The following is a 57,671-nucleotide window of genomic DNA, read 5'->3' as shown; positions in this document are numbered from 1 at the left end:
CAACGCCTCGTCGGAAAGCGCCCCAGTAGGCGCGTCGCCCCAACAGTATCTGTGCTGGTCGCCGGGTTAGTCTTGTCTGGATGCACCTCGCAGGAACCCTCGAGTGCGGACACGGCCAGCCACGACATCCCTATCTCCATCTCAGTCAACGCAACATCCAGTGAGCAGATGGTGCTTGGGGAGATCTACCACCAAACTTTGCTGGGACAGGATCGCAACTCCAGCCTGGCGCTGGAAACTGACCCCGCTGCCCAGGGCAGGATGTCCAGGCTGCAAGAAGGTGAAGTGAACTTCATCGTGGGGTGCACCGGGGAACTGCTCGGTTCCATGAACCCCGAGACCGCGGATGCGATCACGGAGGAATTCGGCCTGAATTCGGGTTCCGGAGGGGCGACCGACGCGAACTACAATGACTTATCGCAGCGCGTTTACGACGAATTTGTCGGATCGCTGCCAGGGGGCGTAACGACGACAGACCCCTCGCCAGCACAGGGCTGCAAGGGCGACGAATACTATTACCTGCCGCAAAATATTGTTCCGGTATTTAACAAGGAGCTCTTCACGCGGGCAGAAATGTCTGCGATTAACAACGTGACGCGGTCGTTGTCTTCCGAAGAGATCGACAAGTTGATTACACGCGCACGCCGCCAGGGTTCGGTGTCCGCCGTGGTCGCGGATTGGTTGAGCACAACTTCTTCCGTGTATGACCAAGAGGCCGCTACCAGCGAAAAATCATCCTCTAGATAGTGGGCTGGGGGCGTGTGTGGTTTTCCGCGCACCCTTTTCGCAAACCGATATAGTCCTCGCCACATAGTGCTCGAGTCGGCCCACCGACTTCGCAAACCGATATAGTCCTCGCCACATACTGCGTGATGCCATTCGCTTTTCAATAAGCGACCCGCACTATGTAGCGAGGACTATATCGGTTTAGGTTTTTCGCCGGCTGGGGCGGCGGTGGCAGCTGCGGGGCTGCTGGCGAGAGGGGGAGCGCGAACCACCTCGAAGAACAAAAGAGGGCCGCGCCCGACAATCACTGTCAGGCGCGGCCAACTTCTATGTCGCTAGAGCGCTGTTACTTGGCGAATGCCTCGTCGATCAGCTGCTCCTCTTCCATCTGGTGCACCTTCGACACACCGGTTGCGGTGGTGGACTGCGCACGGCGGGAGACGCGCTGGAGCTCTGGCAAGTCCGGCAGGAGTTCCTTGAGGTGCTCCTGGTAGAACGGCCATGGGCCTTGGTTTGCTGGCTCGTCCTGGACGAAGCGCAGCTCCTTCATGTTCGGGTAGTGCTCGAATGCCTCACCCAAGCGGTTGAATGGGATCGGGTGCAGCATCTCGATACGGACGATGGCGACGTCGTCGCGCTCATCCTTCTGGCGACGCTTCTCCAGCTCGTAGTAGATCTTGCCGGAGCAGAGCAGGACAGTGGTCACCTTGTCGGTGTCGCCGACCTTCTCGTTCTGGGCGTCGACTAGGTTCGGGTCGTTGATCACGGAGCGGAAGGAGGTCTGCTCGGTGAAGTCAGCCGGCTGGGACACAGCAGCCTTGTTGCGCAGCATGGACTTCGGGGTGAAGACGACCAGTGGACGCTTCATCTGGCCCAGAGCCTGACGACGCAGCAGGTGGAAGTGGTTAGCCGGGGTGGTTGGCTGAGCAACCGTCATGGAGCCCTCAGCACACAGCTGCAGGAAGCGCTCGATGCGTGCGGAGGAGTGGTCCGGCCCCTGGCCTTCGTAGCCGTGCGGCAGCAGAAGGATCAGGCTGGACAGCTGGCCCCACTTGGTCTCACCTGAGGAGACGTACTCGTCGATGATGGTCTGGCCACCGTTGGCGAAGTCGCCGAACTGTGCCTCCCATGCAACAACCGCGTCCTCATTGCCCACGGTGTATCCATACTCAAAGCCCATGCCCGCGAACTCGGTCAGGGAGGAGTTGTACACGAGGAACTTACCGCCGTTACCAGCACCAACTGCGTGCTGGTGCAGCGGGTTGAAGCCTTCGCCGGTGTTCGGGTCGTAGAGCACAGCGTGACGCTGGGTGAAGGTACCGCGCTGGGAATCCTCACCGGCCAGGCGCACCAGCTTGCCGTCGTCGGCAGCCAGGGAACCGAAGGCCAGCAGCTCGCCCCATGCCCAGTCGATATCGCCCTGGTCGGCCGAGTTGCCGCGCTTCTTCAGGACGGAACCAACGCGCTTGTTCGGGGTGAACTTCTCAGGCAGGTTGGCGTACGTACCGGACAGGGCCTCCAGGGTTTCCTGGGAGATGGAGGTATCCAGGCCCTTGGTCAGCTCCTGCGAGTGGGTGATGCCAGTCTGCTCGCTGGGCTTGCCCTCGGTGGACTTGACATCCTCAAAGACTGCGTCCAGCTGCTCGTTGAAGTCCTGCTCGACGATCTCGATCTCTTCGTCGGTCAGTTCGCCACGGCCAACAAGGTCGTTGGTGTAACGGGTACGCACCGAATCGTGGTTGTGGATCTTCTCGTACATCTTCGGCTGGGTCACCGTTGGGTCATCAGCCTCGTTGTGGCCGCGCAGACGGTAGCAGATCAGGTCAATGAAGACGTCTTTGCCGAACTGGCGACGGTACTCGGTAGCCAGGCGGGCAACCCACACAGCTGCCTCAGGGTCATCGCCGTTGACGTGGAAGACAGGGCAGTCGAAGCCCTTGGCCAGGTCAGTGGCGTAGTAGGTGGAACGGCCGGAGTCAGGCGTCGTCGTAAAGCCAATCTGGTTGTTCACGATGACGTGGACGGTGCCGCCGACGGTGTAGCCAGGCAGCTGGGACATGTTCAGGGTCTCCTGCACCACGCCCAGGCCTGCGAAGGAGGCGTCGCCGTGCAGCATCAGAGGCACAACGCTGTAGCCGTCCTCGGACTTGCCCTTGTCCAGGATGTCCTGCTTTGCGCGTGCCAGGCCCACCATGACAGGATCGACTGCCTCGAGGTGAGACGGGTTCGCGGTGAGGGTGACCTTGATGTCGTTGTCACCGAACATCTGGACGTGCTCGCCCTCGAAGCCGAGGTGGTACTTCACGTCGCCAGAACCGCCCTGCTGGCCGGACTGCATGTTGCCTTCAAACTCGTTGAAGATGGTGCGCACTGGCTTGCCGACGATGTTGAACAGCACGTTGAGGCGACCACGGTGAGGCATACCGATGACAACCTCATCGAGGCCCTGGCCTGCGGCGGTGTCGATCACGGCATCCATCAGCGGAATCAGGGTCTCTGCGCCCTCGAGGGAGAAACGCTTCTGACCGAGGTACTTGGTCTGCAGGAAGTTCTCGAACGCTTCAGCAGCGTTGAGCTTCTGCACGATGTACTTCTGCTCCGCGTTGGAAGGCTTTGGCATGCCAGCCTCCAGGCGGTCCTGCAGCCATTCGCGCTCATCGCGGTCCAGGATGTGGGTGTATTCAGCACCGACGTGCAAGGTGTAGGCGCTGCGCAGGCGGGTGAGCACCTCGCGCAGAGTCATGGTTTCCTTGCCGCCGAAGCCACCGACGTGGAAGGTGCGGTCCAGATCCCACAGGGTCAGGCCGTGGGTTTCCATCTGCAGGTCACGGGAATCCGGCTTGCGCAGGCCCGGCTGCTCCCATTGGATCGGGTTGGTATCAGCCATCAGGTGGCCGCGGGAGCGGTATGCCTCGATCAGCTGCATCACGCGGGTGTTCTTGTCCAGGCCAGTATTTGGCTGGTCCTGTGCCCAACGCATTGGAGCGTAAGGGATCTCCATGGATTCGAAGATCTCATCCCAGAACTTGTCGTCGACAAGCAGCTGCGAGATGTCACGCAGGAACTCGCCGGACTCTGCGCCCTGGATCACGCGGTGATCGTAGGTGGAGGTGAGCGTAACGAGCTTGCCGACGCCCAACTCAGCCAAGCGGTCTTCGGAAGCACCGGCGAACTCGGCTGGGTAATCCATGGCGCCGACGCCGATGATGGAGCCTTGGCCCTTCGTCAGGCGTGGGATGGAGTGGCGGGTGCCGATGCCGCCGGGGTTGGTCAGCGACATGGTCACGCCGGAGAAATCATCAAGCTTCAGCTTATTCTCGCGGGCGCGGTCGACGATGTCCTCATAAGCATCAACGAACTCGGAGAAAGACTTGGTCTCGCATTCCTTGATCGCCGCAACCACCAGGGCGCGGGAACCATCCTTCTGAGGCAGGTCAATGGCTAGGCCCAGGTTGATGTGCTCCGGTTGGATAACAAAAGGCTTGTTGTCCTTGAGCTCATAACGCACATTCATCGCCGGGTGGATCATCGCGGACTTCACGATGGCGTAGCCGATGATGTGAGTAAAGGAGATCTTGCCACCGCGGGTGCGCTTCAAGTGATCGTTGATCTGCGCGCGGTTTTCAAACATCAGCTTGACCGGCATATCGCGCACGGTCGTAGCGGTTGGGATGGACAGAGATTCGTCCATGTTCTTCGCGATGGCCTTGAAAGTGCCCTTCAGCTGACGCTCTTCGGCTTCAGGTGCTTCCTGAATCCGGTCCAGGGGGCTCTTCTTCGGCTTCGGGGTCTTGGTAGCTGGCTTTGCTACCTTCTCTACGGCCTTCTCTACGGCCTCGTCGACCTTGGTCTCGCGAGTCTGTTGTTCTTTGGAGGGAGACTTGGCAGCCCCGGCACCAGCGGTGGGTGCGGTCACTTCCTTAGCAGACTTAGGGGCCCCGTTCTTTTCGAAGAGTTCCCGCCACTCAGCATCCACACTGGATGGATCCTGTTGGTACTGCTGGAACATCTCGTCAACCAGCCAGGTGTTTTGGCCGAAAGTACTAGCGCTGCTCACGGCAGATGCTCGCCTCATTTCTTGGTGCGTTGTGATGGTTGTCAATCGACTTTAATTGTCCATCCGTCGAGTGTGTGAACACGGCCGGATGATGCTTTAATAATCCAGTCTACTCACCCCCTTTAGTGGTTGGTTCGCCACATTTGGGCATACCTTCCGTTCTGGTGGAGGAGGGAGTGATGCGACCCGTCTTCGATGATACGTCCCTTGTCGATAACTAGTATCCGATCAGCCCTTAAAGCGGTTGCCAGACGGTGCGCCACGATCACCGCTGTGCGCCCGGAGGCCGTTCTATCAGAGGCGTCGAGCACCGCTTGCTCGGTGGCTGGGTCCAAGGTGGCGGTCGCCTCGTCGAGAAGCACGATGGGTGCCTGCATCAGCTCGGCACGCGCCAGCGCGATGATCTGGCGCTGGCCTGCGGAGAGGCCGCGCCCGCGTTCGCCAATGCGGTGGTTAAAGCCGCCGGGTATCGCCGCGATGACAGGCAAGGCACCGATGGCAGCGACGGCTTGTTCCACTTCATGATCTGTGGCGCCATCGCGTCCATAAGCAATATTTTCGGCCACCGTGCCTGGGAAAAGGTAGGACTCCTGGGGGACTTGGGCGACTTCTCGGCGCCACTGGGCTACCGGGAAGCTGGAAATTTCAGAGCCGGAGGCCTTCACTGCCCCCGAAACGGGGTCATAGAAACGTGCGATGAGCTTCACGACGGTCGACTTGCCGGCACCCGTCGGACCAACAAGGGCGACGGTTTGACCGGGATTGAGGGTAATCGAAAGTTGGTTAATGATATTTCTTGCGCCCGGCTCGCCCGAATCCTCAGCATCGTCTGAAGTTTTAGCTCCGCCGTAGCGGAAGCTCACATCGTCAAATGCGATCGGGCCTTCGGCGGCTTCGTGGGCACCGGGATTGGTGCCGGTATCGGGCACGGTGGTGTCGGTGGCCAGCAGCTCGGAAATGCGGCTGAAACTCACCGTCGCCTGCTGCCAGGAATCGAAGAGTTGACCCAGCTGTTGGATCGGCCCGTAAAGCTGGCCTAAATACATCGTAAAGGCCACCACAACGCCCACGGAGAGATCGCCGGCGGCCACGCGTGCGGCACCGATGCCGACCACCACCGCCGTCATGATTTGAGAGACCGCCTGCATACCAGGGAAGTAGAGCGCTACCAGCAGTTGTGAACGCATGCGCAGGCGGCGGTACTTATCCGATTCCGCGGCGAAAGAAGCATGCGTGCGGGTCTCCAGCAGGTGCATCTGGCTGGTGCGGATCCCGCCGATCAGTTCAGCAAACTGCCCATTCACGGCAGAGACCTGCATGCGCGCGGCCGTGTAGTAGCGCCGCGACAGCACGCGGAAGATGATGGTGACCACGATGATCACCGGGACAACGGACACCGCCACCAGGGTCAGCGATCCGTCGGTGGCCACCAGCATCACGCTGACGCCGACCAGCGTGCCCAGCGATACGATGGCTTGGGCCAGGCCCGTCTGCAGGAAGTTCGACAATGTGTCGATATCGGTAGTCATCCGGGTCATGATCCGCCCGGAGAGGTGACTCTCAAAGAAACTTAGGCCCAGCCGCTGCAGATGGGCATAGCTGCGCAGCCGCAGGCCATAGAGCAGCTTTTCGCCCGAGCGCGAGGCCAGCACCGTCATCCACACGTTCGAGGCCCAGGACGTGAGAACGACCAAGGCCGCCAGCCCGGCGACCACCCACAGGGTGCGGGTATCACCGGCGACGATGCCACGGTCGATGGCGGCACGCACCAGCGTGGGGAAGGCGAGGTCCGCCACAACCCCCACGACCAGCAATGCAACGACGGCGGCGATCAGCCCGCGCACCGCCGTGAACAGGCGACGAATCCGAAAAGTACTGTCATGGCGCGTCAGGGCTTCCGGGTCGAGTTTGGGCTCTTCATCAGCTGGGGGCAGCGCCTCCACGCGCGCTTTCAGCCCCTCAGTCTCCGTAATCACAGCGCCATGGCGCGAGCCGGTCGCAGCGACTCGTGGGCCGGTATCAGGCTTATCGACGACCGGCCACAGCTCTTCCTGGGTGGGCACCGCTAGGGCAGGGGTGTGCTCCGTGGGGTTCTCGGCAGGGGCCATCAGCGCCGTATAAGCGGGGTTAGCGACCACCTGTTCGCGTGGCCCGTCGGCGATCACTTGACCATCCTCGACGATGAGCACGCGGTCAGCGCGCTCCACCGTGGACTGCCGGTGTGCAATGGCGATCACGGTGGTCTCGCGAAGTTCGGCGCGGAGGTTATCCAGGATGATCTTTTCGTTTTCGGCATCGATCGCGCTGGTGGCGTCGTCGAGGATCATCACCTTGGGCCGCGACAGCAGTGCTCGGGCGAGTGCAATGCGTTGGCGTTGCCCGCCTGAAAGAGTCAGCCCGCGCTCGCCAACGACGGTCTGGTAGCCGTCGTCAAGATCGTCGATGAACTCGTCGGCACGCGCCAGATGAGCAGCATGGGCGACCTCGGCCTCGGTGACATCAAGGCCCATGGCGATGTTGTCGAAGATGGTGGTGGAAAACAGGAAAGGCTCGTCGAACACGCAGGTCACAGCCGAACGGATGTCGTGGCTGTGGAGGTGCTCATAGGGGTAGTCGCGCGACCCCACCAAGGAGATGGTGCCGGCATCGGGGGTATAAAACCCTCCGGCGAGTTGCACGGCCATGGACTTTCCCGCGCCGGGTCCGCCAACCACGGCCACGGTTTCGCCGGGGGTGACGCGCACCGTGAAATCTTCAAGGATTTGGTGGCCGTCGTCCCCAAAATCGACAGCATCGAAGGCGATGCCGAGGGGCTCGTCGGCAAGCGAGAGCGGAGCGGAGGGCTCGGTGCGCTCCGGGCGGAGGTGGAGGACTTCGTTGAGACGGTCGACAGAGCTCATGCCCATCTGGATGGCCACGTAGGTGTTGGTGAGCATGCTCATCGTGGAGGTCATCGTGGTCAGGTACGCGGTGAATGCGACGAATTCGCCGACGGTGATCGCGCCGCGGATTGCTAACAGGCCGCCGAGGACGATGGTGATCACAAGGGCGAAGTTGGGCAGTTGGGATAGCAGGGGGCGGAACCTGGCGGTGAGTTTCGCGGCGCGCATCTTCACCGCGTAGAGGCGGCGGCCGAGCTGCTCGAGCGTATCGACGGCGCGGGCCTCACGCCCGAAGGCTTTGACCACGCGCACACCAGAGACGGTTTGTTCGACGTGTTCTGCAAGGTCGGCGGATGCCTGCTGGTTCTCCCACGTGGCGGCGTACAGGGTCTTACGGGAGCGGTTGGCGATCCACAAAATGACCGGCAGGAATGCCAGCGAGAGGACGGTAAGGGGAATGCTCATGGTGAGCATCACGCCGACCGTGACCACCAACTGGATCGCGCGCGAGAACGCTAGCGGGCCCATGGCCAGGACCGACTGGAATTGGTTGAGATCACTGATGGAGCGCGAGACGATCTGGCCAGTGACGATCTTGTCCTGGCCCGGCCCGTCGAGCGCGTTGAGCGAATCCAGCAGTTCCACACGCAGAAGGTGCTGCGCGCCGATAGACAGGTGCCCTGCGGACCAACGCCTGATGATCTGTGCGAGGTACTGCACCACGGCAACGCCCACCATCAACCAGGCGATGGTGGGGATGGAGCCTGAGGTAGTGCCGGTGGCCACGTCGATAGCTTGTCCAGTCAAGGCAGGAACCGTGACTTGGAGTAAAACGGCAAGGATAGCGCTGCCAAAAGCGAGGGCTGCTACCCACGGCCGGCGAGCCAGGATGCGTCCGATCAGGCGCGCACCACTACTTGCCGACGATTGCACTGACAGATCAAACTTCCTTTGCTAGTTAGTTCCGCTTGAAACGATCAACTACACCGCCCACGGCGTTGCCTACAGAATCCTTGGCGTTGCTGAGCATATTTTTGACCTTACCCTGCTTCTTTGACTGCCCGGTCAAATGTTCCAACTCTTTCTCTTCTTCCGCCTCGAGGTCTTCTTCGCGTACGGCAGGTTCGATCTCAGTGAGGAAGTTGGCCGGGGCGGGGCCGAGATCCCTGGAGACGTTGTTGATGACCTCCTTGGCCAATTTGCGATTGACCATGGTGCCCGCAACCGCACCAAGCCCCAACGGCAGCAGCTTGCCAATCCACGCGGTGGCAAACCTGCGTGTAACGCGCTTCAGAGCAAAACGCATGAGACGATTGTTGACCGTAGTCAGTTTGGGGGCGGAAAAGCGCGACAGGTTCGACACTACAGGCGCGCCTTTAGCTGCATCGCCCATCAACGCCTCGACGATGGCGGTACCTTTTGTCCCCAGCAAGACGATGAGCACGAGCGCACGACGACGCTCCGGGTCCGAGATATCGACACCGCGCAGGTAAGCGCTAGCCACCGTGTAGACCGCGGCAAAATCCAAAAAGACCACGGATTCACCGGCCACCGCGGCAGCGCCCGTGAACAATCCGATCCCTGGAATCGCCGCAGCGGCCCCCACACCAGCGCCGGTGCCAGAGACCGTGGTTAAGAAATGCTTGTCCATAATCTCCTGCAGGTCTGCAGGAGATGCATCCGGGTTCTTTCGCCGCAGCCGATCCACATAACGTTTAATAGTGCTGCCCTGGATATGCACTGCTTTGTCCACGGCACTAATAAGCGCACGCCCCACTGGGCCCGCGCTTTTTTCCATCTCTTCGACGGTTTCGGGATCAGTGCCAACGGCGTCCATGATCTCGTCTTCGGTGGTTGCGTCGTCTGTCAGCTGGAGTTTTTCGTCGCTACGTGCCATGGTGGCCTCCTCATAAGATATGCATTTTTACTAAAGTGTAGAGGGTTAACAATAAACACAGCGGATAGCGCCCAGTGAAAATTTCCGCCTTAACCAACTTGTGACCTCCGGGCCCGCTGCAAGAGTTACTACGGTGGGAGGCATGCCAATGATTGATCGTACTTACGCAGGAAGCTCCGACCACCTCGTCGTCACGACGACGGCCGGGGATGTTCGCGGCGTTGCCGATCCCACTACCGGCTGCGCCACATGGCGCGGGGTTCCCTTTGGCGCAGACACGTCAGGGGCGAACCGGTTCTGCGCCCCGCAACCGGTACAACCATGGGGCGGGATCCGCGACTGCTCCGAATTCGCCCCGCCCGCGCTCCAGGGCACCTACAGCCTGGTCGGCAAAACCATCGGCAGTGAAGACTGTCTCCACCTCGACATCGTCCGCCCGAAAGATTATGAAGACGGGGAAGAACTGCCCGTCGTGGTGTATTTCCACGGTGGCTCCTTCCTCATGGGCTCATCTAACGAAGAGGTTCTCCAAGGCCACAACCTGGCCACCGAGGCGCGCGTGCTGTACGTCTCCGTGAATTTCCGCCTGGGCGTGCTGGGATACCTGGACCTGCGCTCCATTGGCCCGGATTGCGTGCCCAACCCGGCGCTGCGTGACCAGATCTTGTCGCTGGAGTGGGTGCGCGACAATATTGCGGGCTTCGGCGGCGACCCGAACAACGTGACCATCATGGGTGAGTCCGCAGGCGGGGCTTCGGTGATCCATCTGATGAGCTCTCCACCCGCCCGTGGTCTATTCCACCGTGCAATCGCACAATCCCCGCCAATCGGCTCAGTGCATACCCGCATCCAGTCGGCATGGTGGGCCACCCGACTGTTGGACATGATGGGCATGTCGCGCCTATCCACCCTGGATGACCTGCGCGAGGTTGATGGCGTTGAGCTCGTGCGCACCGGCCAGGCCATGACCATCCGTGGTGGTGAGCTGATGTATTTCAACTCTGCCTTCATGCCCACCCTGGAATCGGCCACCATGCCGCAACACCCACTGGACACCTTCGCCGAGGGAAAGCAGGCGCCGGTTCCGCTGATCATCGGCACCAACTCAGATGAGGCAAGCTTTGCCAAGGCGATGTACCTGCGCACGAAGAAACGTCACGCCGCTGCCAAACGGCTGCTGGACGTCTTCGACCCCGTCCACGCAGACCAGGTGCTGGCTGCCTATAGGGGAGCAGTGGAACGCTCGGACTTTGCCGAACTGATCGCGGACGCCCTCTTCTGGGCGCCGGCCGTGTCAGTAGCCACCAATCACCGCAGCGTGGCACCGACCTGGATGTACCGCTTCGATTACGCCAACTCCACCATGCGACGACTGGGCCTAGGCGCTATCCACGCCTCCGACCTGACGGCCGTGTTTGGCGCGCCGGGCACCACGCGTGCATCGAAGTTTGACAACTTGTTGTCCACCGAGGGCTTCGAGGAAACCAGTGAGCGCATGCAGTATCACTGGGGCCAGTTTTTCCACCACGGCAGGCCAGGGTCACAGTGGCCGGAATACACGTGGCGTTCCGACGCCGCGCCGGGGCGGGCGACCGCGGTGTTCGAGCCGGAGCCTTATGTGGAGTATGACCCGAAGAGTTCGAAGCGTCGCGCGTGGGCGGATTTCGACATGACGAACTGGGGCGAGGGCCGTGCAGATATCGAACAGCGCGTGGCTCATTTCCTGGGTATGGCGTTGGAAACGGATGTTGAGTAATTCGTGGGCTGATCTTCGGCGCGTTTGCCTCAAAGTAGCTAGGCTAGGTGCCGGTCACCACCGCTGTGAGTAGTGGCTTTCACCTGGGAAGGAAAATATCGACATGAGCTTTTTCGAGGATATTGCCGCTGCGCTTGACGACGAGGGCGTGGAGTCGCGCGTTCACGACGGCACCATGTTTGTGCCCATCACTGCGGAAGTTGAGATCCAATTTGTGGAGATTGACCCGCACCTCCCGGCAGCCAATGTTTATATTGCTGCAGCGGACGTGGATGAAGATGACGAGGACTTCGAGGCCGTGCTGGTCTCTGTGGTGTTCTCTGTCGACGCCGCGGTGGGTACGGTCGCCGAGCACATCGCAACCGATCAGGTCGTGACTGTGTTGCGCGACATTCTGGAGGGCACCGATGAGCGCATCGCTGATCTGGAGTTCTACCAAGATGCCGTGAATGCGAATCTGGTGCGCGCCGAGGTGGGCGAGAACTCTGAGCTACAGGTCATGGTGGAAGTCATCGACGGTGTGCCTAGTGCCGCGGTGGAGTTCATCGCTTTGGGTACCGGTTACGAAGACATGGTGGATCAGGCGATCGACGAACTGTGGGAGTCCGACGGCGATGCCGAGCTTTCCGACGAGGACCGCCAGCGACTGTTCGATGACTTGGTGATTGAGGCTGATCTTGACGGAGAAATCCTCGACCTGGGCACCTTCGCAGATTTCGACCGGCTGTTTGACGTGCTGTCTTTGGCTGCTGATCAGGCCGAGGAGTGGGAATCTCAACTCCTTCCGGTCAGTGATGATGACTTCGACGAACCAATGGTCTACGACATCTTCGGCGCCGATGATGATGAGCTTGATGACGATGACTATGATTTCGACGACGAGGAGCTCGACGAAGAAGAGCTCGACGACGAGGACTAGGCGCTAAGCGGCAGCCATTCCCTCGAACAATGAGGCGGGCGATTCAAGCAGGTTGAAGCTGCCGTCCACGATCCACACGTAGGTCACCGCCTTGTGTGAGTCGACCTCGTGAACTTTGTCGCCGACATCGTCGGGAAGCAATGCGCGGATCCACGTTTCGGCTATGTCGCGGTCTGTTGGCCTGCCAGTGGGGTCTGTAACCCGCACGCTGACGAGGTAGGCGGGCGTGCGCTTTTCGCCAAACCCACGGATCCGTGCTGCAGCGCGGGGGCCGACGCGATGCCGGCTGATCGCCAGGTTGAGTGGGGGAGCGCCTGCACCACCTGGAAGTTTCATGATCGGCGGCCGCCATGAGGGGACGGGTCGAGCCAGGCTTCGGGGATGGCGGATCCGGCTTGCTGCACCCTCCAAGGTGTCTGGGTGGTGGAGGCGCAGGCTGTCGACGGTGGGGCGGATGGTCAGAGAAAAGTTGTTGTTCATGGCTCACACACTAGAACGTGGGTGCGACACGACCACCTAGACCATAGAGCTAATGTTCGAAAAATGGAGAGAAATAGCTTCCGTATGAAAAGGGGATAGGCTAATAGGCACAATGAATGACTCTTCTACATCACACGAGGCTGGTCAGGCCCCCGTCAAGATTCCCAAGGAGATCTGGGTCTTGGTCTCCGCGGCGTTTCTCATCGCCTTAGGTTATGGCCTCATCGCCCCGATCATCCCGCAGTTCGCGGTGAGCTTCGGCGTCTCCATGGCTGCGGCCGGTGCAGTGGTGTCGGTGTTTTCGGCCGCGCGCCTTCTGGGCGCGCCGTGGGCCGGGCGCCTCGTCGATAAGGTCGGTTCGCGCAAGGTGTACTTGACCGGGCTGATCGTCGTTGCTGTAGCTACCGGGTTGGTCGCGATCACCCAGGCGTATTGGCATGTTTTGGTGCTGCGGACGATCGCAGGCATCGGGTCGACGATGTTCTCGATCTCTGCGATGGGGATGATCGTGAAGGTGGCGCCACCGTCGATTCGCGGCCGCGCTTCCTCCGTGTACGGCACGGCGTTCCTGTTGGGTAATATCGTCGGGCCGGTCGCTGGCGCGGCTATGTCCTTTTTGGGTATGCGCTGGCCGTTCGTTATCTATGGCGTGGGCGTGGGGTTGGCCGCCTTCGTCGTGTGGAAGGCCATGCCGCGTAGCGACGAGGATGAGAAGAAGGCCACCCTGCCACCTTTAGAACTGAAGGAAGCGGTGTCGGATTCAGCGTACCGCTCCGTTCTGGTGTCCAACTTCGCGCACGGCTGGATCAACATGGGCGTGCGCGTGGCCGTACTGCCCCTCTTTGCGGCGGCGGTGTTCGAACACGGTAGCGCTGCAGCGGGCCTGGCGATGGCAGCCTTTGCCGCGGGTAACGCGATTGCGTTGCAGTTCTCCGGGCGGTTGGCGGACACCATTGGCCGCAAGCCACTGATCTTGTCGGGGTTGGTGTTCTCGGCGATCTTTACCGGCGGCATGGGCTTCGCCGATTCCTTCTGGCCACTGATCATCGTCTCCGCCTTAGCCGGCATGGGATCCGGCCTGTTGAACCCGGGGCAGCAAGCAGTGCTTGCCGACGTCATCGGCAACCAGCGCTCCGGCGGTAAGGCCTTGTCGACTTTCCAGATGAGCATGGATGCTGGACAGATCGCGGGCCCCATCGTGATCGGTGCTCTCGCGGAGCGCTATGGATTCACGGTGGCCTTCGGTGTATGCGGCGTGCTCGCCTTGGTCGCGGTAGTCGTATGGATCTTCGGGCGCGAGACACTGGCCACCTCCCAGCTGCGCCTTCGTCGAGTGAACAAGCGTAAGTGATACACAGGTACTTGCCACCGTTAATATAGTGGGGAAAAGACTAGACCAACCGTGAAAAGGCGGCGCCGTGGAATCCCACCTCAACCACACGGGTCGCAAAGGCCCGTTCAGTGATCAAACAGCGTTGGCGTGGCTCTGTGGCATCGCGTTAATCATAGGGACACTGGCGTGGGCGATGATTGTGGTGACGGACACCCATGTGCCGGACAACGTCTTCGGCCATCCGATCTATGTCATTGCCTTCTTGCTGATCATCGTGGCCGGGACTATTGCATTCACCCCAACAGTGCGCGACCACGGAGTTAAGGCCCTCTGGCTATGGGTGCTTGGTGTCGGCCTCAACCTGGGGTTTACCACCCTGACACACGCGCTGGAAGTGCCCCTGTATTTCTCCATTATGGGCTCCATTTTCGTCGGATTCGCAGCAGGGCCACTTGCCGCGATGGGAGTGGGCGCTTTTACTACGGTGCTTGGCAGCCTCATCACGCCCGCCATTTTGCCCATGGTGTTAATTTTCATGATTCCGGGCGCCTTCCTGTGGTTTGCGATGGTGGAAGGGTGGACCGCGACGGTACCAAGGCTCATAACGACCGGGTGCGTCTTAGGGATGGTGTCAGGCACCGTCCTGCTCATTGATTACTTCACGGTCTTTGACGGGCTATATCATGCCGGAACACAACATCTGTATAACTTCATTTCCTTGGTGGAGTCCGACGAGATCAGGGTGATGATCTACCACACCGTGGTCACCCAATTTTTAGACAAGTCTCTCTTGTTGTTTTTCTTCAACGCGGTGCTGCAGCTATTGTTGCCGCGCACCAATATCGGGAAGGTGTGCGTGGAAGAACCCGCAAGATCGATCGCCACCGCCATGCGCGAATCCCACCAGCGAGCTAACACCAGCACCGAAACCCCCTCCTCCACACAAACACCTGCAACATAGGTATGTTGTACCGGGTGAGTACCCCAACTGAAATTTCGAAGCCCGCCGCTTATCGCGCCCTTGCCGCGTTGTGTGTGGGCCTTTTTCTTACCCTGATTGATCAATCCATGGTGGCGGTGGCGCTGCCGGCGATTGCAGAGGACCTTGGGGCCAGCACCAACCAAATGATTTGGGTGGTTGCCGCTTACCTGCTTACCTTCGCTGTCCCTCTGCTTGTGACAGGCAGGCTTGGCGATCGCTTCGGCCAGCGCCGCATGTACATCATCGGCATGATCATCTTCGTGGTGGCCGCCGGCGCCTGCGCTTTCGCACCCAGCATCGAGGCTCTCATCGCCCTGCGCGCCATCCAGGGCTTCGGTGGGGCGATCTTGAACCCCCAGCCGCTCGCCGTGATCAACCGCATCTTCCCGCGCAGCAGCCGCGGCACCGCGCTGGGCTATTGGTCGGCGGTAGCAGGCTCGGCCGGTTTGTTCGGGCCCGCGCTTGGGGGAGTGCTTGTCGACGCCGGCGGCTGGCGTTGGGTGTTCGCCGTCTATATCCCGGTGGGTGTGCTCTCTATCGCCATGGTCGCAATGTTCGTGCCACGCTTGCCGCGCACAACAGCCGTGATTGATCTGTGGTCGGCACTGATTTCGCTGGTGGCCGTCGCCGGTGTGACAGTCGCTTTCCAGCAGGGACCCGAATGGGATTGGGGTTGGCCAGTGTGGGTGGCACTGATCGTCGGCGCGCTCGCGTTTGTCGCGCTGATTCGTCGTCAAGCAAGCCGCGGCCCGAACGCCTTGATCCCGCTGAAGCTCTTTAATGTGCACAATTTCTCCCGCGGCATCGTCGCAGTCTTCACGCTGGGTGTGGCGGTGTACACCGTGCAGCTGCCGCTGATGCAGTACCTGCAGGTGGGCAAGGGGATGGACGGCACCGCCGCCGGGTTGATGCTGATCCCGATGGGCATCTTGAGCGTGATTTTCGCGCCGATCGCAGGGCGCCTCACGGACCGGATGGCGCCTGGGCGTGTGTCTCAAATCGGTTTCACCACCATGATTACCGCGATGGTGCTGTTCGGCGCGTTCATGATCGCCGGCGCCAGCCAGTGGTGGATGATCCTGCCGATCAGCCTGCTTGGCATCGCTAATGGTCTGTGCTGGTCGCCGAACTCCGCGATTTCGATGCGCGACCTGCCCAGCGACGTGATGGGTGCCGGCTCCGGTGTGTACAACACGTCCCGCCAGGTGGGTGCGGTGATCGGCCAGTCCGCGATGGGCGCGGTGATGCAGATGACCGTGGCTTATGGCGTGGGATTCGGGATGGGGTTGTCGATGTTCGTCCCCGTCGCCGTGTTGCTTGTCGGTCTCGTCGCGGTAAGCCAGTTCAGAGACTAATGTGATACCTATGAAGTTGATGCTGATCCGCCACGCTGCCACGGACTGGAATATTGAGCGCCGCATGCAGGGCCAGACAGATGTCCCGATTAACGACGAAGGCCGCGCCCAGGCCGAGCGCCTCCGTCCCATCATCGCCCACCTTGCCCCGCGCTACGTGGTCACTTCTGCGTTGCAGCGCACGATCCAGACCGCCGAGGCGGCTCACCTGCACATCGATAAGGTGGATCCGCGCCTGAATGAGTTCGACTTGGGCGATTGGGAGGGTTCCTTGATCGCTGACCTGGACCCGAAGGAGTACGAGGACTGGGGCCTAGGCGAGTTCAACCCTCCGGGTGGCGAACGCATGGACGAGTTTTTCTTCCGCATCAACTCCGCTATTTTTGAGGCGTTGACCCACGCCCGCAACAATGACATCGACATGGTGTGCGTGGTCGCCCACGGTGGCGTGATCCGCCGCTACCTCGCCCGCGGCCTGGGCATCGACATCTCCAAGATGGTCAATCCCCGCCACGCCGGCGTCTCCGTCCTGGATGTCCAGGAGACCGGCATGCGCCTGGAGATGTACAACTACGTCGGCTTCTAAGCGCTTTTCGCTTTACGACGAGGCCCTGTGGCGGCTAGGCGGTGACTGCTTCCGTTTTCGGTGCAGTAAGTGCTGCAAAAAGTTCTGGCGAGATGGGGACCTTCAAATTTAGGTCTGTCGTGACAACATCGAGTTCAGCGCCCTCTTTGCCCTTCATCGTCGTTTGTTGAGCGTTGTCGGACTTCACCTGGCCTAGATAGTAGAAATCACCATCGTCTGCGTCCTCGCGCATGACGAACAGGTGGAGTTCCGCCTCGTTGCCTAAAATGGGCTCAAGCTCTTTCGACTCCAGCGTCCGGTTGTTTCGCGTGAACCAGTGCATCGTCGATTGGTCGATGAACTCATCGCCGTAGTCCACACTCGCCTCGATGTCTGAACCCTTGTGATAGGTGACAAAGATCGGGCACGTCATGGTTGCTTTGTCCGTCTTGTAGCCATAGACCGTGCTCTCCTGGTTTGATGGCCAGTTCAGCAAGCGGCACGTATCCCGGCGCGTATACGTCTTTCCGACGACAAGGGTGCCGCTCTTGTCATAGTGCTTGCGGTTGAGAAGCAGTGTTGTTTCGATGAAGTCATCGATGTGATCCCGGAAACTGATCGGGGTGAATCGCTCGGAAGTGTTGTAGGAATCGTAAAGTGCAGCGAAGTCTTCACCCAGGCGCCAAGTGCCAGAGGAATCGACAGTGGCGACAGGAAGTTCCCCGTATTTCTTTTGCTGCGCGGTGGTGAAGAAACTGAGGTCGAGGACTCGCGCGATTGATCGCAAAGCGTCATTGTCGATCCGGTAGCCGCCGGCTGCGAGCATTGCTGCGATATCTTCCGTTGGAGCTTGGCGGGTGGACAATAATTCGCGCAGTACCAGAGCTTCTTGCGGTCGCTTACCGTTCAGAATCTCGCCGTGGAGAAAATCTAGAAAACACTTTTCCTTAGCCAGTGGCGCCTGGTCAACGAGTTTGAGGGAATGGAGGAGAGACCAGTAGTTACCCCACTTGCTCGCAAGCAATGCTGGGTTCGTCGACTCGTGGTATTCGAAATCAATGAGGCGTGGAATGCCACCGAGCCGGTGAGTGAGGTTGATGATTGCCTCTTTTGCCCGCCGTTTATCAAGAAGATTGACCTTTTCGAGAGATTCAAGGATTCGTTGGGTGGCCACCTCGTCGAAGCTAATCGTCGACAGGCCTGCGAAGTGAGAGCGGTTGGCTTTACGAATCGTCTCGCGCACCGATTCCTTCACCCCGGATCGATCGCCGGTTAATGCAATGGGGATGAGGTAGTTGTTTGCGTAGTTACCGATGAAATCGATAACGCGAAGGGAACGTTTCCCCTCAGCAATCCTTAGCCCGCGTCCTAATTGTTGGGTGAAAATGATCGACGACTGTGTCGCTCGCAGCATGACTATTTGGTTGACTGAGGGGATGTCGATGCCTTCGTTGAAGATGTCAACGGTGAGAATGTAATCGATGTCGCCGGCTTCTAGGTTCGCGATGGTTTCTTCGCGCTTTTCAACTGGATCATCACCGGAGAGGACAACCGTTCGTAGTGGTTTGCCGTACACGGTACGACCGTTTAAAGCCTCACTGAGTTTTGAGGCTTCCTCGTTGCGGCTGCAGAAGAAAAGGCCTTTCACTCCGCGGGAGAATCCGTATTTCTCCAAAATCGACACAATGTAATCCACGCGATCTTCGTCGACAAGCTCGTCGATCGACGATTTGTCGTTGGGCGTTCCGTTCGTCGCAGACTGGCAGTCAGTCACACCGTAATAGTCGAAGGGGACGAGCATGTGGGATTCGAGGGCGGAACGAAGACGAATCTCGTACGGAACGTTGTGATCGAAAAGTTCGAAAATATTGAAGCCATCGGTCCGCTCTGGGGTGGCGGTCAGACCTAATAAAAATTCGGGTCGGAAATGATCGATCACGCGGCGGTAGGTGTCCGCGCCGGAACGGTGAACCTCATCGATGATGATGAAGTCGAATTCTTTCGGTGAGATGCGTGCGAGTGTTTCCGGGCGGGAAAGAGACTGGATCGTGGCAAACACGTACTTGCGATCGAGCTGTCGACGAGAGCCGACGAAAAAGCCGATCTCTGATTCATCGCAACGTAAGACACGCTGGAACTCGTAAGCAGCCTTCTCCAAAATCTGTTCACGGTGAACCACAAATAGTAGCCGCTGCGGATCGTACATTTGGGTGGCAAGAGCGGAAAGAATTGTCTTACCGGTACCGGTTGCAGAAATGATGAGCGCTCGCTGCTCACCGTTGTCGAGGACTAACTGCAGCTTCTCCAACGCTTCAGTTTGCATCGCATTGGGTTTAATAACTTCGTCGGCACCCTTACTAGCAAGGGTTGCCGGAAGTTCAGGGTCGAACCGTTTTGGCGGCGGGACTCGTCGTGCCTCGTACTGCTCGATCCATTCGGTTGTGAGGGGCTCGGCCTCATCGAGGTGAGCGTCGATGGCTCTATTGAGTTGATCAGTGATATCGCCGTCGTCGTGGGTGGAAAACCGTAGATTCCATTCTCGGTTACTGATCAGTGCCGTTCGCGTTAGGTTCGAGGATCCAACGATCGAAGTCGCATGATCGCTTCGACGGAAAATATATCCTTTGGCATGGTGCGGTTTTTGAGTGAAGACGTAGGTCTGAACATTCGGCAGTTCAAGAAGCTCCTCGAGGACCGCTGGCTCGTTGAAATCTAGGTAGTCCGAAGTAATTATTTTTCCGGCTCCCTTGAAATTCACCAAGGCCGTCTTCAACGCACTGAGACCACCAGAAGAAATGAACGCAACGGAGAAAACGAAAGACTCTGCAGTGCTCAACTCTTCGTTGATTGCTTTTAGCATCGTGTTTTCGTCAGTGTTCGCCACGAGTAGTGGGTTGAACACAGGACTTGAACCCACATAGCGGTCGACAAAACCGTGTTCCACTCCCACGCGGAGTGCCGGTTTCGATGTGCTCATCCGAGCTTCTCCATGATCAGATGTACTGCTGGGATATCGGCCGGTGCCCAGTCCAGATCGTTGAGCTCATCGATTGGCACCCAGCGGGCATCTTGGTGCTCGGTGAGAGTCGGAGATGCATCGTCGGAAAGCGTGCAAAAGTACGTGGCGAGGTTGACGGTGCCGAAGTCATACTCGTAGGCCGTGGTGGTGATGTGTTCGCCGACGACAGCATCAACGCGAAGTTCTTCGCGGATCTCGCGGGCAAGTGCCTCTTCAGGAGATTCACCAGGTTCGATCTTGCCTCCGGGGAATTCCCACATGCCGGCCATATTCTTGCCTGCGCCGCGTTGGGCTGCAAACACCGTGGTGCCGCGGACGAAGACGGCACCGGTGACCTCGATAAATTTCGCCATGCGTCTAAGACTAACTAAGCGCCCTTAGGGCCACTTCATGGAGACTGCAGCGGCAGCTCCATCGTCGGGGTGCCTGCAGGTAGGGAAGCGGTCTTCGGGCCTGACCTCTTCGGCGGGGAAGGCGTAGTCGCGGGAGCACTCCCAGCCGTCGGGGCTTGTCCACTCACCCTCGCCGCGGTGATCGTGGATGTATGCGGTCACAGCATCCCGGGCGGCGGGGCAGAGGGTTTCGTCGTTAAGCGCGGTGATGTTCAACCTGATGTCCTCGCCAACGGTCACCTGGCCACAGACCTCGCCCATGTGCGCTGAACCATCGCTGATCGGCGGCTCGGGGAGGGAGTAGGGGGACTCGCCGAGGACAGGCTGCCCGTCGACGAGTGCGAACCAGTGCGGGCCGCGGTCGACGCGGATGGTGCCATTGTCGTTGTGGGCGAGAATCGTTCCGCCGATATCGACGATCTCGCCGCGGTGCAGCTCTTCGGCCTGTTCGAAGGGGGCGGGGTCGCCGTCGGGGACGGGGTAGAAGCCAACTACGGGATCATGTATCGACGTCGCCGAAGGGAAATTGAAGGCCTCAGGATCGTCGACGCGGCAGAACATGGAATCCGCGACAAGATCGACAGTGCAGGCGCCGTATCCTGGCACCTTGACTGCGTAAATGTCCTTGGCAAGGGCGAAGCGTTCGATATCGGGATCCTCTGCGGCTTCGGGCTCCGTCGTTTCTTCCTCGGTCTCGTCCTGGCCTTCCGCGTCCTCAGCGACGGTGGTGAAGACTTCCGACGAGGGCTCAGCCTCTGGGTCCTGCGTGGCAGAACACCCAACCAGGGCAACTGGTGTGAGAAGCGATAAAACTGCCAGAACGCGCAGATTCGATGTCATGATTCCCTATGTTAATAAAACATTCGGGCGAGTATGGGGGATTGCGGTGAACTCTCTGATGATTGGCTGGGCGATCGTCGAAAAGCCTGCAGGCCTGCAGTGCAGGCGTCCTGCGGTTTTGCGGAAAGGCCTGGTAGGTTACGAAAGTCCGGGCGGAACCATTTAAGCTGTCTAACAACACATATCTTTTGAGGTCCAAGATGGGCGAAGGGAGCTTCGGTGGTGAGCATGAACCAACCAGAGTGGGTCGATCCGGAACGTGAAAACCTCACGTGGGAGACGTTCGGCGAGGCAAGCCGTGAACTTACACAGCAGATTGTGGACTCCGGCTGGGTGCCTGACCTGATCATCGCCGTGGCGCGCGGTGGACTCATCGCCGCTGGTGCGCTGGGCTACGCGATGGGCATTAAGCCGTTGGGCTCGATCAACGTGGAGTTTTACACGGACATCGGCCAGACCCTGCCGGAGCCGATGCTGCTGCCACCGTACTTGGACTCATCCAACCTAGCTGGCAAGCGCGTGCTGGTCGTTGACGACGTGGCGGACTCCGGTGAGACGCTGAATCTGGTCTGCCGCATCCTGGAGCATGAGGACCTGAACCCGAACAGCCCCAAGGTGCCCATTGAGGTGCGCTCTGCGGTGATCTACACCAAGCCGTCGACGACGTTCCAGCCCGATTACTCGTGGAAGGAAACCGACAAGTGGATTAACTTCTGCTGGTCGGTGCAGCCCGTGATCACCGCAGATGGCAGCTTTAAGGAAGGGTCCTAAAGCCGAGCTCTACAGATTGGCGTACTCCCAATCAGTTGGGACTGCCATCACGCTGCCGTAGCTGCCGTCGGTCGCGCGAAAGGAGTCACATCCGGGAGAATACTTATATCCAACCGCTTCTTCTCGGGGGAAGAGGTAGCTTCTCCCACAATGCCAACTGTTCGGCGCCAGCCAGTGGCCACCGGACCCCTGCGGTGGAGTGCCGCTTGGGGAATCACTCATGTAGTCGGACATGACCTCCATTGCCACCGTGCAGTCTGTGGCTTCTTCCGCGACCACGCGCAGTGTAGAGCCGTCGCCCTTGGATTTTACTTCTCCGCAGACTTCGCCTGCCTGCGCTTCGCCGCTGACGAACTCGGAATCGTCTTCGACAAACGGAGCTTGCGACTTTTCAAACTGACCGTCGTTCATGGTGAACCAGTGCACGCCCATGGATACCTTGAACGTGCCATCGGGGAGATGCGCGAGCTCGATGCCTTCAATCTCCGTGCTTTCCCCAGGCTCCAGATAGGTCGAGGCCCCGTGCCCCTGAGAACCAGGAGCCCAGTCAGCGTAGACCCCTACCACTGGGTCAATTGAGGCAATATTTGGCTCCTCGGCAAGGGGATCTATACCTGTTACGGCCGATAGTGCCGGGGGCTTAGGGTCGGCGAACGGCAGGTTGCAGCTGAACAACTCATCCCCTTCGGTAGTTTTGATGAGGCACTGGCCGTTGTCGTGGGTGGAGACCAACCACGTGTTCTCGGCGGTTTGGAATTGGTCCGGGTTCACCGAGATTTGTTCTTGGTCCCTCTCGCGTTCCGACGATTCCTCTGCGGTGTCGTCGGTAGCTTCAGAGTCGTCCGTGGAATCTTCTGTACCGGTAGAGGACGACGACATGGTCGGCTCCGGTAGTGCTTGACTGTCTGTCTGGTTGCCGTTGCCGTCGCAGCCGGTGAGGACCAGTGCGGAAGCGGCAACAAGGGTGATTAGTTGTCGTTTCATGCGTTGTACTCTAACGCCTAGTGCTTTGAGTCGTCAGCATTTTGGGGAATGCTCCCCACAATGGGCGGGCATGGTGCCTGAGCTGCTCGAAAACTACCCCCATTGATCGCACGAATTGGTGGTCGGGTGGGCGTGTCGGCATAAAGCGAATGGTGAAAAGTGGATCAGTGGCGTACTGTTCGTAGGCGATGAGCAATTCCGAAAACGTCACCGGCGACGTACATGAGCCGGACAATGTTAATGAGTCGGAAACTCAGAATAACCCGCAGGATGTCGTGGCAGAGCAGGATACTGTGCAGGCCACTAACGAAGACACCAGGGATGCGGCGGACTCTGAGGATACCGGCGCCGAAACCGCAGAAGCGGATACGGCCAATGAAGAAGTAAACGAAGAACCTGCAGAGCACGCCGACAACGGCTTTGACAACCTCGGCCTGCCCGAGAAAGTCCTGAATGCCGTCAAGCGCGTGGGCTTTGAAAAGCCTTCCGCCATTCAGGCTGAGACGATTCCACTGCTGATGGAAGGCCGAGACGTTGTCGGTCTCGCGCAAACTGGTACGGGTAAGACCGCAGCCTTTGCGCTTCCAGTTCTCAGCCAAATCGACCCGAATGAGCGCTACCCGCAGGCCTTGGTGCTGGCGCCCACACGTGAGCTAGCGCTCCAGGTGGCAGACAGCTTCCAGTCCTTCGCGGACCACCTGGGCAAGATCCAGGTACTGCCGATTTACGGCGGTCAGGCCTACGGCGTCCAGCTGGCAGGCCTGCGCCGTGGTGCGCAGATTATCGTCGGCACGCCAGGCCGTGTCATCGACCATTTGGAGAAGGGCACGCTGGATATTTCCAACTTGCGCTTCTTGGTGCTCGATGAGGCCGACGAGATGTTGAACATGGGCTTCCAGGAAGACGTGGAACGCATCCTGGAAGACACCCCGAATGAGAAGCAGGTCGCACTGTTTTCGGCAACCATGCCGAACGGGATCCGCAAGATTTCCAAGCAGTACTTGGACAATCCAGCAGAGGTCACCGTTAAGAGCGAGACCCGCACCAACACCAACATCCGCCAGCGCTACCTGTTCACGGCGCACCGCAACAAGCTGGACGCGATCACCCGCATCCTTGAGGTGACCGAGTTCGACGCCATGATCGTGTTCGTGCGCACCAAGCACGAAACCGAGGAACTGGCAGAGAAGTTGCGTGCGCGTGGGTTCTCGGCGGCTGCAATCAACGGCGATATCGCCCAGCAGCAGCGTGAGCGCACCGTGGACCAGCTGCGTGACGGCCGCCTAGACATTCTGGTGGCTACGGATGTGGCTGCTCGTGGTCTGGACGTGGAGCGCATCTCCCACGTGTTCAACTACGATATTCCGAATGACACCGAAAGCTACGTCCACCGCATTGGCCGAACCGGCCGTGCCGGACGTTCCGGTGAGGCGATCCTGTTCGTCACTCCGCGCGAGCGTCGCATGCTGCGCTCCATTGAGCGCGTGACCAACGCGAAGATCGAAGAGATGGAACTGCCGACGGTTGATGAGGTCAACGAGTCGCGCAAGGCGAAGTTCGCTGACTCCATCACCGAATCTTTGGAATCCAAGGAGATGGACATCTTCCGCAAGCTGGTCAAGGACTACTCCGAGGCCAACGACGTGCCAATGGAGGACGTAGCCGCAGCCCTGGCAACCCAGGCGCAGGCCGGCGAAGAGTTCTTCATGAAGGAGCCACCGAAGCAGAAGCGGGATCGCCGCGACCGCGACAAGTGGGACCGTGATGATCGCCGTGACCGCGGCGGACGCGACCGCTTTGACCGTGGAGATCGCGGCGACCGGGGCCGTGGACGCGACCGCTTCGAGCGAGACGGCGACTTCGAAACCTACCGCCTTGCGGTGGGCAAGCGCCAGCACGTGCGCCCTGGCGCCATCGTCGGTGCGATCGCCAACGAGGGCGGATTGAGCTCCAAAGACTTCGGACGCATCACTATCGCGGTGGACCACACCCTGGTAGAGCTGCCGAAGAACCTGGACCCGTCCGTCCTGGACCGCTTGGAAGACACCCGCATCTCCGGCCAGCTGATCCACATTGAGAAGGACGCTGGCGGCGGCGCCGGCCACTTCCGCGGTGGCGGCGGTGGCCGTGGTCGTGGCGGCCGCGGTGGTGGTTACCGTGGTGGCCGTGACCGTGATGATCGCGGTGGCCGCGGAGGTTACCGTGGTGGCCGCGACCGTGACGATCGTGGTGGCCGCGGCGGCCGTGGTGGCCGTTGGCGCGACTAAGACCGCACGCTTAACACGCACTTCAAAAAAGTAAAAGGTCCGCATCCCGTAGCAGGACGCGGACCTTTTCTTTCCCCTCAAAGAGGCGCTGCGCCAGGGGAGAAGCGGCTAGTTGGCTTAGACGTACATCAGGATCAGAAGAATGATCCACAGCAGGTTAAAGATGCCGCCGCCGATGGTGGCCTTCTTCTTTGCACCATCCCAGTCGGCAACGTGGTCATGCTCTGGATCCGCATCGGATGCCGGCAGCAGGTTGAGGCTGCCCATCATCTTCTTCTGCTGCGGGATCACCAGGGCGATCAGGACCGCCCACGCCACGATGGCCACGATCAGCGAGGTGTGGAACTGCCACATGGACTTGTACTCGGACCAGCCCGCGAACAGAACCGCAGCACCCAGCAGCGGAACCAGCGCGGAGAGCATACCGTAGGTGGAGCTGACACGGTGCAGTAGCTGCGCGCGTCCGGCAGCGCGTTCATCGCCGGCACGGGCTGCGTCAGCCTGGCGTGGGAAAGCGGAGACACCCACCATCACGGGTGCCAGCAGCAGGATCGCCGCGGCCACGTGAAAGAAGATGAGAAGGGAATTCAGCATGTATGCCTCACAGTCTCTAACAGAATCGGGAAATGTTCGTGTTTACCTTACGATGAACCACGCACCGATAGTCAAACGGCATTGCCTGCGCAGGACTTTCTTGTCCCCCTCTGGCAGCGCCAAAGAGTATCGATAGGCGACGCTGGCCATCTTAATGGCATAGTCGCACCGCGCAGCACGAGCAGGCGGCAGCCACTCGCTAGGAAGCTTGTCCGACTTCTCCTGGTTTGCCTCCCGGGACGTCACCACCAAATTCGCCGGGTCATTCGCGAAAGCCTCCCGCGTCGCATCGTCCCAGCTATGTGCCCCCAGGTCCCACGCCGCAGCCAGCGGCACCAGGTGATCAATTTCCACGTCCGTGCGCACGAGCTCGCTGCCCGTGTACGGGTCCGTGATCACAACAGCAGGATCAAGGGTGCTTAACGACGATGGGCAGGACCGTTGGGCGGGTACGGCAGGGGGATCGTCGTCAAGCGAAAAATGCTCAACCAGAAGCTGCTCGCGTACGGTGCAGCCGGAGGAAAGGGTGGCCCAGCCGGGGCCGAAAGCCTCGCGCCTATATCCGGGGATCCGCTCGCGGTGTGCGGAAGAAGGTGTGTGGTCCAAAAATGCAGAAAGCTCACGCGCGCCCGTGTCGATCCCGGGTGGAGCCGGAAACGGGACGGTGGCAAGCGTGAGCAGAGTCAGGACAAGAAGGTAGACGCGGGTAAAAGTGCGCATACCCCCTTAGACTGCGGTGGACCCCTCAGCGGTTCCCTCGCGCGGGGAAGTGTGAATCTGTTCACGGGCCTGCGCAAAGGTGGTATTCGGGTGCTGGGAGGAATAGCGAGTGACGGCGATAGCCTCGTCGAACTCGGCCTCAGCCTCAGGGTGTGGCTTTGTGGCCAGGGAGACCAGCACCATCACGATGGCCGCGGAGAGGAAGCCTGGGACGATCTCATACAGCGCGGCCCAATCGGCATCGATATTGCCCCACACGAAGGAGACGACGGCACCGGTGGCCATGCCCGCGATCGCACCGGGCGCGGTCAGACGCTTCCAGTACAGCGCGGCCAGGATGATCGGGCCGAACGCGGAGCCGAAACCGGCCCACGCGAAGCCCACCAGGTTCAAAATCGAATCGGAGGGGTTGATCGCCAGCAGCATCGCGACGATCGCCACCGCCAGCACCATCAGGCGCGAGCCCAACAGTAGGCCCGTGGTGGACGCCTGCTTCTTGCCGAATACGCGGTAGACGTCTTCCACCAGTGCGGAGGCGGTGACCAGCAGCTGAGAGCTCATCGTGGACATGATGGCGGCGAGCACGGCTGTCAAGATGATGCCGGCGATCAGCGGGTGGAACATGATCCGGGTCAGGTCGAGGAAGATCGTCTCATAGCTGGTGGTGTCGGTGACCGTGGCGTTCTTTTCCTCGAAGTACTGCGTGGAGATGATCGCCGTTGCGATGCCGCCGAGGAAGCACAGCGTCACCCAGAACACACCGTAGTTGCCGGCCTGGCGTGCCTGTGAAGGGGAGCGCAGCGCCATGAACCGGGAAATGATGTGCGGCTGGCCGAAGTAGCCCAGACCCCATGCCAGGTTGCCGATGATCGTCACGGCCGAGACCCCGGCGATCAGGTTGAAGTAAGTCTCATTGGGTTCGGAGTGCGGGCCGTAGGCATTGTTCGTCGCAAAGCTAAACAGCGTGCTGGGATCATCCAGGGAGAAAAACGCCATGATCGGAACGATGAGCAGGGCCGAAAACATCAGTAGGCCCTGCACCACGTCGGTGTAGCTCACCGCAAGGAAGCCACCGATGAAGGTGTACAGCACCGTAATGCCACCGACGATCAGCATGCCCGTGAGGTAGTCACCCTGGAAGGTGGACTCGAAGTAGCGGCCACCGGCCACCATGCCGGAGGATACGTAGAAAGTGAAGAAGAAGATAATGATGGCGGCAGCCAGAATGCGCAGCACGCGCGAAGAATCATGCACGCGGTTTTCGAAGAAGCTGGGCATGGTGATCGAGTTGTCGGCGACCTCCGAGTAGGAGCGCATGCGCGGGGCAACATAGCGCCAGTTCGCCCACGTGCCGATCAGCAAGCCGATCGCAATCCACAGTTCACTCATGCCCGAGACGTAGAGCGCGCCCGGCAGGCCCATGAGCAACCAGCCCGACATATCGGAAGCACCAGCCGACAAGCCTGCCACGAAGGGGTGGAGGCCGCGGTCGCCTAGCACGTAGTCGTCATACTTCTTGGTTTGGCGGTAGGAATACCACCCAATACCGATCATCACAGCGAAGTAAATGACGATCGCAATGATCATCCACGTGTTATCGCTCATCCGTGTTCTTCTTTCAATCTAACGCGTTGTGGTCTGCGCGGGTACAATGGTTGGTTCGACAATAGCGCACGTGGTGTGACGAGCTATGACCCCCGTCGCCTATTAGCAGGATCACACGTTTAATAAGGAAGTTGAGTAGGACGAGTATGGCTGACTACCTGGTGCACGGACTCTGGCTTGCAGATTCCGGCCTCAACCTTTGGGTTGAACAGGTACACGGTCACCGCATCATCCTGCCCTCCCAGGTCCCCTCAGGCACGTTCCCACCGGTCATCGAAGCAATGCTTAACGACGATCAGTTTCGCCGCCGTGTCAGCGCCACCCTCCAAACGCCGAAGGGCCGCCAGGTGAACCTGCGCATTCCTGCCGCGGCGTTCGCCCCGAATGAAGCCATCTCCTTCCTGGAGCAGATCTCGTTCCTCGACCAGGACTCCCCGGCGGCGACTCGCACCCAACGCGAATCGGTAGCACCGGACCTCTACTGGATCCTGCGGATGTATAAAGGCCTGACCGAATTTATCCGCGCCGGGCGGGTGAGCATCCGCGTGCAGTACATCGACAACCAGTGGTTCCCGGAATGGCAGCTGGGTACCGGGCTGGAGGAGCGCGGCTGGTTAGCCGACATGATCGCTGCGGCCCCCGGTGTGATCGTGGTCAATAACGTCAACCTGTCCGAATCCATCGCCCAAACCTTCGTCCACTGGATCACGTCCGCGCGCCTGAGCCACGTGCTCGAAGAAGAGCGGCCCTACCCGCTGCATGACTTCGTCGACTCGCTCCTGCGCTCCCAGCCCCTGCGCCGCGGTGGCCCCCAGCTGTTGAAGCACATCACCGCGTGGAACGGCTCCATCACAGCGGTCAACGTGCAGATGGTATTCATCGTCGAACAGCCCGACGCAGACGCAACTTTCTCCTCCGATGGAAGCGGGGACCGGTGGCCCGTCCGCATCCAGGTCCGCAGCGGGACGGACGCACCACGGCCCATCCGCCTGGCCGAACTGGACCCCACCAGCACCGAAAAACTTAAGGGCTCGCTGCGCCGCGCCATGGCGATCACCCCACGCGTGGATGCGACCCTGCACCCACCGGTGGGCGCACAAGGCGACCCGAATAACGTCGGTGACTGGGACACCTACCTAACCACCGACCAGATCGTCGAGTTCGTCCAACACGACGCCGCCGCACTGCGCGCCGCAGGCTTCGCCGTCATGCTCCCACGGGCCTGGTCCACCGCCGAGACAACGGCGAAACTCCACGTGGCGCGCGCCCACGACCCAGCCGACGACGCGACGGTCACCCGCCTCGGTTTCGACCAGCTGCTCACCTACGATTGGCGGCTTTCCGTCGGCGATGTGGACCTGACCGACGAGGAAATGGCAGAGCTGGTCAACTCTAAAACCGGCCTGATCAAACTGCGCGGCGAGTGGGTCTTGGCCGACACCTCGTCGTTAAGCAAAATCTCCGACTACATGGAGCAGCTGGCCGCGCAATCCCGCGCCGGGCTGAAGCGCCGTATGGAGCAGGCGGCGATGCGCGCCGAGATCGCGAAGTCCAACGGGGCCGAGGACGCCGAAGAGCTGGCCGCCGAAGCCGAACGGCTGCGCGAGGAATATAACGCCGCCGCGAGTGGCGAGGGCGACTTAGAGGACGGCGAGAGCGGCATGGTCTCCGCCGCCGAGCTGCGCGAACTCGCCCTGGAATCCATGGCCAGCGAACCGATCGAATTTGAGGGCTCGCCCTGGTTTACCTCGCTGATCGGGGGACAGGACCGACCCGCACCGCTGCGACTCGACATCCCCGACACCGTCACCGCCGAGCTGCGGGAGTACCAGCGACGCGGCGTGGACTGGCTCTATTTCATGTCGCGCAACAACCTAGGCGCTGTGCTTGCCGACGATATGGGCCTGGGCAAAACCCTGCAGCTGCTCACCATGCTGGCGGTGGAACACGAGCGCGGGGACGTGGCCGGGCCAACGCTGGTTGTCGCACCCACGTCCGTGGTGGGTAACTGGGCCAATGAGGCTGCGCGTTTCGTGCCGGGGCTGAAGGTTGCCGTGCACCATGGATCCGATCGCCTGCATGGGGCGGAGCTCTTCGAAGCCATGGAGACCCTGGATGTGTTGATTACCTCCTACGGTGTGGTGGGGCGAGACTTTTCAGAGCTCAGCCAGTTCGACTGGGACCACGTGGTGCTCGATGAGGCACAGGCGATCAAGAACTCGTCGACACGCGCATCCAAATCCGTCCGCGCCATCCCGGCGCGCCATCGCATCGCGCTGACGGGTACGCCGATTGAGAACCGGCTCAGTGAGATGCGCTCCATTCTGGACTTCGTCAACCCCGGCATGTTGGGTTCGGCCACGTTCTTCCGTAATCACTTTGCGAAGGCGATTGAGGGGTCGCGCGATGAGGATTTGGCGGCGGAGATGGGGGAGCGGCTGCGCCGATTGACCGCCCCGTTTATTCTGCGCCGGTTGAAGACTGACCCGTCGATTATTGATGATCTGCCGGAGAAGGCGGAGGAGATCGTCGTCGTCGATATGACTACTGAGCAGGCCGCCATGTATAAAGCGCTGACGGACTCGATGCAGCGGGCCTTAAGCGAGCGCAGCGGGATGGCGCGCAAGGGGCTGGTGCTGGCGACGATCACGCGCATCAAGCAGATCTGTAATCACCCGGCGCACTATCTTGGCGATGGCTCACCCGTCACCCTTAACGGCGCGCACCGCTCTGGCAAGGTGGAAAAGCTGATGGAGTTGCTGCGCAAGGCCGTCGAAGAGGATCGGCGCGTGCTCATCTTTACCCAGTACAAGGCCTTCGGCGATATTCTGCAGCCGTATATCTCCTCGCGTCTGGGTGAAGACATTCCCTTCTTACACGGCGGGGTGAGCAAGAATAAGCGCGACAACATGGTCGCCCACTTCCAGTCCGAGGACGGGCCGCGTGCCATGCTGCTGTCCTTGAAGGCTGGCGGTACCGGTTTGAACCTGACGGCCGCCTCGATGGTGGTACACATGGACCGCTGGTGGAACCCGGCGGTGGAAAACCAGGCCACGGACCGCGCTTACCGCATCGGGCAGGACAAGAACGTCGACGTGTACAAGATGATCACTCGCGGCACCATGGAAGAGTCCATCCAAGACGTGCTTGACGGCAAGATGCAGTTAGCCGGTACCGTCGTCGGCGAGGGCGAAGGCTGGATTACCGAACTGGAGCCCGACGACTTGCAGCGGCTCATGGCCTACCGGGCAGAAAAGGAGTAACACATGGCACGTCCACGCAAAGACAATGTCATCTACGCCAACTTTGGCGCCCGCACACGCGTCAACTCTGCCGACGAGGTCAACGTCCCACCGCGACCAACGGGCATGACGTGGTCCCCGGCCGCAATGCGCATTTTCAACGCGGCGATCCGCAAGACCGACCAGGGGCGAGTCAGCCGCGGGCGCCAGTACGCAGCCAACGGTAACGTGATCGCCTTGAACCTGCGCAACGGCGCCATCCACGGTCAGGTGGCAGGCTCCCAGAACGAACCATTCAACGTGGTGATGCGCCTGCCCTACCGTGGGCCGGAGGAGCTCACCGAGATCACTGACATTCTGGCGCGCACCCCGAACGGGATTACGTTGGCGCGCCGGGGGACGTTTGAGGACCGCGTGCTAGACCTGCTGTTGGCAGAGGACTTGCGCGACATCGTGTTTAATTGCGATTGCCCTGACCAGGCAGAAGCTTGCAAACATGCTGTTGCGATGGCGGAGAAGGCCGCCGCGCGTATTGACGCGGATCCGCCCGCCCTGTTCCAGTTGCGAGGGCTGGACCTGAACTCTCTGGAGCGCACCGTGCGCGCGTCGGCGGCGACGGTGTCGAAGGAGAACTCGGCGGAGGGTTCGGAGTTTTTCTGGACGGGACGCGGGCTGCCGTCTGTGCCCTCGCCGAAGGTGGCGCCCATGCTGGATGATTCTGACCTGGACTTATTGCACAAGGCGATGCAGACGATTTCTTTTACCAACATCGATCAGTTGCGCGCGGTGGCCGATATCGAAGACCTCTACGATGAGCTCACACGTGGGGAGTGATCCCCGCAGTTCAGGGCACATGTCCGAGGCGTCTGCTACAACTTAAAGCATGACGCAATTAACCTTCATTCACACCTCTGATCTGCAGCTAGGCATGACGCGCGCCTTCCTTAAGCCGGAAGCGCAGTCACGTTTTAACGAGGCACGTTTGCGTGCCGTGGAGCGATTGGGGACGCTTGCCGACGAACACGGCGCCGAATTTATCGTGGTCGCCGGTGACGTGTTCGAACACAATTCCCTGGACCGGGGCACCACCGGGCGCGCTTTAGAAGCTTTTGGCGGCTTGCCTGTGCCCGTCTACCTCTTGCCCGGTAACCATGACCCGCTGGTGGCGGACTCAATCTTTAGTAAAACCGAGATCTTAGACAATGTGACCGTGCTGTCCACCTTTGAGCCAGTACCGGTGCGTGATGGCGTGGAAATCGTGGGCGCGCCGCTGACCGCGAAGCGGGCGACCGAAGATCTGGTGGCCAAAGCGTTGCGTGGCTTGGAGCCGACGACAGGTCTGCGGGTGATGGTGGGACATGGCCAAGTGGAGTCCTACTCCAGCGATGCCGCACCGGATCTGATTGATTTGGCCAACGTAGAGGATGCTTTAGACGACGGCGTGATTGATTGTCTTGCCCTTGGCGATACTCACTCGACGATGTCGCTGGGCTCGAGTGGGCGAGTATGGTTTTCTGGCTCCCCGGAGGTGACTGATTATCACGATCATTACCCAGGCGTGCAGGGCGGGGAGACGAATTCGGGCAATGCCCTCGTCGTCACGCTCGACAGTGACGGCGGCTGTGACGTGCAAGAAGTACCGACAGGGGAGTGGACTTTCGACGCCCTCCACGCCGATGTGACAGACGCAGATGATGTCGCCGAGTTCTTGGCACGCTTGGATTCTTATGAAGCCAAGGCTAGGACCGCAATCAAGTACTCCATCCGCGGCACGTTGGGCTTGGAAGCTACCCACGCGTTGGAAAGTGGCGTGGCCGCGCGCGAGGATGTGTTCGCCGCGCTTTATGAGCGCACCCGGTTAATGGACCTGCACCTAGAGCCCGGGGATGAGGAATTGGAGGCCTTGCCTCTGCAAGGTTTTGCCAAAGGTGCCATGGAGGAGCTGGTAGAGACTGCCTCACGGCACGATGGTGGCGCCAGCAGTAGTACTGCCCGTGACGCTGTTAACTTGCTATTTCGACTGAGCCAGGAGGGCTAAACCCGATGTTGATTCATTCTTTGCGCCTGACCAATGTCCGCGGTGTCGAGCACCTGGAACTCACGGAGCTGCCGGAGACCGGTGTGATCGTCATCCATGGCGATAACGAAGCCGGAAAATCCACCATCATGGACGCTCTGCGCGTTGTACTGACAGAAAACCACAACGCGAACAATAAAAACACCAGGCCTCTGCGTCCGGTCCACCGCGATGCATCACCCGAGGTTGAGCTGGAAGCCACCATTGGTGAGTATCGCCTGCGGATCCGTAAGCGCTGGTTTGCCAAGAGCATGAGCGAGCTGACGGTGATGGAGCCTTACCGGAAGAACTACACCGGCCGTGACGCGGACGCAGCGTTGTCCCAGATCGTGGAAGAGAATATGGACTCCACTCTCGTCGACACGCTATTCATGCGGCAGGACGAGCTGCCGAAAGGTATCGACGCCGTGGGTATCCCGTCGATGACGCGCGCGTTGGATGCCGGCGATGACGATGATCTTGCAGGTACCGAAGATACTGAGTTAATGGAGCGCATCGAGAAAGAGTACGAAAGGTACTTCACCAAGACCGGCAGGCCGGCCAAGGAACGCCTCGACGCGGACAAAGACCTCAACGCAGCGCGAGAAGAATTACAGCGGCAGGAAGCGGAAGCCCAACAGCTCAGCTCCTACGTCGATGAGGTCGCCCGAAAACAACTGGAAATCGACCACACCGAACAAGAATTGCCTGAAGCTGAGGAGCAGCTCAAGGCACGCGAAGCCGAGTTTGAAGCCGCGAACAAAACACGTGTGGAGGCTGAGCGCGCCCAGGAACGCCAGACCGTGGCAGCCCGCGAGTCATCGCAGGCGGTAGCGGACCAAAAGCAGCGAGCACAACTGGTTGAGCGCGTCACTCAAGCTCAGCGCGATGTAGCTGCATATGACGAGAAGATCGCAGCCGCCACCGAGAAAGCCCAAGAGGAAAGGGAAGCTTTTGAGCGGTTGAGCGCTGCCGTCGAAGCGGCGAAGGCGCGCGAACACGAGGCACGGACTGCCCTCCGGGAAGCGAACGCGAACCGAGACATCGTGCGTAAGGTTGCCCGTCTTGTCGAGGCGCGCGAGATCCTTGGAAAGCTGGAAGACGCAGACGCGGAAGTTGCCCGGCTACGCGACAGCGCTCCGGAACGGCCCATTACTGACGAGAATGTGCGCGCCGTCGAAAAAGCCACCAACGACGTGGAGCTGCAACGCCGGCTCAGCCAGGCGACAGCGGCAAAACTGGTGGTCACGTCCCCGGACTCGGGTGAGGTCCTCGTCGATGGCCGCGAGGTCACCCTTGACGGAGCTACCGAAGTTCAGGTCTACGACGGTACTGAAGTGCGCTTCGGCGAATTCGCTGCGCGTTACCAGGCCGCGGCCGACGCAACAGACGGGCGCGAGGCTCTCAATCGTGCCGAAGAAACCCTGAATGACCTTTTGGAGGAACTGGAATGCGCGGATCTTGAGGAAGTCCGGACTCTTCGCGATGCCCATCGCGAACACGCAGATCAGCTAGCCAAAGCGCGCGAGCGCCGCACGACCATCGTCGGTAAGTCCAGCACGGACGACCTGCGTGCTGAGGAGGAAAAGCTTGCCGCAAGTGTTGCCGAACTCGATCCGGAGCTTCAGGAGCTTGACGACGAGACCGCTGGGGCACATGTGGCGGCGGCACAAAAGGAGGCTGATGAGGCCGATACCGAACTGCTGAAGGCTGAGGCAGCTCTGCAACCACTGACGCAGCGCCAAGCACAGACTGCACTGCAGATTGTAGAGGCAGAGCGCGAAGCAGCGGCACGTAGTTTGGCCACGGCCTCAGAAGAATTGGAACAGGCCCGCCAGCGCAGTTCCGACGAAGAACTCGATGAGGCAGTCACCCGTACGAAGGAAGCGGAAGCGCAAGCCGACGAGGCGGCGGCAAGTGCGACGGCCGCTATGCACCAGGCCAACCCCGATGTGGCCGAGCAACTGCTCGCGGGGGCGCGGACGAAAGTGGAGACTCTCAAGGAGCGCGCCAAGGCCTCTGAAATCCGCATCTCCGGGTTGCAGGGCTATATCGAGCAAGCTCGTGGCATTGCGGAAGAAGTGGATAAGACCCGTGCCAGGGTCGAAACACTCGAGGTAGAAAAGCAGCGCACGGATCGGCGCGCGGCTGCGGTCGACTTGTTGCGTAGCACCATGCATAAGCATCGTGACGAGGCACGACAGCGCTATTCCGCGCCTTTTGCGGAAGCATTGACCAAATACGCCAGCGTGATTTTCGGCCCCGACGTGTCTTTCGAGTTGGATGATCGGTTGCAGGTCACCGCGCGTACGATCAATGACGCGACCGTGGAACTGGCCCAGCTGTCTGGCGGCGCACAAGAGCAAATGGCTGTGCTCACACGCTTCGCGATTGCAGAGCTCGCCACCGAGAGCGGTGGGGAAGAGTCCGTGGCCCCCGTCATCGTCGATGACGCACTAGGAGCAACGGACCCGCAGCGCCTAGCCCTAATGAATACGTTGTTCAGCCAAGTGGGGAAGAATAATCAGGTCTTTGTCCTGACGTGTTTCCCGCAACGCTACGACACAGTGGCTGCCGCCGCCCGCTACAGCATGGACGAGCTGAAAAGCAGCGTGACGCAGCTCTAAAACGCGCTTTAGTTGGGAAAGAAAAATCCGCCGCCTGTCTCTTCTCCACGGATGTCCCTGACCTCATCGGAAAAGGAGAGAAGGGACCTTAAGGAAAGGGAAAAGAAAAGACAGGCGGCGGAAGATTAATAGGGGAGAACCGGCTTAAGCGTCGCGCTTGATGCCGGAACCCTCGATCTCGAGGGTGACCTTCTCAGAAACCAGTACGCCACCGGAGTTCAGTGGAGCCTGGAAGTCAACACCGAAGTCCTTACGGTTGATCTGGGTGGATGCTTCGAAGCCCACGCGGGTGTTGCCAAATGGGTCTTCCTCAACACCGAAGACCTCAACGTCCAAGGTCACTGGCTTGGTGGTGTCGCGGATGGTCAGGTCGCCGGTCACGGTGCCGGTGCCATCCTCGCCCAAGTTGAACTCGGTCGAGGAGAACTTGATCTCTGGGTACTTGTCAACCGCGAAGAAATCGTCGCCCTTCACGTGGTTGTCGCGGTCCTCGTTGCCGGAGTCCACGGAAGCAGCCTTGATCGTTGCCTCAGCCTTGGTGTTCGCAGGGTTCTCCTGGTCAACAACCACGGTGGACTCGAACTCGTCGAACTTGCCGCGGACCTTGGTCACCATTGCGTGACGGGCAGTAAAGCCAATCGTGGTGTGTGCTGGGTCCAGGTCAAAAGTACCGTTCAGGTTCTGCATGTCATACTCCTAAATATTGTTTCTAAAGATGTTGTTCAAATTTTCTGGTGTATCACCCAAACAACAGCGCCCTGCGCCGTTTGCGGTGATGTCAACAACTTTAAAGAAAAGTTGGTGACATGTCAATTCCAAATTTAAAGTAATTCATCTTTTCCTCGAAAACACAGGTCAGGGCGTGAAAAAATTTCGCAAAATTAATCACTCCGAGTATTCTTTGTGACATGGCTACAGAAGCACGTTGGCTAAACGACGATGAACAAGAGTTTTGGCGCGCCATGCTCGCGACCACGCGCAAGATCAGTCGCGCGATGGACGAAACCTTGCTTGCAGGGTCGGACTTGTCGACGTCCGAATTCTCCGTACTGGTGGCTTTATCAGAGGCTGAGGGGTGCGAACTCCGCCTGCGTGACTTGTGTGCTGACTTGGAGTGGGACCGCTCGCGCACGTCCCACCAGATCACCCGCATGGAACGCCGTGGGCTAGTCACTAAGCGCAAGAGCCCCGGCGATGCCCGTGGTGTGGTCGTCTCCTTGACGGAGGAGGGAATGCGCCGCCTGAAGCAGGCAGCGCCAGAACACGTCGAAAGCGTTCGTCGCCTCGTCTTCGACCACATGTACCCAGAAGATATTGAGCACATCCGTCGCTGGATGGAAGGCGTCAAGGCAGTCAACAACGTCCCTGGCACGCCAGGGTTCACCGGGGCGCTCGGGACGAACCCTCCGAAGAAGTAAGAGCTTTAATCAGGGTGTAATTCAGGGTGATTACCGATGTGGTTTCCGCAGTTCACGGCTTAGATAGAAAGTGAACAGAAACAGACCACATTGGAAAGGGCACCCCGCCATGGCATCTGCACACAACCCCCACGACAACGTTTTCAGCCGCCGCCTCGTCCGCTCGCAGACCGATCGCTACATCGCCGGAGTCTGCGGAGGGATCGCAGAAACCTACGACATCAACGCCACTTTGGTGCGCCTACTCTTTGCGGTCGCAACGCTCCTGGGATTCTCCGGTGTGATCCTGTACATCGCAGCCTGGATCCTTATGCCTGCTGTATAGCGGTAACCGGATTAACAACCACGTCGGTATAACGCGCCAGCGGAAAAGCGCGCAGGATCTCGTCGGCACGCGCGTGCGACTCCGCCTCAAACACCATAAAGAGTTGGCGGGTCCCAGAGCCTTGCCAGACGTGAAGGGCCACGCCCTCGTCGATAAGCGACTGAATATAGCGCTGCTGTCGAACCTGGTAGTCCTCGGCCATCTCTCGCGTCAGGTGTGATGGGACGCGGGGCTGTAGGTGGGCGTGAAACAGCATGATGATGCTCCAATCGACTAAGCCCTAGGCACCCGCCTAGGGTACAACTTTTTATTGCGGCGCCTCCGCCCAATTAGAAATATCTTTCACATTGGTGTTCAATAATACGCCGGCCTGGAATACGAGACATGTAGCCGCCCAGATGTGGGCGGCGTAAATCTGATCACGCCACCGAAGCCTTGACCTGTACCCCTTTGAGACAAAGAGAGGCTCCATGGCGCAGTCAACCCAAAAACAGCCGCCCCACAAGCAATCGCTGACCATTATGTTCGCGGCTGCCCTCGCAGCGTTCATCGCAACCTTTAATGAGACATTCCTCAACGTCGGCTTCACGCCGATGATGGCCGACTTCGGTGTTGAGGTTTCCACCATCCAGTGGCTCGCCACCGCATATATGCTGGGTGCTGCCGTGATGACACCGACGGCAGGCTTCTTCATGCGGCGCTTCAACACCAAGCCGCTCTTCCTGGCCACGTCGTCGACGTTGATTATTGGTGGCGTGGTCACGGCACTCGCCCCGAACTTCACCGTGATGCTGGTGGGCCGCATCATTCAATCAATCGGGACCGGTCTGCTGGTGCCCATCGGCATGATGATCGCGCTCACCGTCGCCCCGCGCCCGAAGCTGGGCACGTTCATGGGCATCATGGGCGCGATGACCACCCTGGGCCCATCGATTGCCATCCTGGTCTCCGGCGTGATCCTAGAGTTCGCGCACTGGCGCGCCCTATGCTGGACATTTACCGGCCTGGCCGTCGTCGTGTTCATCGTCGGCCTGCTCACCGTTTACAACATCTCTGAGAGCGCGAAGGCCCGTCTGGACATGACCTCGGTGATCCTAGTGGCGATCGCCCTAATCGGTCTGCTGTACGGCATTTCGACGATCTTCGGCCCCGCCAAGCTCGTGGCCATCGTGGCCTTCCTGGTGGGCGTGGTGGCAATGGTCTTCTTCGTGCGCCGCCAGAACAAGATCGCGGACCCGCTGATCAACCTAGAGCCGCTGAAGATCTACCCATTCGCGGCCGGCGTGCTGATCAACATCATTGCGCTGATCATTGTGTTCTCCATGAACATTCTGGTGCCCACGCACCTCCAGTCGGTCCACGGCACGAGTGGTCTTCAGGCTTCGCTGGTTCTGTTCCCAGCGATCCTGCTTGCGGTCATCTTCGGGCCGCTGGCCGGCCAGATCTACGACAAGCGGGGCGCAAAGCACCTGCTGCCGATCGGCATGGCACTGATGGCCGTGTTCGCCGTGGCCACCACCTACGCCATGGGCGGCGACGCATTGTGGCTGATCACAGTGCTGTACATGCCGGCGATCGTAGGCTCCGCGATGGCGATCGGCCCCGTCCAGTCCTTCGCACTGTCAACCCTGCCACGCCAGTTGAACCCGCACGGCGTGACCATCCTCTCCACGTCCTTCCAGATCGCCGGTTGCGTGGGTACGGCACTGTCCACCGGCATCTACGGCGCGGTGATCAGCGCCGGCGGCGGTACCGATGAGGCCGCCAACAACGGCATGCTGTGGGTGGGCATCGTCCTGTTCATCCTGGCTGCGATCGGCACGGTCCTGGCGTGGACCGGCACCCGCGCCCAGGTTCCAGTAAGTACGCAGGCGCTTGACGACGAGTCACCTCAGGTTGCAGACACCCTTGTTGCAGAGCTGATGAAGACCGACATTTACCACCTGCACCCCAACCAGTCGATCCGCCAAGCACTACACATGTTCGTCGATAAGCGAATCTCTGGTGTGCCACTACTGGAGGATGGCCGCCTGGCAGGGTTTGTGTCCGACGGTGACGTGCTCGACGCGATCGGCGACTCTGTTCCGGCGTTTACCACGCCGTACGCGTTGCTGGTCAACAATGATTCGGAAGAATTCGAGACCGACGTGGCCCGAGTACTGGATACTGCTGTGTCGACGATCGCGACGCGAAGCGTGATCACGGTGAATGTCAACGATGATCTGGGACATATCTCTTCTGTGCTCTCCGATAAGCACTTGAAGAAGGCACCGGTGGTGGACGACCGCGGCAACGTGGTTGGCATCATTAACCGTTCCGATATTAACCGGTACCTAGTGGCCAACTACGTCTCCGCCTAGACTGCTGGACCTCAACTGTTGGAACAGGGGCGTTCGGGGCCCTTTTAGGGCGAAAACGGCCCAGTTCCAACAGTTCAGCTTCGACAGTGTGGGGCTGTGAGAGGAGCAGCAGCGCAGAAAACCCTTCCAACCTAGAACGATGTTCTGAGGTGGAGGGGTTTTCGCGTGGTGTCCCCGACAGGATTCGAACCTGCGACCTTCGGTACCGGAAACCGATGCTCTCATCCACTGAGCTACGGAGACTCACCGCTGACCACTAAAAACGATCAACGGATGAAACTTTAGCACGCACCTGCGGGACAGACCTAAACCGCCCTGTCCCTTAAACGACTACTGCTGGAAGTAACCAGGGGCGTCGGTCGGCCCGAGGTTGCCGGTGCGCAGATAATCCACCACGATATTGTCTACCGCTTGGTTTCCAAAGCCGGTGTGACCGTGGCCCGGGCCGTGCACTGTCAGGACGTGCGCACCCATCGCGTCGGCGAGGCCGTGACGTTGGGAGTAGACGGTCTGCGAGTCCAAAGTGCCGGAAATCTGCAGCGGGCGGGTGCGCAGCTGGGAGCCGTCCAAGTGCTCCACTCCGCGCACAGGTGCCACTCCGTTGCAGGTCACGCCCGCGCCATAACCCAAGTTGTAGGGAATGCGTGAATTCTTCATCACGTAGGTGCCCCACACGTACTCCGGCAGAAGTGCCAGGTTCGGCGGGGAGACATTCTCATTGCAGGTGGCCAAGGTCATGTAGAAAGAGGCGTTGAGCTGCTCGCGGACAACCTCATCGAGTTCCTCCGGCGACAGTTCTTCGAGTTGCCGCTCCACAGCACCTGGGAGAAGCTCCTCGATCGGTGCGATGTCGGCGATGTGCAACGCCAGCTCATGCCACTGCATCGGGGCGGGCATGCTTGCCACGGTGGCCTGGAGGGTAAGGGATGCGGCCTCACCTTGCTGCGCGCCGTTGACCACGGTGTTCTTCAGGCTTTCCACCTGGGAGGCGGGAGCGCCCAGGGCGGTCATTGCATCGGCGCCTGCTTGGCCTGCCCACGCGATATCCGCAGGCAGGTCCCCAGTCTGGGCCGGCGGTGGTACCAGCGTTGGGGTGGTACCGGATTCGGCTAGCACCTTCTTTGCCCAGTTGTTGTAGACCTTGAGCGGGGTATCGCCAAGGCCATACTGGTCATTATTCACCGCGGCGTAGCCGAAGAATTCGTATATGGAACGCTGCATCGCCGCGCGCTGGCCATGGACAAGCTCATTCCACATGATGTGGGGGTTCATCGCAGAATCGAGGACGAGCTTATCCACGCGCTGTGGGTAGCGCGTGGCGTATACCGAGCCCAAATAGGTGCCGTAGGACAAGCCCAGGATAGAGATGGTGTCTTCACCAAGTGCTCGGCGCACCATTTCCCAGTCTTCGGCGTTATTGCTGGTGGTGATGGTGCGGGTGTAGCCGGGATCGGAGGAGTCGCAGGCGCGTTGGAACAGTGCACCGGGTGCGACGAAATTATCGACGAGGTCTTGCGGTGCACCCTGGTACTCGGTACACGAGATCGGGGTGGAGCCGTCGAGGCCACGCGGTTGGACACCGATCACGTCCCACTCGTCGGTGATTCCTGCTGGAAGGTCGACGACCTCGGTGTTCGCCGCAAAGGCGTACGCGTTGCCACCTGGCCCTCCGGGGTTGGTGAATAAGGCTCCGCGGCGGGCGTCTGGGTTATCAGCTGGGTTGAGCACGAAGCCCAAGGAGATGGTTGGCCCTGTGGGGTCGGTGTAGTCACGCGGGACGTCGATGCGGCCACACTGGGCATCGGCGACGTTGACTTCGGCTGGGCAGTCCTCCCACGCAATAGTGGGGGCCAACGGATCGGGCGCAGCATTCGCAGGGGTGGCGCACACACTGACAACTAGTGCTGCGGAGGCAGTCACCGTGGCAACCTGCGCGAAGCTTTTCTTGAGAATATTGGTCGGTTTTCGCATAGGACCTTCCAGGTATATGACAGGATCGTCACTCATACTAGAACATGCACGCGGTGATACGCGGCACGGGAAACAATGACAGCACAACCGCCGGTTGATTCCATCTTTTAGGTGAATCGCCGGCGGTTGTGTTTTTGCTGTTGCGTTTAGGTCAGCAGCACGATCAGATCGCGTGGGCCGTGCACGCCTTCCACGCGCACCAGCTCAATATCGGAGGTGGCTGAAGGCCCAGAGATCATCGTCGTGGGCGTGTTTGGGTCCAGCCGAGCGATCATCTCCGGCACCCCATAGACCACGGTGTCAGGACGTACGATGACGACGTGGCGGTCCGGCACCAGTGTGAGCGAGCGGCGGCCGCACACATCCCCGGCCTGCAGGGTAATCGTGCCGGTTTGGGCAGCGGTGACATGCGAATCAGTCACTACGGCATCCACGGCATCGAGTTCCCGCGGGTCACGGTTCACGTCATCGGGCACAGCAGAGCCGGAGTAATCGTCGAAAAGCGAAGCCTCGAGCCCAGGCGCGTAGACGACCTTCTCACAGCCGCGCTCCTTCAAGATCGCAGCGAGGTCGGCCTTGAGGTTCTCCTCGGAGGTCTCGATGACGTGGGCTTTGTAGTCCACAAGCCTATCGACGAGCAACTCGCGCAGCTGGGAGGGCGTGTGCTCAGAGGTGGTGCGGTAGTTGCGCACTACCTCAACCTGTTCCGGGGTGTCCGACAGTTTCTGAGCATTGCGGATGCGGGTCAAGATTTCCTGTTTTGCGCTTGACATCTACTTATCCTCTTTCTTGGCGGCCGCGTCAGCATCCGGTGCGACATCGCGCAGCAGCTTCTGGGCCTCGTCGGATTCGAACCACTGGCGGAAAGACTTCTTCGGCGGCACGGCGGTGTCGCGCACGTCCGACCAGCCGGACAAGAAGAGCGGCAGGTTGTCGATCACACCGTTGAAGCCGCCGAGCACTCGGCCCAGTACCACCATGCGCATCACACGATCCCACAGCTTGGAGTTACCCATCACCGCGGTGAGCACGCTGAACATTGGCGCCTCGATCTTCGGCGGGTGGTTCTTCACCTTCTGGTGGCGCATCTCCAGCAGGACGTCGGAGATGGGGATTTCCACCGGGCAGACCTCGTCGCAACGCCCGCACAAGCTGGACGCGTAGGGCAGGGAAGCGGTGACATCGTCGGCAGAGTCCATGCCGGTCAGCTGCGGGGTCAAGATCGCGCCGATCGGGCCGGGGTAGGTGGAACCGTAGGAGTGGCCGCCGGCACGTTCGTACACTGGGCACACGTTGAGGCAGGCGGAGCAGCGGATGCACTTCAGTGCTTCGCGCCCGATCTCATTGGACAGCGCTGCAGTGCGGCCGTTGTCCAGCAAGACGATGTGGAAGTTCTGCGGCCCATCGCCTTCGGTGACACCGGTCCACAGGGAGGTGTACGGGTTCATGCGTTCGCCTGTCGACGAGCGCGGCAGCAATTGCAGGAACACCTCCAGGTCTTGGAAGGAGGGCAGCAGCTTCTCGATGCCCATCACAGAGATCAGGGTCTCAGGCAGAGTCAGGCACATGCGCCCGTTGCCCTCGGATTCGACGATGGAGACGGTGCCGGTTTCGGCAATACCGAAGTTCACGCCCGAGATTGCTACCTTGGCCTGCATGAACTGCTCGCGCAGGTACTGGCGCGATGCCTCGGCCAGTTCGGCCGGGTTGGAGGTGAGGCTGTCGTCAGTATTGGGCATCTTATCGACGAAGATATCGCGGATCTCTGCCCGGTTGCGGTGGATGGCGGGAACCAGAATGTGGGAGGGAAAATCGTCGCCAAGCTGCACAATCAACTCAGCCAGGTCGGTTTCTTGGGCGAAGATGCCGGCCTCATCGAGCACGTCATTCAACGCGATTTCCTGGGTGGCCATGGACTTGATCTTCACCACCTGCTTTTCGCCTGTCTCCTTGACAAGCCGGGTGACGATCTCACCTGCCTCCTTTGAATCACGCGCCCAGTGCACGTGCCCGCCGCGAGCGGTCACAGCCTCTTCGAACTGCTCAAGCAGCTCCGGCATGCGCGCTGCCACATCGCGCTTAATGGTGGAGCCGGCGCGGCGCAGGTCCTCCCAATCATCAAGCTCGGCAACAACGTTGGCGCGCTTGGCGCGAATGGAGGTGGTGGCCTTGTTCAGGTTGCGGCGCTTGGTAGCGTTGTTCAGCTCGACGTGAGCCGCTTGGTAAAACTTCTTGTCGCCACGCAGGTGGCCCGGCTCATGCGGGGCGTGCGGTGGCATGGTGGGGGAACCGAGTGAGACTTTCACAGCATCTTCTCCTTCGAGTAAACGGCGGACGTCGGAGTCCAGGGGTGTTCCTTCGTCGAGGCCAGAATTTCTGCCATGTGGACCGCGCGGATTCCGTTGTGCTGGCGGGCCATGTTGCCGGCGATATTCATCAGGCAGGAAGAATCGCCCGCGGTGACGTATTCAGCGCCGGTGTCTTTGATGTGGCGGACCTTGTCGGACACCATCGCTGCCGAGACTTCGGCGTTCTTGATGGAGAAAGTGCCGCCGAAGCCACAGCATTCCTCATAGTTTTCAAGGTCGATCAGCTCGAGGCCTTCGACGGCGCGCAGCAGGTCATAGGGGCGCTGGTCGACCTTGAGGAAGCGCAGCGAGTGGCAGGAGGCGTGGTATGTCACGCGGTGCGGGAAGAATGCGCCCAGGTCGGTGGTCTGTGCCACGTCGACGAGGAACTCGGTGAGGTCATAGGTCTTCTTGGCGGCAGTGGTGGCACCGTCGACAAGCGATTTCTTGCCGTAGCGGTCGGCAATGCGCACGTGCTGCTCGCGGACAGCACCCACGCAGGAGCCGGAGGCACCGACGACGTAGTCGATCGACGGATCCGAAAATGCGTCCACGTAGGTTTCGATCATGGGCACTGCTTGTTCTTGGTAGCCAGTGTTGATGTGCATCTGTCCACAACAAGTCTGGGCCTCAGGGAAGACAACCTCGTAGCCGAGGCGTGCAAGGATCACGGCTGTGGCCTTGTGGGCATCGGGGAAGAGGGCATCGCCGAGGCAGGTGGAGAATAGCGCTACTTTCACGGTTACTCTTTCCTATCGGTCAATAAAGGGAGTACTATCTAGTTTAACGATTTCGCTAGACCTTTGTGGGAAAATTGGCCCATCTGCCTGCGGTTATTCGGTCGCATTAATGTTGGTAAATTCCTGACCACTGGAAATGTGCCCCACAACCGTTAAGGTGATACCTAAGGATTGTTAGGGAATTGGTCACATCAGGAAGGAACCCCTATGACCACGCTGCTCCTCGCACAAGAAACCTACACACCGGCCACCGATGCCGTCGCCGGCTCCGTGGGGTGGACCGCACTGGTGGCGGTGCTTCCGCTGGCAGCATTCTTCCTCTTTCTCATGGGGTTCAAGTGGGCGGCGCACACCTCGGCCATCGCTTCCGTGGTCGTCGCGCTGATCGTCGCGGTGCTGCCTTTCGGGATGCCCTGGGACATGGCGGGCATGTCGTTGCTGCAAGGCATCTGCTTCGGGCTGTTCCCGATTGTCTACATCATCTGGATGGCGGTGTGGATCTATGACCTGACGGTGAAATCCGGCAGGTTCGAGGACATGCGCGTGATCTTCTCCAAGATCGGCAAAGGGGACATGCGAATCCAAGCGATGATCATTGGCTTCGCCTTCGGCGGTTTGCTTGAGGCCCTTGCCGGTTTCGGTGCCCCAGTGGCCATTGTGTCGTCGATGCTGGTGGCAATCGGCATGAAACCGATGAAGGCCATCGTCGTCACGCTCGTTGCTAATGCCGCCCCCGTCGCTTTCGGTGCGATGGCCATTCCGGTGACCACCGGTGCCTCCCTGGCAGGTCTCGAAGTCACTGATCTGGCTAGCCAGGCTGGCCGCCTGGTCGGCCTGATCGCCGTGATCACCCCATTCCTGCTCCTGCTGATCATGGACGGAATGCGCGGCCTGCGCCAAGGCTGGCCCATGGCGCTGGTGCTGGGTGTGTCCTTCGGCGGCGGCCAGTTCCTCGCATCGAACTACTTCGCCTATGAGCTGACCGACGTGGTTGCCTCCCTGGTCTCCCTGGTCGCAGGCATCGCCTTCCTGACAGTCTGGACACCAAAGACTCCCGAGGATCAGGCCAGCCAGGCGGACACCTCCGGCAGCGTGCTTACCGCTCAGCGCGGGTTCCTCGCACTGTTCCCATACATTCTCATCGTGGTCGTATTCGCCATCACCAAGCTGTGGCGCATCGGCGTGGACATCCCGGCGGCTCTTGCATCCACCGATATCCAGTTCGGCTGGCCCGGACTCTACGGCCGCTTGCTCACCGCTGATGGTGAACCGTCTACCTCGCCGCTGTTCAACTTCAACTGGCTGTCCAGCCCGGGCACCATCTTGTTCTTCTGTGGTGTCATCACTGTGCTGGTGTACACCTTCGTCAATGAAAATGGCCGGTACACGCTGGGCATCGGCACAGGTTTCGCGGAGCTCTTCGTCGGACTGAACCGCATGAAGCTGTCCTACCTCACCATCGCCACGGTGATGGGCCTGGCCTATGTGATGAACTTCTCTGGTCAGACCGCCGCCATCGGCGCGCTGCTGGCGGGTACCGGCGCGATCTTCCCGCTGATTTCTCCAGTGTTGGGTTGGTTGGGCACGTTCGTCACCGGCTCCGGTACATCCTCCAACGCCCTATTCGCCCAGATGCAGGCCACCACGGCCGGCACCATCGGCGTACCAGAGCATGTCCTTGTGGCCGCCAACACCGGTGGCGCAACCTTGGGCAAGATGATCTCTCCGCAGACCGTTGCTCTGGGCGCGGCCACCGTGGGCTTGGTGGGCAAGGAATCGGAGATTATGAAGGAAACCTTGAAGGTCTCCCTGGGCTTGCTGGTCTTCCTTGGCATCGTTGTATTCCTGCAGACCACGCCAATCCTCGGCTGGATGGTTGTCTAAGTCGCCGGGCTATGCGGTGAAAGTTCACAGCTTCTACTACACTTTCCCCTCATGACACTTGCAGACTTAGCCCTCACTATCAAAGACACCGCGGTGCGCGTTCTCGACGCCCATGACCTGGATTCCAGCGTCGTCCCAGAGACGGTGACCGTCGAGCGCCCCCGCAACCCGGAGCACGGCGATTACTCCAGCAACATCGCCCTCCAGGTGGCTAAGAAGGCAGGCACCAACCCGCGCGAACTGGCGGGATGGCTTGCACAGGCGCTTATCGACGACGACGGCATCGACTCCGCTGAGGTCGCCGGCCCTGGCTTCATCAACCTGCGACTGGCCGCGGCAGCGCAGGGCTCGATCGTGACAGAAGTGCTGGAAAAGGCTGAGTCCTACGGCCATATCGACGAGTACGCGGACGAGAAGATCAACCTCGAATTTGTCTCCGCGAACCCCACCGGCCCGATCCACCTTGGTGGCACCCGCTGGGCAGCTGTGGGTGACTCACTAGGCCGCGTGCTTGAAGCCGCCGGCGCAGACGTCACGCGCGAATACTACTTCAACGACCACGGTGAGCAGATCAACCGCTTCGCCCGCTCCCTCGTGGCGGCAGCCAAGGGAGAACCTGCGCCGGAGGACGGTTACGGCGGCGATTATATCCACGAGATCGCGCAGGCGGTCGTCGATAAGCGCCCTGATGCGCTGGACGGAACTGACGCGGAGGTCGAGGAAACCTTCCGCGCTGAGGGCGTGGAAATGATGTTTGAACACATCAAGCAGTCCCTGCACGATTTCGGCACGGACTTCGACGTGTTCTTTCACGAGAACTCCCTGTTCGAATCTGGTGCGGTGGACCAAGCCGTGGACAAGCTGAAGGAGAACGGCAACCTGTACGAGGCCGACGGCGCCTGGTGGCTGCGTTCCAGTAACTTCGGCGACGACAAGGACCGCGTGGTCATTAAGTCGGACGGCAACCACGCCTATATCGCCGGCGATATCGCGTACGTGGCTGACAAGTTCGATCGCGGGCATACCCTGGCCATTTACATGCTGGGCGCGGACCACCATGGCTATATCGCGCGTCTGCGGGCGGCGGCTGCCGCGCTGGGCTATAACCCAGAACAGGTGGAGGTCTTGATTGGCCAGATGGTCAACCTGGTCAAAAATGGTAAGGCCGTGCGCATGTCCAAGCGGGCTGGCACGGTGATCACCCTGGATGACTTGGTGGATGCGATCGGCGTGGACGCTGCGCGTTACTCGATGGTGCGCTCGTCTGTGGACTCCAGCCTGGACATCGACCTAGACCTGTGGGCCTCCCAGTCCAGCGATAACCCTGTGTACTACGTGCAGTACGGTCACGCGCGCCTGTGCTCAATCAAGCGCAAGGCCGACGAAGCCGGCGTGACCACCGAGGGCGCGGACCTGGCCCTGCTGACGCACGAGAAGGAAGGCGACCTGATCCGCACGCTGGGCGAATTCCCCGCCGTGATCAAGGCTGCCGCGGAACTGCGCGAACCACACCGCGTGGCGCGCTATGCAGAGGAGCTGGCTGGCGTGTTCCACCGCTTCTACGACGCCTGCCAGATCCTGCCCAAGGCAGGGGAGAGCGCCGAGCCGATCCACAGCGCGCGTCTAGCACTGGCTGCCGCCTCGCGTCAGGTGTTGGCTAACGCGCTGGGCCTTGTCGGTGTGACTGCGCCGGAGCGGATGTGATCGCATGACAGATTTCAATGACCTTCCCGCGCATGTGTGGCCACGCGGTGCCGTGCGCCAGGAAGACGGCGTGGTCACCATCGCTGGAGTACCGCTGCCGGAGATTGCTGAAGAATACGGCACCCCGGTCTTCGTGATCGACGAGGACGATTTCCGCAGCCGCTGCCGCGACATGGCGCGTGCCTATGGTGGTGCGCACAATGTGCACTATGCCTCTAAGGCGTTTTTGACCCGCACGATCGCACGCTGGGTCGACGAGGAAGGCCTGAGCCTGGATGTCGCCAGCGAAAATGAGCTGCTCATCGCCCTGGCAGCAGATTTCCCGGCGGAGCGCATCACGGCCCACGGCAACAACAAGACCGCGAACTTCCTGCGCACCTGCGTGCGTTCCGGTGTGGGGCATGTGGTGCTGGACTCCGCCCAGGAACTTGAGTTGCTGGACATGGTGGCGCGTGGCGAAAACAAGGTCCAAGAGGTGTGGATCCGCGTCAAGCCCGGTGTGGAAGCCCACACCCACGAATTCATTGCCACCAGCCATGAAGATCAGAAGTTCGGCTTCTCTTTGGCCTCCGGTTCGGCTTGGGAGGCGGCCGTCGCAGCGACTAACGCGGAGAACCTGGAGCTGACCGGGCTGCACTGCCACATCGGCTCCCAGGTCTTCGACGCCGCGGGGTTCAACGTGGCCGCCGAGCGCGTTTTGGAGCTTTACCGCCGCATCCACGGCGAACTGGGTCTGGTGCTGCCGTACCTTGACCTGGGTGGCGGCTACGGGATTGCCTATACGGAGCAGGAATCGGCGTTGGATGTGGACGCGGTTGCGAAGGATATGTTGGCAGCGATCGACGAGTGCGCCGAGGATCTTGGCATTGCCACCCCGACCTTGGTCGTGGAGCCGGGGCGTGCGATTGCTGGCCCGTCCACGGTCACGGTCTATGAGGTGGGCACGACTAAGGACGTGCATGTCGACGATGACACCACGCGGCGCTATATCGCCGTTGATGGCGGAATGAGCGACAATATCCGCCCAGCGCTGTATGAGGCCGAGTATGACTCGCGTTTGGTCAATCGCTTCACTGACGACGAGCCCATCGCCTCACGCGTGGTGGGGGCCCACTGCGAATCCGGCGACATCATCATCCAGGATGCGCAGTACCCCGCAGATATTGCTCCAGGCGACTTCTTGGCGGTGCCGGGCACGGGAGCGTACTGCTACGCGATGAGTTCGAACTATAACTGGTTTGGGCGTCCCGCCGTTGTGAGTGTGCGGGGTGGAAAAGTCACCCCAATGTTGCGGCGCGAGACGGTCGATGACTTCCTCGCGCGCGAGGTGAATTAAATTATTACCGCAAGTCTCGCGGGTATACAGCGATAGGTAGACTATTCCAAAGTGTGTGTTTTTCTGGGCCATTAAAACGTGCCGCAGAAAGCCTCTGTGCTCACACCGTGTTCAATCAACCATTAATAATCAACAGGAGAATCATGACTGCGACTTCCGCCTCGTTCAACCAGGGCAAGGGAATCGGCCAGCCTGTCGGCGTGGCCGTTTTGGGCATGGGTACCGTCGGTACGGAGGTCCTGCGCCTGCTCGATGAGAACCCAAAGGCATACCAGAACCGTATTGGGGGCCCTATTGAGCTCAAGGGCGTGGCAGTCTCTGACCTCTCTAAGCCTCGTCCGGGCGTTGACCCCGCGCTGCTTACCGACGATGCCGAGTCCCTTGTCACCCGCGACGATGTGGACGTAGTCGTCGAGGTCATCGGTGGTATTGACTACCCGCGCACCTTGATCTTGAAGGCGCTGGAAGCCGGCAAGTCCGTGGTCACCGCGAACAAGGCGCTCGTCGCCGCGCACGCCGACGAGCTTGCTCAGGCCGCTGATAAAGCAAACGTTGACCTGTACTTCGAGGCAGCAGTGGCGGCAGCGATCCCCGTCGTCGGCATGCTGCGCCGCTCCTTGGCCGGTGACCAGATCCAGCGCATCTCCGGCATCGTCAACGGCACCACCAACTTCATCCTGGACGCGATGACTTCCACCGGCGCAACCTACGAGGACGCGCTGGCCGAGGCCACGGAGCTGGGCTACGCGGAAGCTGACCCCACCGCAGACGTGGAAGGCCACGACGCCGCATCGAAGGCCGCCATCCTGGCTTCCCTCGGTTTCCACACCCGCGTCACTTTCGACGACGTCTACTGCGAGGGCATCACGAAGGTCACCGCCGACGACATCGCTGCGGCGACCGCGGCCGGCTACACCATCAAGTTGCTGGCAATCTGCGAGAAGCTTGTCGACGAGAACGGCAACAAGTCCGTTAACGCGCGCGTGCACCCCACCTTGGTGCCCAATGAGCACCCACTGGCGACCGTCGACCAGTCCTACAACGCAATCTTCGTTGAGGCAGAGGCTGCCGGTCGACTGATGTTCTACGGCAACGGTGCTGGCGGTGCCCCTACCGCGTCCGCTGTCCTGGGTGACCTGATCGGCGCGGCCCGCAACAAGGTCCACGGCGGCCGCGCACCTGGTGAGAACCCATACGCGAACCACCCGATTGCTGACTTTGGCGACGTTCCCACCAAGTACCACATCGACATGATGGTTGATGACCGCGTTGGCGTGCTCGCTGATATCGCCGAGCGCTTCTCTTCAGCCGGCATCTCCCTGCGCACGGTGCGCCAGGAAGAGGTTGACGGTTCGGACGCGGCGCGACTGATCGTCGTCACGCACTCTGCGAAAGAAAAGTCTCTGCGCGCGATCGTTGACGAGCTTTCGGAGCTGCCGGACGTGCGCGAAGTCCGCTCTGTGATCCGCCTGGATTCTTAAATAGCGTCAACGGTCCACGAGGAGGACGGGCATGAAGGAACTGGAAGTTGGGCTGAAAGTCACGGTGAAGGTGCCGGGTTCGTCTGCGAACTTGGGGCCAGGTTTTGACACGCTGGGTCTGGCGGTGGGTATCTATGACACCGTTGAGGTGGAAGTGACCTCGTCCGGCCTAGAGGTCAATGTCATCGGCGAGGGCGAAGATAACCTGCCGCGCGACTCCAGCCACTTGGTGGTCAAGGCGATCCGCTCCGGTCTGCATGAGGCTGGCGCGGACGTGCCGGGGCTGAAGGTGACGTGCACGAATAACATTCCGCAGTCACGCGGTTTGGGCTCCTCTGCTGCGGCGGCCGTGTCGGGTGTCGTGGCGGCGAATGCGCTGGCGGGTAATCCTTTGTCCACCGACCAGGTGGTGCAGCTAGCCAGTGCCTTCGAGGGCCACCCAGATAACGCTGCTGCGTCTGTGCTGGGCAATGCGGTGGTGTCGTGGACAGAGATCCCCGTCGACGGTATTTCGCAGCCGGCCTACAAAGCAGTGTCCGTGCCGGTGCACGAGAGTATTAAGGCCACCGCGCTGGTGCCGAACTTCCACGCCTCCACGGTGGCGGTACGCCGCGTGCTACCCGACCACGTCACGCACATGGACGCGCGTTTCAACGTGTCCCGCGCTGCTGTGATGACCGTCGCTTTGCAACACCACCCAGAGCTGCTGTGGGAGGGTACGCGTGACCGCTTGCACCAGCCTTACCGTTCGGACGTGCTTCCTGTAACCGCGGAGTGGGTCAACCGTCTGCGCAACCGCGGCTATGCCGCCTACCTCTCGGGTGCCGGCCCCACCGTGATGGTGTTGTCAACCGATGGGGTAGACCAGAAGCTGCTGGACGAGGCAGAAGAAACGGGCCTGCGGGTTCTCGAGTTGGAGATCGCAGGCCCAGTGACTGTGGACGTCGAACGGGTCTAGCGCGCCCCTTGACCGCCTGGGGTCTCGTCCTCGGTTGCGGTTACCTTGACCGAGCAAGTCTCGGTCGGGGTGAACCGTTTCAGTTCCAAGCGCACCGCATTGCCGCTCAGGCAGGCGGTGCGCTCTTTTAATAAACCTTCGTGCACGGCGCAGATGAATGGCTCTGGGCGCTTGCCCGAAGCGGTGACGAAGGGGCAGGCGTGGAGCTCCACCTCCGCGGCATCACGCATGTGGGGATCAAAGCCCATATCGCGCAGCCGCTGGGAGAGTTCCGCCAGTGCATCTGCGGGTGTCGCCCAGCGCGGGCTGGCTTCTCCTAATTTCTTTGCCCACTGGATACCGATCCGGTTAGCTAGCTCCAGCGCATCAGAGGAGTCAGCAGAGTCCTTCAGCATGTCGACGAGCGCATTGATCAGCGCGATATATTCCTCAGTGATCGCGCGGTTGTCTGGCACCCGCACCTGAAAAATCAGAGAAGGGCGCCCCCGGCCCGCGGCGGGCGAGGAAGCGACTTTTACCGCGCCCTTCGCAACCAGCTCGTCGAGGTGGCCGCGGGCGGTGTTGACGTGCATGCCTAAGTCCTCCGCGATCTCAGCGGCGCGGGCCCCGCGGGGATACTTCTGCAGGGTGGCGAGGACCTCTGTTTGTTTCGGGCTGAGCTTGAGCATCTCCGGATACAGCGCCGTTGCGGGCCGCGGGTAGGTGCCCTTGTCCACGTTGTTGTACACCTTTCGCTAGTTGTCTCGGTGCGGGTGCACTGAGACATTGAGAGCTTTGGTAACGCACTCGACGGTTGCCCCAGGCTCCAGTTCAAGCTCGAGCGCGGACTCGCGGGTGACCGGAACCGTGATGGTTCCGGCTCCGATTTCCACGGTGACGGTGACGTGAGCGGCACCCGGAGTGTTATCGATCGATGCTACCGTGCCGGGCCAGACGTTACGGGCAGATTCTTTCACGTCCGCAGCGTGCGAGCCATGGCGGGGGAGCCGGAGTGTCGTGGCCTCTGGGGCGATGGTGACCACCGCTGGCGTTCCCTCGGTCAGTTCGCGTGTCGACGAAACTTCCTCCGAAGCAACCCCGTCAATGATGGTTCCATTCGAGTTGATTGTCATCATATCACTGGAGACCCCGCTAATTGTCCCAGTGAGACGATTTAATCCGGCTAGCCCAGCAACGAAATTATTCGACGGCACGGTGAGTTCTGCTTCGGTGGGCTGCGAACTGATCACGCGGCCCTCTTCGATGACCACAACATGCTCTGACAGCCCCGCGATATCCAAAGGATCATGGGTGATCATTAAAGTTGTGCGGTCGCCAGCCGTCGCGCGTAGTACCTGTCGCCACCCCCGAGAGGAGGCGGCGTCTACCGCCGCGAGGGGCTCGTCGGCAATCAGCACGGCAGGCTTCGCCGACAGTGCTCGCACAAGCGCCACCTGGGCCGCCTGCCCGCCAGACAGGGCAGGCACCGGGACATCTGCCAGGGTGTCTAGGCCCGCGGCGTCGAGCAGCTCCTGCGTGCGTTGCTTATCGCGGGTGACCATGGTGATCGCGCCGGCCACCGTCGTGGTGCGCGGAAGTCCGGGGCGCTGTGTGAGCAGGACGACGCCGCGTTCGTGGGCTGGCACGGGGCGTTGGTCGGGCGCATCGACGATCCTGTCGCCGAGGGCTACCGTCGCCCCGGTGAGACGGCCAGCGATCATGCTGACCAGCGTGGTCTTTCCTGAACCGTTGGCGCCGATAATCGCGGTGATTCGATCGGCGGGGATCACGGTGTCGTTAATGGTCACGCTGGTGCCGGAAGTCTCTGGGCGGGTCAGCTCGCGCAGGCGCTCCACATCGACAGGTCCGATCGTGCGCGCGGTGGGCTTAGGCGTGCGACGGAACCACGTCGGCAGCTGAGCCAACACCAGGGAGGCGACAGCCAGGACGATGAGCAGTGCGGACAGCGCGTAGGCCGCGTCTGGGTCGGTTTCGCGCATCAGGTAGATACCCAGCGGCATGGTGCGCGTGACCCCTGGCATGGAACCCGCGAAAGTGAGCGTGGTGCCGAACTCTCCAAGGGACCGGGCGAACGCCAAACCAGCGGCAGTGCCAATGGATGGGGCGATCGTCGGCAAGGTAATCTTGCGCAAGATCTCGCCGGGGCTCAATCCGATACCAGCTGCGGAGGCCGGGACCTCGGCATCGATCTGTCGCAGAGCGGAATCGAGCGTAACGACGACGAAAGGCAACGCGACAAAGACGTGGCTAGCCACCACGCCGGCGAACTCAAAGGCGAGGTGGAAACCTATCGCATCTAACACAGGCGCGAGCAGTCCACGGCGGCCGACCAGCGCAGTCAGGGCCAAACCGCCGACAACCGGTGGCATCGCCAGCGGCAACAGCACCAGTAAACGCACCAGGTTACGGCCGCGCTGCACATGCTGCAGCCACAATGCCAGCGGAATCCCGAGCAGCAGCGTAATCACCGTCGCCTGAATTGCGGCGGACAACGTGATCGCTGTTAACTCACGAGTTTCCGGGGCGGCGGCGATCTCCCCAATCCGCCCCCACGGCACCCGCACGCCCAGCGCCAGCACGGGGCCGACGATCCAGGCGAGCGCTATCGCTCCAAGCAAGAACACCGCCCAGGGAGTGGGCGGTGTTAGACGTTTAGGTGTCACGACTCAGATGCTGGGGTAAATCCTGCGGCGCGCCACTGTTCTGCGAACTCAGCACCGGCCAGCAGATCGACGATCTCCTGGGCTTCGGCTTCGTTTTCGGAAATGGTGGTCACTGCTGCGAGCAGCTCGTTAGGGTACTCCTGCGCGTGTGGGATCTCGATGATCTCCACCTCGTCACCAGCCGCCACGGCATCACTCTTGTAGACCCAGCCGGCGTCTGCCTCACCAGAGGTGACCTTACCCAGCACATCGGCCACAGCGTGCTCGAGGGAGTCCGCGTTGATCTCGATGTTATTGGCCTCCATGAGCTGGGTGGACACGCCGCCGCACGGGATCTGCGGATCACATAGAACCACAGTGGCCTCGTCGTTGAGATCTTCGATGCTTTCGATTCCAGCCGGGTTGCCTGCTGGAACGACCATGACCATGGAGTTCGTTGCGACGAGCTCTGGGTCGGCCGCGGAACCCTCGGATACTGCGCGGTCCATCGTCTGGCGGTCCGCGGTGATCAGCACGTCCGCGTAAGCGCCGTCCGCAAGCTGCTGCACTAGGGTGGAGGAGCCAGCGTTGACGAACTCAAGCGAGGCTTCGACCTGGTTGTCCAGCTCGTCATTGACCACGCGTGTCGACGACGCACCCATGATGGTCATCTCCAAGTCTGAGTCCGACGAAGAAGTAGAAGGGGAGCACCCTGCGAGTCCGGTAGCAACCGCGACCATTGCGATGAGGGCCTTAAAGCCAGTAGAGCGTCGCATTGACAGCCTTTCTTTTAATCAGGATTTTATCAATGATAATCATAATCAGTTCGCAAATGCAAGGCAAACCCCCGGCATCCCTCCGTAGACGCGGAATGCCGGGGGTAATCGTCGAAAAGCGAGCTCAGCGCTAGGCGCCGCGGGAGGGTGTCTGGTTGCGGGAATCCAACTGCTCCGTGTGCGAGCGGATCGGCTCCCACGCGTCGTGGCGACGGCGCGGAGTGGTGCGCGTATCGCGAGAACGGTACACCACGTACGGGCGGTTGATGTAGCCAATTGGTGCGGAGAAAGCGTGCACCAGGCGGGTAAACGGCCACACAGCGATCAGAGTGAAACCTGCAAGCACGTGCAGCTTGAACTGCCATGGCACGTCGGCCATCAGCTCTGGCTGGGCGTTGAAGATCAGCAGCTGGCGCAGCCACGGCGAGATCGTCTCGCGGTAGTCATAGCCTTCAGCCCCGCCGAACACCTGAAGCGACACTGTGGCGAAAAAGCCCGTCAGAATCGCGCCGGCCAACACGACGTACATCACCTTGTCCGACTTGGATGTAGACAAGAACACCGAGCGGTTCACGATGCGTCGGTACAACAGCCCGAGGATGCCCAGGACCACCATGATGCCTGCGATCGTGCCCGGGATGGTCGCGATCCAGTGGTAGGCGCCATCGCTAATACCTATCGCGCGGGTCCACGTCTTCGGGATGGCCAAGCCCATCAGGTGGCCGATGACGACGAAGACCATGCCCCAGTGGAACAGGGGAGAGGACAGCCGCAGCAGCTTAGACTCGTAGATTTGCGAGGAGTGGGTAGTCCAGCCGAACTGGTCGGTGCGCCAACGCCAAATGATGCCGATGACGAAGGCGGCGATGGCAAGCCACGGGAAACCCACCCAGAGGAATGTTTCAAAGTTACTCATTGTTTTTCCTTTGTCTTTCCTTTAAGAGTTATCTGGTTGAGCGGTGGGGAAGGGCAGTTGTTGAACGTCGATCCCCACCAGCTCCGCGGGAGGTCCCGAACGGATCAAGTCGACGTAACGGTCAATCGTTTCCTCATCGATCTGCGGCAACGCCATACAAATGGCAACCACCACATGCGCATAAGGCGAACCGATGTGTTCCAGGGCGGAACGCAGGACCTCGATCCCGTCGCGATGCGAAGAGATCATTTCTACCGCATTCTCGTGCTGCTCACCGTGGGTCTGGGCCACAGCTTCGAGGATGACACACAAATGGTCCGGCAGCTCATCGGTTGTTTCCTCCAGCCCTAAGCCCTGCAGCTGCTGGCGGAAAGCCAGAATCGCGGCGCCACGCTGGCGGGTATCGCCTACCGCGTAATAGGACAAGAAGAGTGAGCAACGACGGCGCTGATCAAAAGATTCCACGTAGTGCACCTCGAGGCCGCGCGGCCCGAAAGACCGGGCAGCATCGAGGAAGATATGGAACTGCTCCGCAATTGGGCCGGGTAAGAGGTCCACCTGCTCGCTGACGGCACGAAGGATGTCCCAGTGGCCCTCGCCCGGGTAACGCAGCAGCAAAGCACCAATCATTGCGGTCAGGCGGCGTTGATCGTCGTTAAGCGCGACTGGCTCGACCAAGTCCTCCGGGACTAGTCCGATGTGTGTTCGGGTCATGGCTGCTCATCCTTCTTCGGCGGGAACAT

43 protein-coding genes and 1 tRNA gene (1 of these 44 running past the window's edge) are annotated in these 57,671 nt (G+C 60.4%); 21 read left to right on the top strand and 23 right to left on the bottom strand.

Annotated features, from left to right (window positions below; translation table 11 throughout):
• A protein-coding gene (locus ACHFGA_RS02595) for a hypothetical protein (RefSeq protein WP_394280885.1) crosses the window boundary here: on the top strand, positions 1-747 show its 3' portion. Its footprint begins 15 nt before the window's first position; only the last 747 of its 762 coding nucleotides appear in the window; its start codon lies off the left edge, out of view; its stop codon occupies positions 745-747.
• A gap of 325 nt (positions 748-1,072) precedes the next feature.
• On the opposite strand, the gene ACHFGA_RS02590 is transcribed toward ACHFGA_RS02595, so the two are convergent.
• The 3 genes from ACHFGA_RS02590 to ACHFGA_RS02580 form a co-directional block, all read right to left on the bottom strand.
• The gene (locus tag ACHFGA_RS02590; protein WP_394280884.1) at positions 1,073-4,783 is read right to left on the bottom strand and encodes a multifunctional oxoglutarate decarboxylase/oxoglutarate dehydrogenase thiamine pyrophosphate-binding subunit/dihydrolipoyllysine-residue succinyltransferase subunit; all 3,711 of its coding nucleotides are present in this window, start codon (positions 4,781-4,783) and stop codon (positions 1,073-1,075) included.
• Positions 4,784-4,905: 122 nt separating this feature from the next.
• Positions 4,906-8,598 carry an ABC transporter ATP-binding protein gene (locus tag ACHFGA_RS02585; RefSeq protein ID WP_394280883.1) on the bottom strand — a complete coding sequence of 1,231 codons (3,693 nt, stop codon included), beginning with the start codon at positions 8,596-8,598 and terminating at the stop codon, positions 4,906-4,908.
• A 25-nt stretch (positions 8,599-8,623) separates the two neighbouring features.
• Positions 8,624-9,562: a hypothetical protein gene (locus tag ACHFGA_RS02580; protein WP_394280882.1), complete on the bottom strand. Its 939-nt coding sequence runs from the start codon at positions 9,560-9,562 to the stop codon at positions 8,624-8,626.
• 148 nt (positions 9,563-9,710) lie between these two features.
• Between ACHFGA_RS02580 and ACHFGA_RS02575 the strand changes: the two genes are divergently transcribed.
• Positions 9,711-11,318, top strand: a complete 1,608-nt coding sequence (locus ACHFGA_RS02575; protein WP_394280881.1) for a carboxylesterase/lipase family protein — start codon at positions 9,711-9,713, stop codon at positions 11,316-11,318.
• Positions 11,319-11,421: 103 nt separating this feature from the next.
• Positions 11,422-12,237 carry a hypothetical protein gene (locus ACHFGA_RS02570; RefSeq protein ID WP_394280880.1) on the top strand — a complete coding sequence of 272 codons (816 nt, stop codon included), beginning with the start codon at positions 11,422-11,424 and terminating at the stop codon, positions 12,235-12,237.
• A 3-nt stretch (positions 12,238-12,240) separates the two neighbouring features.
• Here ACHFGA_RS02570 and ACHFGA_RS02565 read toward each other — a convergent pair whose 3' ends face one another.
• Positions 12,241-12,717, bottom strand: a complete 477-nt coding sequence (locus tag ACHFGA_RS02565) for a hypothetical protein (protein ID WP_394280879.1) — start codon at positions 12,715-12,717, stop codon at positions 12,241-12,243.
• 112 nt (positions 12,718-12,829) lie between these two features.
• Here ACHFGA_RS02565 and ACHFGA_RS02560 point away from each other — a divergent pair, with 112 nt between their 5' ends.
• The 4 genes from ACHFGA_RS02560 (at position 12,830) to ACHFGA_RS02545 (ending at position 16,973) form a co-directional block, all read left to right on the top strand.
• Entirely contained in the window at positions 12,830-14,068 is a 1,239-nt protein-coding gene (locus ACHFGA_RS02560) for an MFS transporter (protein WP_394280878.1), read from the top strand.
• Positions 14,069-14,135: 67 nt separating this feature from the next.
• Entirely contained in the window at positions 14,136-15,011 is an 876-nt protein-coding gene (locus tag ACHFGA_RS02555; RefSeq protein WP_394280877.1) for a hypothetical protein, read from the top strand.
• 2 nt (positions 15,012-15,013) lie between these two features.
• The gene (locus tag ACHFGA_RS02550; protein ID WP_394280876.1) at positions 15,014-16,387 is read left to right on the top strand and encodes a DHA2 family efflux MFS transporter permease subunit; all 1,374 of its coding nucleotides are present in this window, start codon (positions 15,014-15,016) and stop codon (positions 16,385-16,387) included.
• Positions 16,388-16,397: 10 nt separating this feature from the next.
• Complete coding sequence (locus ACHFGA_RS02545) at positions 16,398-16,973, top strand: histidine phosphatase family protein (RefSeq protein ID WP_018580894.1); 576 nt, start codon at positions 16,398-16,400, stop codon at positions 16,971-16,973.
• 34 nt (positions 16,974-17,007) lie between these two features.
• On the opposite strand, the gene ACHFGA_RS02540 is transcribed toward ACHFGA_RS02545, so the two are convergent.
• From ACHFGA_RS02540 to ACHFGA_RS02530, 3 genes are read right to left on the bottom strand one after another with little or no spacing between them, the layout of a single operon-like run.
• Positions 17,008-19,929 carry a DUF3427 domain-containing protein gene (locus ACHFGA_RS02540; RefSeq protein WP_394280875.1) on the bottom strand — a complete coding sequence of 974 codons (2,922 nt, stop codon included), beginning with the start codon at positions 19,927-19,929 and terminating at the stop codon, positions 17,008-17,010.
• Positions 19,926-20,324 carry a (deoxy)nucleoside triphosphate pyrophosphohydrolase gene (locus ACHFGA_RS02535; RefSeq protein WP_394280874.1) on the bottom strand — a complete coding sequence of 133 codons (399 nt, stop codon included), beginning with the start codon at positions 20,322-20,324 and terminating at the stop codon, positions 19,926-19,928. The genes ACHFGA_RS02540 and ACHFGA_RS02535 overlap by 4 nt, the downstream gene beginning before the upstream one ends.
• A 24-nt stretch (positions 20,325-20,348) precedes the next feature.
• Positions 20,349-21,203, bottom strand: a complete 855-nt coding sequence (locus ACHFGA_RS02530; RefSeq protein WP_394280873.1) for a hypothetical protein — start codon at positions 21,201-21,203, stop codon at positions 20,349-20,351.
• Positions 21,204-21,431: 228 nt separating this feature from the next.
• Here ACHFGA_RS02530 and ACHFGA_RS02525 point away from each other — a divergent pair, with 228 nt between their 5' ends.
• Positions 21,432-21,974, top strand: coding sequence for a phosphoribosyltransferase (locus ACHFGA_RS02525; RefSeq protein WP_394280872.1), 543 nt, complete (start codon positions 21,432-21,434; stop codon positions 21,972-21,974).
• 9 nt (positions 21,975-21,983) lie between these two features.
• Here the strand turns inward: ACHFGA_RS02525 and ACHFGA_RS02520 are convergent, their stop codons facing one another.
• Positions 21,984-22,958, bottom strand: a complete 975-nt coding sequence (locus tag ACHFGA_RS02520; RefSeq protein ID WP_394280871.1) for a hypothetical protein — start codon at positions 22,956-22,958, stop codon at positions 21,984-21,986.
• A 188-nt stretch (positions 22,959-23,146) separates the two neighbouring features.
• Here ACHFGA_RS02520 and ACHFGA_RS02515 point away from each other — a divergent pair, with 188 nt between their 5' ends.
• Positions 23,147-25,225, top strand: coding sequence for a DEAD/DEAH box helicase (locus ACHFGA_RS02515; RefSeq protein WP_394280870.1), 2,079 nt, complete (start codon positions 23,147-23,149; stop codon positions 25,223-25,225).
• Positions 25,226-25,342: 117 nt separating this feature from the next.
• On the opposite strand, the gene ACHFGA_RS02510 is transcribed toward ACHFGA_RS02515, so the two are convergent.
• The 3 genes from ACHFGA_RS02510 to putP are packed head-to-tail and all read right to left on the bottom strand — an operon-like array spanning position 25,343 to position 28,144.
• Positions 25,343-25,819 carry a DUF2269 domain-containing protein gene (locus ACHFGA_RS02510; RefSeq protein ID WP_394280869.1) on the bottom strand — a complete coding sequence of 159 codons (477 nt, stop codon included), beginning with the start codon at positions 25,817-25,819 and terminating at the stop codon, positions 25,343-25,345.
• A 42-nt stretch (positions 25,820-25,861) separates the two neighbouring features.
• Positions 25,862-26,539, bottom strand: a complete 678-nt coding sequence (locus tag ACHFGA_RS02505; protein WP_394280868.1) for an HNH endonuclease family protein — start codon at positions 26,537-26,539, stop codon at positions 25,862-25,864.
• Positions 26,540-26,545: 6 nt separating this feature from the next.
• On the bottom strand, positions 26,546-28,144 hold the full coding sequence (putP, locus tag ACHFGA_RS02500) for a sodium/proline symporter PutP (protein ID WP_394280867.1): 1,599 nt from the start codon (positions 28,142-28,144) through the stop codon (positions 26,546-26,548).
• A gap of 146 nt (positions 28,145-28,290) precedes the next feature.
• On the opposite strand from putP, the gene ACHFGA_RS02495 reads away from it, so the two are divergent.
• The 4 genes from ACHFGA_RS02495 to ACHFGA_RS02480 are packed head-to-tail and all read left to right on the top strand — an operon-like array spanning position 28,291 to position 36,069.
• Positions 28,291-31,407 (top strand): DEAD/DEAH box helicase, encoded by a 3,117-nt coding sequence (locus ACHFGA_RS02495; protein WP_394280866.1) that lies wholly within the window; start codon positions 28,291-28,293, stop codon positions 31,405-31,407.
• 3 nt (positions 31,408-31,410) lie between these two features.
• Entirely contained in the window at positions 31,411-32,220 is an 810-nt protein-coding gene (locus tag ACHFGA_RS02490; RefSeq protein ID WP_394280865.1) for a hypothetical protein, read from the top strand.
• Positions 32,221-32,269: 49 nt separating this feature from the next.
• Positions 32,270-33,424: an exonuclease SbcCD subunit D gene (locus ACHFGA_RS02485; RefSeq protein WP_394280864.1), complete on the top strand. Its 1,155-nt coding sequence runs from the start codon at positions 32,270-32,272 to the stop codon at positions 33,422-33,424.
• Positions 33,425-33,429: 5 nt separating this feature from the next.
• A complete protein-coding gene (locus tag ACHFGA_RS02480; protein WP_394280863.1) occupies positions 33,430-36,069 on the top strand; it encodes an AAA family ATPase in 2,640 nt (879 codons plus the stop codon).
• A 144-nt stretch (positions 36,070-36,213) separates the two neighbouring features.
• On the opposite strand, the gene ACHFGA_RS02475 is transcribed toward ACHFGA_RS02480, so the two are convergent.
• Positions 36,214-36,756 (bottom strand): YceI family protein, encoded by a 543-nt coding sequence (locus tag ACHFGA_RS02475; RefSeq protein ID WP_394280862.1) that lies wholly within the window; start codon positions 36,754-36,756, stop codon positions 36,214-36,216.
• 221 nt (positions 36,757-36,977) lie between these two features.
• Here ACHFGA_RS02475 and ACHFGA_RS02470 point away from each other — a divergent pair, with 221 nt between their 5' ends.
• Both ACHFGA_RS02470 and ACHFGA_RS02465 read left to right on the top strand, forming a co-directional pair.
• Entirely contained in the window at positions 36,978-37,487 is a 510-nt protein-coding gene (locus ACHFGA_RS02470) for a MarR family winged helix-turn-helix transcriptional regulator (protein WP_018580879.1), read from the top strand.
• Positions 37,488-37,596: 109 nt separating this feature from the next.
• Positions 37,597-37,812, top strand: coding sequence for a PspC domain-containing protein (locus ACHFGA_RS02465; RefSeq protein WP_394280861.1), 216 nt, complete (start codon positions 37,597-37,599; stop codon positions 37,810-37,812).
• Here ACHFGA_RS02465 and ACHFGA_RS02460 read toward each other — a convergent pair.
• Complete coding sequence (locus tag ACHFGA_RS02460) at positions 37,796-38,068, bottom strand: muconolactone Delta-isomerase family protein (protein ID WP_394280860.1); 273 nt, start codon at positions 38,066-38,068, stop codon at positions 37,796-37,798. The genes ACHFGA_RS02465 and ACHFGA_RS02460 overlap by 17 nt on opposite strands.
• Before the next feature lie 214 nt (positions 38,069-38,282).
• Between ACHFGA_RS02460 and ACHFGA_RS02455 the strand changes: the two genes are divergently transcribed.
• Positions 38,283-40,172 (top strand): MFS transporter, encoded by a 1,890-nt coding sequence (locus ACHFGA_RS02455; RefSeq protein ID WP_394280859.1) that lies wholly within the window; start codon positions 38,283-38,285, stop codon positions 40,170-40,172.
• A 166-nt stretch (positions 40,173-40,338) separates the two neighbouring features.
• Here the strand turns inward: ACHFGA_RS02455 and ACHFGA_RS02450 are convergent.
• From ACHFGA_RS02450 to ACHFGA_RS02430, 5 genes are all read right to left on the bottom strand, one after another.
• Positions 40,339-40,415, bottom strand: a tRNA-Arg gene (locus ACHFGA_RS02450).
• 87 nt (positions 40,416-40,502) lie between these two features.
• Positions 40,503-42,143, bottom strand: a complete 1,641-nt coding sequence (locus ACHFGA_RS02445; RefSeq protein ID WP_394280858.1) for an alpha/beta fold hydrolase — start codon at positions 42,141-42,143, stop codon at positions 40,503-40,505.
• Positions 42,144-42,289: 146 nt separating this feature from the next.
• Positions 42,290-42,916, bottom strand: a complete 627-nt coding sequence (locus ACHFGA_RS02440; protein WP_394280857.1) for a lactate utilization protein C — start codon at positions 42,914-42,916, stop codon at positions 42,290-42,292.
• Complete coding sequence (locus ACHFGA_RS02435; protein ID WP_040429258.1) at positions 42,917-44,422, bottom strand: LutB/LldF family L-lactate oxidation iron-sulfur protein; 1,506 nt, start codon at positions 44,420-44,422, stop codon at positions 42,917-42,919.
• Positions 44,423-44,445: 23 nt separating this feature from the next.
• Entirely contained in the window at positions 44,446-45,231 is a 786-nt protein-coding gene (locus ACHFGA_RS02430) for a (Fe-S)-binding protein (RefSeq protein ID WP_394280856.1), read from the bottom strand.
• 207 nt (positions 45,232-45,438) lie between these two features.
• Between ACHFGA_RS02430 and ACHFGA_RS02425 the strand changes: the two genes are divergently transcribed.
• The 5 genes from ACHFGA_RS02425 (at position 45,439) to thrB (ending at position 52,594) form a co-directional block, all read left to right on the top strand.
• Positions 45,439-47,115, top strand: a complete 1,677-nt coding sequence (locus tag ACHFGA_RS02425) for an L-lactate permease (RefSeq protein WP_394280855.1) — start codon at positions 45,439-45,441, stop codon at positions 47,113-47,115.
• 51 nt (positions 47,116-47,166) lie between these two features.
• Complete coding sequence (gene argS / locus ACHFGA_RS02420; protein ID WP_394280854.1) at positions 47,167-48,819, top strand: arginine--tRNA ligase; 1,653 nt, start codon at positions 47,167-47,169, stop codon at positions 48,817-48,819.
• A 4-nt stretch (positions 48,820-48,823) separates the two neighbouring features.
• Complete coding sequence (gene lysA / locus ACHFGA_RS02415) at positions 48,824-50,155, top strand: diaminopimelate decarboxylase (RefSeq protein WP_394280853.1); 1,332 nt, start codon at positions 48,824-48,826, stop codon at positions 50,153-50,155.
• Between the two features lie 143 nt (positions 50,156-50,298).
• The gene (locus tag ACHFGA_RS02410) at positions 50,299-51,636 is read left to right on the top strand and encodes a homoserine dehydrogenase (RefSeq protein WP_394280852.1); all 1,338 of its coding nucleotides are present in this window, start codon (positions 50,299-50,301) and stop codon (positions 51,634-51,636) included.
• A 31-nt stretch (positions 51,637-51,667) separates the two neighbouring features.
• On the top strand, positions 51,668-52,594 hold the full coding sequence (gene thrB, locus ACHFGA_RS02405) for a homoserine kinase (RefSeq protein ID WP_394280851.1): 927 nt from the start codon (positions 51,668-51,670) through the stop codon (positions 52,592-52,594).
• On the opposite strand, the gene ACHFGA_RS02400 is transcribed toward thrB, so the two are convergent.
• The 5 genes from ACHFGA_RS02400 to narJ form a co-directional block, all read right to left on the bottom strand.
• Entirely contained in the window at positions 52,591-53,310 is a 720-nt protein-coding gene (locus ACHFGA_RS02400) for a helix-turn-helix transcriptional regulator (protein WP_394280850.1), read from the bottom strand. The genes thrB and ACHFGA_RS02400 overlap by 4 nt on opposite strands.
• An 18-nt stretch (positions 53,311-53,328) precedes the next feature.
• Positions 53,329-55,218, bottom strand: a complete 1,890-nt coding sequence (locus ACHFGA_RS02395; protein ID WP_394280890.1) for an ATP-binding cassette domain-containing protein — start codon at positions 55,216-55,218, stop codon at positions 53,329-53,331.
• 35 nt (positions 55,219-55,253) lie between these two features.
• Complete coding sequence (gene modA, locus ACHFGA_RS02390) at positions 55,254-56,012, bottom strand: molybdate ABC transporter substrate-binding protein (RefSeq protein WP_394280849.1); 759 nt, start codon at positions 56,010-56,012, stop codon at positions 55,254-55,256.
• A gap of 130 nt (positions 56,013-56,142) precedes the next feature.
• Positions 56,143-56,928 carry a respiratory nitrate reductase subunit gamma gene (narI, locus tag ACHFGA_RS02385; protein ID WP_018580864.1) on the bottom strand — a complete coding sequence of 262 codons (786 nt, stop codon included), beginning with the start codon at positions 56,926-56,928 and terminating at the stop codon, positions 56,143-56,145.
• Positions 56,929-56,949: 21 nt separating this feature from the next.
• A complete protein-coding gene (gene narJ / locus ACHFGA_RS02380) occupies positions 56,950-57,642 on the bottom strand; it encodes a nitrate reductase molybdenum cofactor assembly chaperone (RefSeq protein WP_394280848.1) in 693 nt (230 codons plus the stop codon).
• Positions 57,643-57,671 lie beyond the last annotated feature (29 nt).

Origin of the sequence: Corynebacterium sp. (assembly GCF_043426755.1) — a bacterium.
GTDB lineage: Bacteria > Actinomycetota > Actinomycetes > Mycobacteriales > Mycobacteriaceae > Corynebacterium.
The sequence above is the reverse complement of the archived record's forward strand: the minus strand, read 5'-3'. Positions and strand labels throughout refer to the sequence as shown.

Coding starts and splice junctions, on each gene's coding strand:
- ACHFGA_RS02580 (WP_394280882.1), bottom strand. CDS start 9,562: ATGGCACGTAGCGACGAAAAACTCCAGCTGACAGACGACGCAACCACC.
- ACHFGA_RS02575 (WP_394280881.1), top strand. CDS start 9,711: ATGATTGATCGTACTTACGCAGGAAGCTCCGACCACCTCGTCGTCACG.
- ACHFGA_RS02570 (WP_394280880.1), top strand. CDS start 11,422: ATGAGCTTTTTCGAGGATATTGCCGCTGCGCTTGACGACGAGGGCGTG.
- ACHFGA_RS02565 (WP_394280879.1), bottom strand. CDS start 12,717: ATGAACAACAACTTTTCTCTGACCATCCGCCCCACCGTCGACAGCCTG.
- ACHFGA_RS02560 (WP_394280878.1), top strand. CDS start 12,830: ATGAATGACTCTTCTACATCACACGAGGCTGGTCAGGCCCCCGTCAAG.
- ACHFGA_RS02550 (WP_394280876.1), top strand. CDS start 15,014: ATGTTGTACCGGGTGAGTACCCCAACTGAAATTTCGAAGCCCGCCGCT.
- ACHFGA_RS02545 (WP_018580894.1), top strand. CDS start 16,398: ATGAAGTTGATGCTGATCCGCCACGCTGCCACGGACTGGAATATTGAG.
- ACHFGA_RS02540 (WP_394280875.1), bottom strand. CDS start 19,929: ATGAGCACATCGAAACCGGCACTCCGCGTGGGAGTGGAACACGGTTTT.
- ACHFGA_RS02535 (WP_394280874.1), bottom strand. CDS start 20,324: ATGGCGAAATTTATCGAGGTCACCGGTGCCGTCTTCGTCCGCGGCACC.
- ACHFGA_RS02530 (WP_394280873.1), bottom strand. CDS start 21,203: ATGACATCGAATCTGCGCGTTCTGGCAGTTTTATCGCTTCTCACACCA.
- ACHFGA_RS02525 (WP_394280872.1), top strand. CDS start 21,432: ATGAACCAACCAGAGTGGGTCGATCCGGAACGTGAAAACCTCACGTGG.
- ACHFGA_RS02520 (WP_394280871.1), bottom strand. CDS start 22,958: ATGAAACGACAACTAATCACCCTTGTTGCCGCTTCCGCACTGGTCCTC.
- ACHFGA_RS02515 (WP_394280870.1), top strand. CDS start 23,147: ATGAGCAATTCCGAAAACGTCACCGGCGACGTACATGAGCCGGACAAT.
- ACHFGA_RS02510 (WP_394280869.1), bottom strand. CDS start 25,819: ATGCTGAATTCCCTTCTCATCTTCTTTCACGTGGCCGCGGCGATCCTG.
- ACHFGA_RS02505 (WP_394280868.1), bottom strand. CDS start 26,539: ATGCGCACTTTTACCCGCGTCTACCTTCTTGTCCTGACTCTGCTCACG.
- putP (WP_394280867.1), bottom strand. CDS start 28,144: ATGAGCGATAACACGTGGATGATCATTGCGATCGTCATTTACTTCGCT.
- ACHFGA_RS02495 (WP_394280866.1), top strand. CDS start 28,291: ATGGCTGACTACCTGGTGCACGGACTCTGGCTTGCAGATTCCGGCCTC.
- ACHFGA_RS02490 (WP_394280865.1), top strand. CDS start 31,411: ATGGCACGTCCACGCAAAGACAATGTCATCTACGCCAACTTTGGCGCC.
- ACHFGA_RS02485 (WP_394280864.1), top strand. CDS start 32,270: ATGACGCAATTAACCTTCATTCACACCTCTGATCTGCAGCTAGGCATG.
- ACHFGA_RS02480 (WP_394280863.1), top strand. CDS start 33,430: ATGTTGATTCATTCTTTGCGCCTGACCAATGTCCGCGGTGTCGAGCAC.
- ACHFGA_RS02475 (WP_394280862.1), bottom strand. CDS start 36,756: ATGCAGAACCTGAACGGTACTTTTGACCTGGACCCAGCACACACCACG.
- ACHFGA_RS02470 (WP_018580879.1), top strand. CDS start 36,978: ATGGCTACAGAAGCACGTTGGCTAAACGACGATGAACAAGAGTTTTGG.
- ACHFGA_RS02465 (WP_394280861.1), top strand. CDS start 37,597: ATGGCATCTGCACACAACCCCCACGACAACGTTTTCAGCCGCCGCCTC.
- ACHFGA_RS02460 (WP_394280860.1), bottom strand. CDS start 38,068: ATGCTGTTTCACGCCCACCTACAGCCCCGCGTCCCATCACACCTGACG.
- ACHFGA_RS02455 (WP_394280859.1), top strand. CDS start 38,283: ATGGCGCAGTCAACCCAAAAACAGCCGCCCCACAAGCAATCGCTGACC.
- ACHFGA_RS02445 (WP_394280858.1), bottom strand. CDS start 42,143: ATGCGAAAACCGACCAATATTCTCAAGAAAAGCTTCGCGCAGGTTGCC.
- ACHFGA_RS02440 (WP_394280857.1), bottom strand. CDS start 42,916: ATGTCAAGCGCAAAACAGGAAATCTTGACCCGCATCCGCAATGCTCAG.
- ACHFGA_RS02435 (WP_040429258.1), bottom strand. CDS start 44,422: ATGCCACCGCACGCCCCGCATGAGCCGGGCCACCTGCGTGGCGACAAG.
- ACHFGA_RS02425 (WP_394280855.1), top strand. CDS start 45,439: ATGACCACGCTGCTCCTCGCACAAGAAACCTACACACCGGCCACCGAT.
- argS (WP_394280854.1), top strand. CDS start 47,167: ATGACACTTGCAGACTTAGCCCTCACTATCAAAGACACCGCGGTGCGC.
- lysA (WP_394280853.1), top strand. CDS start 48,824: ATGACAGATTTCAATGACCTTCCCGCGCATGTGTGGCCACGCGGTGCC.
- ACHFGA_RS02410 (WP_394280852.1), top strand. CDS start 50,299: ATGACTGCGACTTCCGCCTCGTTCAACCAGGGCAAGGGAATCGGCCAG.
- thrB (WP_394280851.1), top strand. CDS start 51,668: ATGAAGGAACTGGAAGTTGGGCTGAAAGTCACGGTGAAGGTGCCGGGT.
- modA (WP_394280849.1), bottom strand. CDS start 56,012: ATGCGACGCTCTACTGGCTTTAAGGCCCTCATCGCAATGGTCGCGGTT.
- narI (WP_018580864.1), bottom strand. CDS start 56,928: ATGAGTAACTTTGAAACATTCCTCTGGGTGGGTTTCCCGTGGCTTGCC.
- narJ (WP_394280848.1), bottom strand. CDS start 57,642: ATGACCCGAACACACATCGGACTAGTCCCGGAGGACTTGGTCGAGCCA.